Annotated in this window: 50 protein-coding genes (1 of these 50 only partly in view); 13 read left to right on the top strand and 37 right to left on the bottom strand. The window is 36.2% G+C overall.

All coding sequences use genetic code 11. The annotated features are described in order from the left end of the window. Window positions 1-90: 90 nt before the first annotated feature. The 8 genes from AB3I20_RS04805 to AB3I20_RS04770 form a co-directional block, all read right to left on the bottom strand. Window positions 91-336, bottom strand: coding sequence for a GlsB/YeaQ/YmgE family stress response membrane protein (locus AB3I20_RS04805; protein WP_067481318.1), 246 nt, complete (start codon window positions 334-336; stop codon window positions 91-93). A gap of 43 nt (window positions 337-379) precedes the next feature. After that, the gene (locus AB3I20_RS04800) at window positions 380-868 is read right to left on the bottom strand and encodes an Asp23/Gls24 family envelope stress response protein (RefSeq protein WP_231885368.1); all 489 of its coding nucleotides are present in this window, start codon (window positions 866-868) and stop codon (window positions 380-382) included. Between the two features lie 72 nt (window positions 869-940). Next, the gene (locus tag AB3I20_RS04795) at window positions 941-1,129 is read right to left on the bottom strand and encodes a DUF2273 domain-containing protein (RefSeq protein ID WP_067481316.1); all 189 of its coding nucleotides are present in this window, start codon (window positions 1,127-1,129) and stop codon (window positions 941-943) included. Window positions 1,130-1,140: 11 nt separating this feature from the next. Then, window positions 1,141-1,701 carry an alkaline shock response membrane anchor protein AmaP gene (gene amaP / locus AB3I20_RS04790; RefSeq protein ID WP_368027030.1) on the bottom strand — a complete coding sequence of 187 codons (561 nt, stop codon included), beginning with the start codon at window positions 1,699-1,701 and terminating at the stop codon, window positions 1,141-1,143. A 279-nt stretch (window positions 1,702-1,980) separates the two neighbouring features. Next, window positions 1,981-2,742 (bottom strand): formate/nitrite transporter family protein, encoded by a 762-nt coding sequence (locus AB3I20_RS04785; protein ID WP_067481312.1) that lies wholly within the window; start codon window positions 2,740-2,742, stop codon window positions 1,981-1,983. A gap of 213 nt (window positions 2,743-2,955) precedes the next feature. Continuing rightward, on the bottom strand, window positions 2,956-8,718 hold the full coding sequence (locus tag AB3I20_RS04780) for a hypothetical protein (protein WP_368027029.1): 5,763 nt from the start codon (window positions 8,716-8,718) through the stop codon (window positions 2,956-2,958). Window positions 8,719-8,784: 66 nt separating this feature from the next. After that, window positions 8,785-9,300 (bottom strand): hypothetical protein, encoded by a 516-nt coding sequence (locus AB3I20_RS04775; RefSeq protein WP_311817776.1) that lies wholly within the window; start codon window positions 9,298-9,300, stop codon window positions 8,785-8,787. Between the two features lie 84 nt (window positions 9,301-9,384). Then, the gene (locus AB3I20_RS04770) at window positions 9,385-10,005 is read right to left on the bottom strand and encodes a hypothetical protein (RefSeq protein ID WP_071869440.1); all 621 of its coding nucleotides are present in this window, start codon (window positions 10,003-10,005) and stop codon (window positions 9,385-9,387) included. Window positions 10,006-10,583: 578 nt separating this feature from the next. Between AB3I20_RS04770 and AB3I20_RS04765 the strand changes: the two genes are divergently transcribed. After that, window positions 10,584-10,883: a bacteriocin immunity protein gene (locus tag AB3I20_RS04765; RefSeq protein ID WP_271026766.1), complete on the top strand. Its 300-nt coding sequence runs from the start codon at window positions 10,584-10,586 to the stop codon at window positions 10,881-10,883. 511 nt (window positions 10,884-11,394) lie between these two features. Here AB3I20_RS04765 and AB3I20_RS04760 read toward each other — a convergent pair. Beyond that, the gene (locus tag AB3I20_RS04760) at window positions 11,395-12,720 is read right to left on the bottom strand and encodes an LPXTG cell wall anchor domain-containing protein (RefSeq protein ID WP_368027028.1); all 1,326 of its coding nucleotides are present in this window, start codon (window positions 12,718-12,720) and stop codon (window positions 11,395-11,397) included. A 360-nt stretch (window positions 12,721-13,080) separates the two neighbouring features. Between AB3I20_RS04760 and AB3I20_RS04755 the strand changes: the two genes are divergently transcribed. Beyond that, window positions 13,081-13,560: a DUF3955 domain-containing protein gene (locus AB3I20_RS04755; RefSeq protein WP_075492250.1), complete on the top strand. Its 480-nt coding sequence runs from the start codon at window positions 13,081-13,083 to the stop codon at window positions 13,558-13,560. Window positions 13,561-13,768: 208 nt separating this feature from the next. On the opposite strand, the gene AB3I20_RS04750 is transcribed toward AB3I20_RS04755, so the two are convergent. The 3 genes from AB3I20_RS04750 to AB3I20_RS04740 form a co-directional block, all read right to left on the bottom strand. Next, complete coding sequence (locus tag AB3I20_RS04750; protein ID WP_083571986.1) at window positions 13,769-14,257, bottom strand: GNAT family N-acetyltransferase; 489 nt, start codon at window positions 14,255-14,257, stop codon at window positions 13,769-13,771. A gap of 96 nt (window positions 14,258-14,353) precedes the next feature. Then, window positions 14,354-14,698, bottom strand: coding sequence for a metal-sulfur cluster assembly factor (locus tag AB3I20_RS04745; RefSeq protein ID WP_067481306.1), 345 nt, complete (start codon window positions 14,696-14,698; stop codon window positions 14,354-14,356). 141 nt (window positions 14,699-14,839) lie between these two features. Continuing rightward, on the bottom strand, window positions 14,840-15,766 hold the full coding sequence (locus tag AB3I20_RS04740) for a YitT family protein (protein WP_067481354.1): 927 nt from the start codon (window positions 15,764-15,766) through the stop codon (window positions 14,840-14,842). 178 nt (window positions 15,767-15,944) lie between these two features. Here AB3I20_RS04740 and AB3I20_RS04735 point away from each other — a divergent pair, with 178 nt between their 5' ends. Next, window positions 15,945-16,436, top strand: a complete 492-nt coding sequence (locus tag AB3I20_RS04735) for a YajQ family cyclic di-GMP-binding protein (RefSeq protein ID WP_071869212.1) — start codon at window positions 15,945-15,947, stop codon at window positions 16,434-16,436. A gap of 529 nt (window positions 16,437-16,965) precedes the next feature. On the opposite strand, the gene AB3I20_RS04730 is transcribed toward AB3I20_RS04735, so the two are convergent. After that, a complete protein-coding gene (locus AB3I20_RS04730; protein ID WP_368027027.1) occupies window positions 16,966-19,314 on the bottom strand; it encodes a helicase C-terminal domain-containing protein in 2,349 nt (782 codons plus the stop codon). Window positions 19,315-19,653: 339 nt separating this feature from the next. On the opposite strand from AB3I20_RS04730, the gene AB3I20_RS04725 reads away from it, so the two are divergent. The 5 genes from AB3I20_RS04725 (at window position 19,654) to AB3I20_RS04705 (ending at window position 24,787) form a co-directional block, all read left to right on the top strand. Beyond that, window positions 19,654-20,280, top strand: coding sequence for an MBL fold metallo-hydrolase (locus AB3I20_RS04725; protein ID WP_067481300.1), 627 nt, complete (start codon window positions 19,654-19,656; stop codon window positions 20,278-20,280). A gap of 23 nt (window positions 20,281-20,303) precedes the next feature. Beyond that, window positions 20,304-21,008: a histidine phosphatase family protein gene (locus AB3I20_RS04720; RefSeq protein ID WP_075492097.1), complete on the top strand. Its 705-nt coding sequence runs from the start codon at window positions 20,304-20,306 to the stop codon at window positions 21,006-21,008. A gap of 165 nt (window positions 21,009-21,173) precedes the next feature. Further along, window positions 21,174-22,007 carry an undecaprenyl-diphosphate phosphatase gene (locus AB3I20_RS04715; protein ID WP_067481296.1) on the top strand — a complete coding sequence of 278 codons (834 nt, stop codon included), beginning with the start codon at window positions 21,174-21,176 and terminating at the stop codon, window positions 22,005-22,007. Between the two features lie 195 nt (window positions 22,008-22,202). Beyond that, window positions 22,203-24,131, top strand: coding sequence for a heavy metal translocating P-type ATPase (locus AB3I20_RS04710; protein ID WP_368027026.1), 1,929 nt, complete (start codon window positions 22,203-22,205; stop codon window positions 24,129-24,131). A gap of 200 nt (window positions 24,132-24,331) precedes the next feature. Further along, a complete protein-coding gene (locus AB3I20_RS04705) occupies window positions 24,332-24,787 on the top strand; it encodes a DUF441 domain-containing protein (protein ID WP_067481293.1) in 456 nt (151 codons plus the stop codon). A gap of 78 nt (window positions 24,788-24,865) precedes the next feature. On the opposite strand, the gene AB3I20_RS04700 is transcribed toward AB3I20_RS04705, so the two are convergent. Next, window positions 24,866-25,513, bottom strand: coding sequence for a DUF1361 domain-containing protein (locus tag AB3I20_RS04700; protein WP_082904056.1), 648 nt, complete (start codon window positions 25,511-25,513; stop codon window positions 24,866-24,868). 141 nt (window positions 25,514-25,654) lie between these two features. Here AB3I20_RS04700 and AB3I20_RS04695 point away from each other — a divergent pair, with 141 nt between their 5' ends. The 3 genes from AB3I20_RS04695 to rpsT all read left to right on the top strand — a co-directional run bounded on the left by AB3I20_RS04695 (window position 25,655) and on the right by rpsT (window position 26,909). Further along, entirely contained in the window at window positions 25,655-25,783 is a 129-nt protein-coding gene (locus AB3I20_RS04695) for a hypothetical protein (protein ID WP_256869128.1), read from the top strand. A gap of 179 nt (window positions 25,784-25,962) precedes the next feature. Then, a complete protein-coding gene (locus AB3I20_RS04690) occupies window positions 25,963-26,232 on the top strand; it encodes a hypothetical protein (RefSeq protein ID WP_067481291.1) in 270 nt (89 codons plus the stop codon). A gap of 422 nt (window positions 26,233-26,654) precedes the next feature. Continuing rightward, window positions 26,655-26,909 carry a 30S ribosomal protein S20 gene (gene rpsT / locus AB3I20_RS04685; RefSeq protein WP_067481289.1) on the top strand — a complete coding sequence of 85 codons (255 nt, stop codon included), beginning with the start codon at window positions 26,655-26,657 and terminating at the stop codon, window positions 26,907-26,909. A 235-nt stretch (window positions 26,910-27,144) separates the two neighbouring features. Here rpsT and holA read toward each other — a convergent pair whose 3' ends face one another. From holA to AB3I20_RS04595, 18 genes are all read right to left on the bottom strand, one after another. Further along, window positions 27,145-28,188 carry a DNA polymerase III subunit delta gene (gene holA, locus AB3I20_RS04680; RefSeq protein ID WP_067481287.1) on the bottom strand — a complete coding sequence of 348 codons (1,044 nt, stop codon included), beginning with the start codon at window positions 28,186-28,188 and terminating at the stop codon, window positions 27,145-27,147. Between the two features lie 34 nt (window positions 28,189-28,222). After that, window positions 28,223-30,523 carry a DNA internalization-related competence protein ComEC/Rec2 gene (locus AB3I20_RS04675; RefSeq protein WP_270492455.1) on the bottom strand — a complete coding sequence of 767 codons (2,301 nt, stop codon included), beginning with the start codon at window positions 30,521-30,523 and terminating at the stop codon, window positions 28,223-28,225. Continuing rightward, the gene (locus AB3I20_RS04670) at window positions 30,510-30,992 is read right to left on the bottom strand and encodes a ComE operon protein 2 (protein WP_067481282.1); all 483 of its coding nucleotides are present in this window, start codon (window positions 30,990-30,992) and stop codon (window positions 30,510-30,512) included. The genes AB3I20_RS04675 and AB3I20_RS04670 overlap by 14 nt, the downstream gene beginning before the upstream one ends. Before the next feature lie 18 nt (window positions 30,993-31,010). Continuing rightward, window positions 31,011-31,679, bottom strand: coding sequence for a helix-hairpin-helix domain-containing protein (locus AB3I20_RS04665; protein ID WP_270492454.1), 669 nt, complete (start codon window positions 31,677-31,679; stop codon window positions 31,011-31,013). Between the two features lie 204 nt (window positions 31,680-31,883). Further along, window positions 31,884-32,927, bottom strand: a complete 1,044-nt coding sequence (locus AB3I20_RS04660; protein ID WP_270492453.1) for a SepM family pheromone-processing serine protease — start codon at window positions 32,925-32,927, stop codon at window positions 31,884-31,886. Continuing rightward, the gene (gene coaD / locus AB3I20_RS04655) at window positions 32,917-33,408 is read right to left on the bottom strand and encodes a pantetheine-phosphate adenylyltransferase (RefSeq protein ID WP_270492452.1); all 492 of its coding nucleotides are present in this window, start codon (window positions 33,406-33,408) and stop codon (window positions 32,917-32,919) included. The genes AB3I20_RS04660 and coaD overlap by 11 nt, the downstream gene beginning before the upstream one ends. Then, a complete protein-coding gene (rsmD, locus tag AB3I20_RS04650) occupies window positions 33,405-33,965 on the bottom strand; it encodes a 16S rRNA (guanine(966)-N(2))-methyltransferase RsmD (protein ID WP_067481274.1) in 561 nt (186 codons plus the stop codon). The genes coaD and rsmD overlap by 4 nt, the downstream gene beginning before the upstream one ends. A gap of 125 nt (window positions 33,966-34,090) precedes the next feature. After that, window positions 34,091-34,429, bottom strand: coding sequence for a YlbG family protein (locus AB3I20_RS04645; RefSeq protein ID WP_067481272.1), 339 nt, complete (start codon window positions 34,427-34,429; stop codon window positions 34,091-34,093). Then, window positions 34,419-34,850 (bottom strand): YlbF family regulator, encoded by a 432-nt coding sequence (locus AB3I20_RS04640; RefSeq protein WP_368027033.1) that lies wholly within the window; start codon window positions 34,848-34,850, stop codon window positions 34,419-34,421. The genes AB3I20_RS04645 and AB3I20_RS04640 overlap by 11 nt, the downstream gene beginning before the upstream one ends. Beyond that, window positions 34,840-35,967: a CAP-associated domain-containing protein gene (locus tag AB3I20_RS04635; protein WP_284590422.1), complete on the bottom strand. Its 1,128-nt coding sequence runs from the start codon at window positions 35,965-35,967 to the stop codon at window positions 34,840-34,842. Before AB3I20_RS04635 ends, AB3I20_RS04640 begins: the two co-directional genes overlap by 11 nt. Window positions 35,968-35,994: 27 nt before the next feature. Beyond that, on the bottom strand, window positions 35,995-39,423 hold the full coding sequence (locus AB3I20_RS04630; RefSeq protein WP_368027025.1) for a pyruvate carboxylase: 3,429 nt from the start codon (window positions 39,421-39,423) through the stop codon (window positions 35,995-35,997). Between the two features lie 21 nt (window positions 39,424-39,444). Continuing rightward, entirely contained in the window at window positions 39,445-40,611 is a 1,167-nt protein-coding gene (locus tag AB3I20_RS04625) for an FtsW/RodA/SpoVE family cell cycle protein (protein WP_067481268.1), read from the bottom strand. Between the two features lie 2 nt (window positions 40,612-40,613). Continuing rightward, window positions 40,614-40,916 carry a DUF1507 family protein gene (locus tag AB3I20_RS04620; RefSeq protein ID WP_368027024.1) on the bottom strand — a complete coding sequence of 101 codons (303 nt, stop codon included), beginning with the start codon at window positions 40,914-40,916 and terminating at the stop codon, window positions 40,614-40,616. Window positions 40,917-41,105: 189 nt separating this feature from the next. Beyond that, on the bottom strand, window positions 41,106-42,854 hold the full coding sequence (gene recQ / locus AB3I20_RS04615) for a DNA helicase RecQ (protein ID WP_368027023.1): 1,749 nt from the start codon (window positions 42,852-42,854) through the stop codon (window positions 41,106-41,108). A gap of 247 nt (window positions 42,855-43,101) precedes the next feature. Further along, complete coding sequence (gene typA, locus AB3I20_RS04610; RefSeq protein ID WP_067481262.1) at window positions 43,102-44,931, bottom strand: translational GTPase TypA; 1,830 nt, start codon at window positions 44,929-44,931, stop codon at window positions 43,102-43,104. 200 nt (window positions 44,932-45,131) lie between these two features. Further along, the gene (locus AB3I20_RS04605; protein WP_067481260.1) at window positions 45,132-45,896 is read right to left on the bottom strand and encodes an inositol monophosphatase family protein; all 765 of its coding nucleotides are present in this window, start codon (window positions 45,894-45,896) and stop codon (window positions 45,132-45,134) included. Between the two features lie 5 nt (window positions 45,897-45,901). Continuing rightward, window positions 45,902-46,177, bottom strand: a complete 276-nt coding sequence (locus AB3I20_RS04600) for a UPF0223 family protein (RefSeq protein ID WP_067481258.1) — start codon at window positions 46,175-46,177, stop codon at window positions 45,902-45,904. Window positions 46,178-46,369: 192 nt separating this feature from the next. Then, window positions 46,370-46,981, bottom strand: a complete 612-nt coding sequence (locus AB3I20_RS04595) for a CPBP family glutamic-type intramembrane protease (RefSeq protein WP_067481256.1) — start codon at window positions 46,979-46,981, stop codon at window positions 46,370-46,372. Between the two features lie 173 nt (window positions 46,982-47,154). Here AB3I20_RS04595 and AB3I20_RS04590 point away from each other — a divergent pair, with 173 nt between their 5' ends. Continuing rightward, window positions 47,155-47,550 carry a helix-turn-helix domain-containing protein gene (locus AB3I20_RS04590; protein WP_368027022.1) on the top strand — a complete coding sequence of 132 codons (396 nt, stop codon included), beginning with the start codon at window positions 47,155-47,157 and terminating at the stop codon, window positions 47,548-47,550. Then, entirely contained in the window at window positions 47,487-48,050 is a 564-nt protein-coding gene (locus AB3I20_RS04585; RefSeq protein ID WP_368027020.1) for a hypothetical protein, read from the top strand. The genes AB3I20_RS04590 and AB3I20_RS04585 overlap by 64 nt, the downstream gene beginning before the upstream one ends. A gap of 111 nt (window positions 48,051-48,161) precedes the next feature. Here the strand turns inward: AB3I20_RS04585 and AB3I20_RS04580 are convergent, their stop codons facing one another. The 5 genes from AB3I20_RS04580 to AB3I20_RS04560 form a co-directional block, all read right to left on the bottom strand. Then, window positions 48,162-50,309, bottom strand: a complete 2,148-nt coding sequence (locus AB3I20_RS04580; protein ID WP_368027019.1) for an Ig-like domain-containing protein — start codon at window positions 50,307-50,309, stop codon at window positions 48,162-48,164. 314 nt (window positions 50,310-50,623) lie between these two features. Further along, window positions 50,624-50,944, bottom strand: a complete 321-nt coding sequence (locus tag AB3I20_RS04575; protein ID WP_067481249.1) for a hypothetical protein — start codon at window positions 50,942-50,944, stop codon at window positions 50,624-50,626. A gap of 9 nt (window positions 50,945-50,953) precedes the next feature. Further along, window positions 50,954-51,721: a class A sortase gene (locus tag AB3I20_RS04570; protein ID WP_218657849.1), complete on the bottom strand. Its 768-nt coding sequence runs from the start codon at window positions 51,719-51,721 to the stop codon at window positions 50,954-50,956. Beyond that, entirely contained in the window at window positions 51,708-52,037 is a 330-nt protein-coding gene (locus AB3I20_RS04565; protein WP_218657850.1) for a hypothetical protein, read from the bottom strand. The genes AB3I20_RS04570 and AB3I20_RS04565 overlap by 14 nt, the downstream gene beginning before the upstream one ends. Beyond that, window positions 52,034-52,878: the 3' portion of a hypothetical protein gene (locus tag AB3I20_RS04560; RefSeq protein WP_368027018.1), read on the bottom strand. It continues 577 nt past the right edge of the window; only the last 845 of its 1,422 coding nucleotides appear in the window; the start codon falls outside the window, past its right edge; the stop codon is at window positions 52,034-52,036. The genes AB3I20_RS04565 and AB3I20_RS04560 overlap by 4 nt, the downstream gene beginning before the upstream one ends.

The raw sequence follows: 52,878 nt of genomic DNA, 5'->3' as shown, positions 1-52,878 counted from the left end.
AATTCAATTTAATTAGTAATTAAAAAAGGTCTGGAAGAATTCTTCCAGACCTTTTTTCAATTCACTTTAGATAAGCTATTTTAACCAAACTTAATCCATTTTACGGACAAAGAATGAAACGATTAGCACTAAGATCACTGCACCAACAATTGACGGAATGATTGCCATTCCTGCCAAACTTGGTCCCCAGCTTCCTAGTAGCCATTGCCCTAATGCAGAACCAACTAAACCTGCAGCAATATTTGCAATAATTCCCATTGAAGAACCTTTCTTCGTAATTGCACCTGCCACAGCTCCGATGATACCACCAACAATTAATGACCAAATAAAGCCCATGTCACTCACTCCTTTTCAAATTTTACAAGTTTAAATTATTTTATTATTCCACACGAGGTTCAGTGTTTTCTTTCACACGTTGCGTTCCTTTGTCGACAGCTTTTTTCGCTTTAGAGGTTTGTTTTGAAGCAAACTCACCAGTTGATTTTGCTGCGTCCGTTACTTTATCTTGAACTGTTTCACTTTCTTTTGCGTATTCTTCGCGTGTTTTGATGTCAACGACGTTCACATTAACTTCAATCACATCTAAGTGAGTCATATTTTTCACTTCACGACCAATTAACTCTTTCATTTGTTCGTAGATACCTTCAATGTCCTTGCCGTATTCAACAACAACATCCATATCAACAGCTACTTGTTTTTTACCAACTTCTGTGTCGATTCCTGCTGTTACATTATCTGTATTCACTAATTTTTCAGCAATATTGGAGAAAAATCCGCCATCCACAGTTAGCAAGCCATCCACATCTTCTAAAGCAATTCCAATAATTTTTTGAATCACTTTGTCTTCAAAAGTTAGTTCTCCATTCATTTGATCAATCCCCTTTGTATTTTTTTGTTCTGTTGCAGGTTTGAATTCGTTGTGTGCCATTATCCATTCCTCCTAAAATTTAAAATAATCATCTAAAAGATGTGTTTCTTTAAGATAAAAACCAATTGCGATACCGATTGCGGTTAAAACCAAAATGAGCAAGGTTTTAAAAAATCCTACGGTTAACCACAAAATCGCTAAAATGAGCCCAAGACCCCCAAAGATAATAGGGAGCTTGTATGTTGAAAAGAATTGATTCATTTTTTGCCCTCCTACTCTACTCGAGAGTTCTTGTTTTCTTTTGCTGCTTTTTGAAATTGCTGATAAGTGACTATCACTTGAACAGGTTCATTTACCCCTAACAATCGTTTGACTTCTGCTTCGATCTCCTTCATCAACTGGTCTGTTTGCCCAATTAGCGAAGAAGTTCGCTTCAATTCACCCTTCACTTTGATTTTGATTCGATTTTTTGTTGCACGAACCACAATTCTAGGGGAATGAATAAATTCTTCTGCCTGTAATTTCGTTCGAACTAATCCTTCAATCGCTTTTTTATCGACAGCTAAAGTTCCATGTTCTCGCTTCAAGACAAAGGTTGTCTTGGTTTTTGGATAAAAAAGGATGAATAGAATAAATATGGCAACAAGAATACTAAATACAATGGCAACCCAAAAGATATATTGTTGAAAGTAAAAACTAGTAACAATAAAGTATCGAACATTCTCTAAGAAAGTTGGCAACTGATACAGTGAATAAATCAATGCAACCGTCAACGAGATTGAAAGGATAACCAAACTTCCGATGATTCCAATCACTTTAACCCCTTTATTCATTTTCCACCTCCTAAAATTTTTTAAACAATGGCAATTTGCCAATTATTTACTAAATAAAATCTAGCCATTCAGCGAATATAACAACATTTTTATGGCAATTCACTCACAATCAAAGCGTTCTCTTTTTATGTTTTTCTAATTTATCTTAATTCCAGACTATTACTTTCAATTTTTTTTTGCAAAAGTTATGCTTACTTATTAAAAAACAAATAGACAAACTAAAAAAACCGTTCATTTCTAAAATGAACGGTTAGTTGAATCGTTTTTCAATTGTTTTTCTTAGTGACCTTTATAACTTAAATAATAAAATCCTGAAACAAAAACGCCACCACCAAGAATGTTTCCTACGTACACTAACAAGAAATTTCTAAAGAATTCTCCCCAACTTAATGAGCCTTCAAAAATGGCCGCAGGAATAACAAATGCATTTGCCACACTATGCTGAAAACCAATCGCAACGAAGATCATCACGGGAAACCAAATACCTAAAATTTTTCCAGCAGCATCTTTCGCACCATAGCATAACCATAAAGCAAGTCCAACAAACCAGTTACAACCAATACCAGAAATGACTGCTTGTTCCCACGAAACATTGACCTTATGTTCTGCTAATGACAGCACTTGGTCTAAATACACGCCACTATGCGTTAAACCCAACACATGTCCGAAAGCATAAGCAACAAAAAAAGCACCCAATAAGTTTGCTAATGTAATCGTTAACCAGTTTAGTAAAAGTTCTTTAAAAGAAACTTTCTTTGCCATCCATGCTGTGCTCACAGCCATCATGTTCCCAGTAATCAATTCTCCCCCGGCCAACAAGATCACAATTAATCCAATTGGGAAAACAGATGCGCCAACTAACGCCTGAACACTGGCTAAATCTGCTGGAATCGAAGCCGATACTCGAATATATGCTAGATAACCTAAAGAAATCATCGCGCCTCCAATGAAGCCTAAAATCCATTTGGCTATCCATGTTTTTTCAATTTTTTTCTGACCATTCTCAATGCTGATTGCTAAAATTTCACTTGGTGAATACACAAAAATCGCTCCTTTAAACTTTTCTTCTCCTTTTTACTACTTTACAGTTAAATCAACCGTTTTCAATAGTTTTGTACATTTTTTCACTAATTCCTCATTTCTATAACTCTTCCATCATTTTTCAAAAAAAAAACTGGGACTAAAAGCTGTCCCAGTTACCTAATTATCCATTTTAACAAGTAATTTGATTCTCCAAAATCTTTTCATTAGGATTTATTTAATTGATTTAAATCTTAACCGCATGTTAGACGATGATTTCGATACATCTGTTTGTTTATTAACAGAACCTTCAAATGAAACTTGTTTGATTTCTTGAGCATCTAAAGTTAGCAATAGATGTGCTCGGTTGATTTCTTGATTATTTTCGTAAAGAGTCACAGGTTGTCCATCAGCAACAATTTTCAGTAATAAATTCTTGTCTTTTAGTTCTGTATCTGGTGTAAATTGCTCAACAGATACTTCGACAGGTACAGTTGAATTGTTTTCCATTTTGTAAACAGGTGAAATGATTTTTTCTTCGTCTGAACCAAAATTCATTTTTGTTGGTATTGTTAGGTTGATTTCCGAAGTATCAATTTCGTTAACAATTCCCCCAGGAACATCAGCTGCTACTTCTGGAATATCTTGCTCGACTGAACTTTCATTTGTTGCTTTTCCTGTTACTTTAACTACTGGATTTTGATTCAACGCAGCATCTGTCACTTTTACTTTTACTTGATAAGTAAAAGTTTTACCAGGTGCTAGCTCATCAATACTCACATTTTGTTCACTTCGTGTCACGACTTCCAATCCCTCTGGTAACTCAATTGAAAGATTTCCCGACTTAAGTGACGCAACGGAGCTATTATTCGTTAGCGTGTAAACATAAAGTAATTCATCACCAACATTGGTTTCTTCCTCACTTCTTGACAGGTTTTCAACAGTTAGATCTGCAGCCAGCGTTAACTTCGGTGCTTTGACGATAAATGGTACCGTGTGGCTATATGCAAATGTTTTCCCGCTCTTCAACGTTTCGACAACGCTGATTACAGCCATACTTCCACCAAGTTTAGATGTATCTGGATACATTTCGAATTCTTTCACTGACAGTTCATTATAGTTTTCTGTCGAAAGAAATTCATTGATTCGTTGATCCAGTTCTGCTTCTGTCGTCCCTTGTTCAATTTCTTGCACTTGTGGTTTCAACCAATTAACGTGTAATAAAGAATAACCATTTGGTGTCAATTCATAGAAAGCTTCCGTCTGTCCTTCAGCTTCTTTCACTAACACTTCATTTCGACTCGTATATGTTTCTGAACCACTTAATTGCCAAGTTGGACTATCTTTCTTAGTACCCGATGCGGTTATCACATCCCCATACTCGATTGTTGCTGATTTAATCAAACCATTCCAAGTGGTTGCTAACTGATCCGGCGTTTGATAAACCGTACTTGTTTGTAGTGAAACGAGCACATTCGTCATTGAGTCACGATAAACATTCAATAGCGGACGCAATGTCAATTCATTTTTTGCCGTTCCTGGTGTTGCAACTAGCTTGGGCACTCCTCCATCGTCCAACAAGCTAAGTGCTACTAACGGATCAGTCCCCATTACGATACTATTGCTATACAATACTTTGTAATTAATCACGACATCAACTGATTGATTGAAGTTTTGGCTGGTTACGCGAACCGTTGCTTGATGCTGGCCAACAGTTGCCCCGCTAATTGGTTCACCAACCCATTCAAATGTTAATTGATCTGCTGATTCAGGACTGGCAGTCACATCAACATAATCTTTAGCTGCGACAGATAAGGTCGTTCCTAACGGAATATCAGCGATTTGTTTGGCAGAAACATTTAAGTCGCTTAGTACGTTAAAGGTCACTTCATATTCATAAGTATGAGTGATGCCTTCGATTGTTTCTTCTACCAACACTTTTCCTACTGCCTTCCCCGCTTTTGAACGATCTGGATACTGAGTCATTTTAGTTACTTTTAGTCCATTTCCAGTCATTCCAAGAAAATCAATCAGTTCATCCTTCTTCTGATCCAGCTCTTCATTCGTTGTGCTCATTAAAATTGTTGACTCTTTGGCTTCTAATTGATTTAAGCGATAAGGAACAAAGCCATTGGCGGTAACCAAGAAATAAACAATATCTTCATTTTTACCTGAATACTGAATCTCTTTTTCATCTTTCGTATAGAAGTTACGCCATTGTTCTTTATGCCAAATTTTGACGACATCACCTAGTTGAACAGATTGTTGCCCATTTGTTCCAAAATCGTTAACGATTTTATCTGTAGTTAAATTCCCAGTGTTTTCTTTATAGTAAGTCCCTGTCAAATCAGTAAGTTTACCATCCCCTCGTAGGAGCGTCATGGAGTAATAACTAGGGAATATACTGTGAATGCCGTCGACTCGATATTCTTTATCCATCCCAAAGCTCGATTGAATAGAGTAAGAGTTTCCTTTTTTGCGTAGTGTATAAGCTCCCGCCGTTTGGTCAGTCCGTCCGCGAATTTGAATCGTATTTCCCCAAATTACTTTGATTGGAACATAAACAGTTGTTTCTGCATTGTTACTTTTTCGTGTTACTTTAACTTCGATTTTTCCGGTTACTTTCATATTGTCAACATCTGGTACACTTATCACTTGCGTGGTGTAATCTGATGCAGCTAAAACTGTTCCATCACTTAAACGAACATTAGTAACCATTTTTGAAGCGTCAGTTAGTTCATCTGCTTGTGTTCCTAATTCGACAGTTTGTTCAACCACATCTGCCCAGATTTGTCGATCATCTGTTACATTAAAGGTCACTTCATATTCGTAGTTTAGCTTGACTCCGCCAATGATTTCCTCGACTAAAACTTTACCTGTCGATTTTCCTGGCTTCGATCTGTCTGGGTATTGCGTAATCTTAGAAACTTTCAATCCATTTCCAGTCATTCCGAGAAAATCAATCAGTTCATCCTTCTTCTGATCCAGCTCTTCATTCGTTGTGCTCATTAAAATCGTTGACTCTTTGACTTCTAATTGATTTAAGCGATAAGGAACAAAACCATCAGCAGTGATTGCGAAATACGTGCTGTCCTCATCTTTATTTGAATACTTTATTTCCGTTTCATCTTTCGTATAGAAGTTACGCCATTGTTCTTTATGCCAAATCTGTACGATATCACCTAATTGAACAAATTGTTTACCATTCGTACCGAAAGTGTCGACCATCGTTTTCGCAGTAACATTTCCATTTGTCCCTTTGTAGTAGGTATTTGTCAATTGATCAATTCTTCCTGATCCTCTTAACAAATTAATCGAGTGATAAGGTGTGCCAATATAGTTACTATGCACACCGTTCCCACTGTAAGAATCACTTTGACCATAATTAGAGCGGATGTAGTAAGAACTACCTATTTGGTGTAAGGTATACGCTCCTGCAGTTTGGTCATTTTTCCCACGTAACTGAATCGTACTTCCCCAAGCTACTTTGATTGGAACATAAACGGTTGTTTCTGCCTTGTTACTTTTTCGTGTTACTTTAACTTCGATTTTTTCGGCTACTTTCATATTGTCAACATCTGGTGCACTCATCACTTGCGTCGTATAATCAGATGAATTTAAAACAGTCCCGTCATCCAAACGAACATTGGTAACCATTTTTGAAGCGTCAGCTAGTTCATCTGCTTGTGTTCCCAAAGTAACGGTTTGTTCAACCACATCTGCCCGGATTTGTCGGTCATCCGTAACTTTGAAAGGCACCTCGTATTCATAAGTATATGTGTGCCCGTCAATCGTTTCTTCTACCAATACTTTTCCTTTTGCCGTTCCCGCTTTGGACCGGTCAGGATACTCAGTGATCTTAGAAACTTTCAAGCCATTCCCATTCATTCCAAGAAAGTCAATCAAATCACCTGCTTGTTTATCTAACTCAGCATCGGTGGTCTCCATTGTGATTGTGGTTTCTTTTGGTTTCAACTGATTCAAACGATACGGGATAAAACCATCCGCAGTTACTGCAAAATAGACGCTTCCTTCATCCATATCAGAATACTTCACATTACTTCCATTTCTAGTATAGGAGTTTCGCCACTGTTCTTTATGCCATATTTGGACGACATCTCCCAGTTGAATATACTGCTGTGCGTTCGTTCCAAAGCTACTGACTACTTCATTCGTTGTGATTTCACCATTGAATCCTTTATAGTATGTGCTACTTAATTGATCGATTCTTCCGGTTCCTCTTAGTAACGTGATTGACTGATAGGTCATTCCTTTACGATACTCATGGATACCGTTACTTCTATAATTTTTGTTTTCTCCATAGCTGGAACGAATACGATACGTATTTCCTATTTTATGAAGGGTATATGCACCACTTGTCCCATTATCATACCCTCGAAGTTGAATGGTATTTCCCCAAGTCATTTTAACAGGTACCTGTACATAAGTAGTGACGCCACTTGATTTACGTGTAATTTTCACACCAATTTTGTCCGTGACCGTCATATTATCGAAGCTAGGAACTGAGTTGACTTCCGCTGTGTAGTCGGAAGCATTGATTGCTGTTCCATCTTCTAAACGTACGTTAGTAATCATTTTTGAAACAGCGGGGATTTCACCTGACCATGTTCCAAGTTCGATCGTTTGTTCCACCACATCTGCCCAGATTTGTCGGTCATCATTTATGCTGAAACTTGCTGAAGCCGAATCTAATGGAATATTATCCATCGGGAGTGCCCAATAAAACAGACTTCCATCATAAATCGATATTGTACGCCCTTCAGCATCATGACGTGTATTGATTGTTACAGAACAGTCACCTGAAAAATTACCTGCTTTGACTCGCTTCATTCGATAATTTATCTTTGTGCCAGTTGAACCCGTCTTTTCAAGTTGAACATAGTTAGAAAAGTTACTGGATAAATTAACTTTAAATTGAGATAGGTCAGAGAAATAGTCTCCTATAAAATTGATCTGCCCTGTATATTGTTCACTCGCTTTACTTTCAACTGTAAAATTTACAGTATCATTCACGTTTTTTCCCAGCTTACTGTAATTGGATTTCAATGCGTCAGACAGGTTACTTGCTATTTTCCGGACAGATACTTTTCTCCACTCATCATAGAGCCAAGAATATTTACTAGGCATATCTACACTCTCAAGGTTACAAACCAATCCTGAAATACCTCGACTAACGGTACCTTTCTCAAAATAATCAACTCTGCTCCAACCACCAAACTTATATTCATCCGCTCTTAGCTCTCCATGATATTTCAAGCTTATAGAAGGAACAGTAATATTTGAACCAGGTTTCGTTCGCTTTATCACAAGATAAAAATGATTGAAAGTTTGACCATTCGTTGTTGATGTGGCGGCTGATCCAGTGAAGGTAATACCGTCACCTCCGACAAATGACACACCGTCAAAATATATACTTGTCGCATAGTCCCATTTATATATACCACTAGTTGCAGATGTTACAGGTGCATTCTCAACTGGAAGATTAAATTCAATGGTTGATGTAGCTCCGACATAATTTCCAAGTTTGGGTGCTGTTTTCACTCTGGCGCTTATTTCTCCAATCCAATATGTAGCTGCTTTATCATAAGCTACCTTAGCACCAGGGTTATCATCAACATTTCCCGCCTGTGGTTGGATACTCGTTTTCGATGTCTGTGACGCAACTTCCTCTTTTGTTGAACTTTCAGCCACCGTTTGCTCAGTGGATGTTTGTGTTTTTGATGAAACTTCATTTTCTTCTTGTTGGGAACTATTTTGTGTTTGAGTTTGACTTGTTTCGGTTGTTTTTCCAGATTGTATTTGATTCACACTAGTTTCAGTTGATGTCGTCTTTTCTTGCTTTTCAGTTGATTGAAGCGTTTCACTTTCTTCTTGTGCCCATACAACCTGATTACTAATACTCACTAAATGAGTAATTTCTGAAAGTAGCAGTGCTACTAACATCAGCCAAATGATCATCTTTTGTCTATTTTTCATTTTTGTTTCATCCTTTTTTGTTCAGCCCTTCTCCACCGTCCTTCATACATAGCAGTGCCCCCTTTACTAGCTAACATATAGTACACCGTCGATCGTTGATTGATTGATTTCCTTTTCGTCATCATAGATCGTATAAACAATCGTTACTTCATGACTACCCTTTGACAAATCTTTTGCTAGCTTGGCTTCCATTAATTGGCGATTTGCAGGTATCAGTCCAGATTTGTAAACCTGTTCATTTCCTTCTTTCAGCAAATATGCCACTTGGATGCTGTAAGCATTCGTCGGTTTGTTTTTCACCGCGATCTGAGCAACATTCGTTTCTTTTGAAACTGCGATCTCATGTTTCAGGTTGATAGTAAAATTGTCTTTGTCGACTTCTGTTTGCATGAACTTTAGCATTTCTTCATCTGTCATTTTTTCTAAATTTTGTTCAACGTCTGGCAACCCGCTGATAACTTTCGGCGTTTCTCTGAAAAAGTAAAATGAAAAAAATGATCCTAATGCAACAAGCAACAACAGTAATAAAATCAATAATCGTCTTGTTTTCTTCTTATTTTCTTTTGCTCTTTGTTCCACCATCTTTTGATATCCCCCTATGTCAAAACCCAGAAAAGGAGAAAGATTAGTCAATCTCCCTCCTTTACTTTAAAGCTCTTTATTTGCTTATTTTACTGCTGTAAAGTGTAGAGACATGTCATATGTAGGTCTCAATGCTGCATCAGTATCACCCGTTGGGAATGCACTTTGATCAATGTTTCCTGTGAATTCAAAATTTTTCGTTGATGTTTTAGGAACAGTTACCAACTTTGTTCTTGCATTAAGCATTTGACCTGCTTTGGTTTGTAAAGCAACTGCTGCTTCACCTGTCGCCACAACTGATAAATCTTGTTTCACATCAATTGCATTTTTTGAACTAAATTTTTCAACAGAAACTTTTACATCATTTGATGTTGAGTTATTTGTTAACTTATAGATTGGTGAAATAATTGTTGATGTAGGTTTTCCAGCATCATCTACGCTATTCGCATATAAAACAGTTGTTGGAATTGTGACGTCAATGACTGTTGGATCTTCCGGATCAGTTGGATCTGGAGATTCTGGATTTGATGAATCCCATGCACCAATCCAACCATTAACAGCTACATTTCCAGAATCTTGACCTTTGATCGTTTGTCCACCAGCTTCATTGGGATCTGTTTCTCCTGCTTCCCAGGCACTTGCCGTAATTGGAGCCAAAACAACCCCACCTAAAATTAATGTACTAACTAGTAATTTCTTTACCATTTTTGTATCTCCCCTATTTTATATTTTTAAAACAAAGCTATTTCTTACTAAAACAGCCACTACAAAATCAATTTTAGATAAAGTAAAAAATAGCAATTTCTATCTTTTACTTACACGAGGGTTACCTAAAACGGTTTATGCAATGTCCATTTCAGAAAAATAGCATCATTTTCAAACATAACACTTTGTTCCAAATAAATTTTCGTTTTTTGCGTAGTACGCCTTGGAACATAAATTATATTAGCAAACGAACACAAACCATTTCCAATCAGATTTTACCTAGGTGTCGGAACGAGATGTCCTTTGCAGAATCTCTACTTCTTGCTTAATCTCAAACAAGGAACTCATCGCGCTTTTCATTTTCTAAATAAAAAAAACAATGCGCGGACAGATAATAACTTTTTTCTTCTATAAAATATACATTTACAAAACTAATAAAGCCCAATGAAGCTTTATTGAAAGCAAAAAAAAATAAATTCATTGAACAAGAAATAATCAGTCACTTTCCACTAAAGTCGTTGCTTGTCTTTTGATTTCATTAAATAAACGTGCTAAATTAAGCACAAGGAGATGATTCTATGTCTGAAAGCAAGTTCGTAATCATGATGAACCAGTTGAGTGCAGCTTACTCAGATGAAAAAGTGGCGCAAATGCCTAAAATCAAAGAGATGATTTTTAGTGCAGCGCAAGAGTTAGAAAAAACTGAAAATACAAAGTTAGTTGCTACAAAGCTTTGCCATGCAATCACGCTAAGTTATCTTGAAACTAAACAACCATTTCCAGAAGCAGTCATAAACTTGTATTATCAATTAAAACATGACGCAGAAATCTACCAAGGGATTGCCATGAGTGCCATGCTCCTTCCTCTATGGTTTTAGCCAAAAAGACTGCAACAAACTGAAGTGACCTCCAAAAGTCCGTTTTCTGATCGAACTTTTGGAGGTTTTTTTGTATGAGAAAATGCAGTTTTGAATTGAAATTTGAAATTGTTCATGACTATTTATCTAGTCAAAGAAACACCTGAAGCAAGCAATCCTATCAAAGAATTAGAAAACAAGTTTGTTTGCTTCAGATTGAGAATGCCTTTTAAAAGAATGAAAGAGGCTGTGAAAATTAGAAAGCCCAACAAAGACGAAAGAATCGGTCATACGAATGATCATCAACCTCCGAAAGTCATTCAAATTAGTTGAGCCTCTTGCATTCATAACCTTCACTAAGGTGACCTATCTGTACTGGCAGAAAACTTTTGATCGTTCAATTCCAGCTCAAGCAGTTGATTCATCCTTATTTTACAGTATAAAAAAAGAGCGGATTTCTCCACTCTATAAAAGTTTAACTTTTTGAGTCACAACATTTATCTACGTCTTGTTGCTACCTATTTGAAATGAATCATTGTTGATCCGTTTTTTTATATTTACGATACCAGAAAGTACTTAATACAAGCACAATCGTAACAACTCCTGCCCACGCAATCACCGGTTTAGAATCATCATTCGTTTTAGGAAATTTATTTTTAGATTCTTTAAAACTACTATTTGATGTAGTAGATGCATAGTTTTTATTTATTTCTGAGTGAGTTGTTCCCACTACCGAGTTACTTGTGTCAGAAATACTATCCATAGGAACCGTTGTGCTACTTGAATTCATTGTACTGCTTGAATCCGTTGTGCTACTTGGGTCTGTTGTACTACTGGAGTCTGTTGTACTGCTTGAGTCTGTCGTACTGCTTAAGTCTGTTGTACTGCTTGAGTCTGTCGTACTGCTTAAGTCTGTTGTACTGCTTGAATCCGTCGTACTGCTTGAGTCTGTCGTGCTACTTGAATCTGTTGTACTGCTTGAATCTGTCGTACTGCTTAAGTCTGTTGTACTGTTTGAGTCCGTCGTACTACTTGAATCCGTTGTACTGCTTGAGTCTGTTGTACTGCTTGAATCTGTCGTGCTACTTGAATCTGTTGTACTGCTTAAGTCTGTTGTACTACTTGAGTCCGTCGTGCTACTTGAATCCGTCGTACTACTTGAATCTGTTGTGCTACTTGAATCTGTTGTGCTACTTGAATCTGTTGTACTGCTTGAGTCTGTCGTACTACTTGAATCTGTTGTGCTACTTGAATCTGTTGTGCTACTTGAATCCGTTGTACTGCTTGAGTCCGTCGTACTACTTGAATCCGTCGTACTACTTGAATCCGTTGTACTGCTTGAGTCCGTCGTGCTACTTGAATCTGAATTTTCTCCAGCAATAATCATTTCGGTTTGAGAGTATGGAGTTAAATGATTGCTGTCTCCTGGTACACCGTCTTGAATTTTGATAGTAAATAAGCAAGGATTACTAGAATAAGTGTTTAACGTAACGGAAAAACTAAACGTACCACTATTCCCAGTAATTTCTAAATCATTGTTATAGTTAATCGTCAAGTTAGGATTTACATTTTCAAACGCTACTATTGCTTGTTCAATCGCTTCCTTATCACCCGAAAAACTGATTGATGCGCTGATGTTAATTGTTTCGCCCACCGCTAATTTTTTCACACCAGAATTATAGTCAGAAAAATCTCCTGTAAATTTGATGTTATTAACATTTCCGTATGTTGACTGCGCCCAGTTAGAAACATAACTACTTTCCGTCTCTGCTTGTGTCGGTTGATTAAAAACCGTTCCGAGACTTGCCAATGGACCAATTAGTAATGATGATGCAAACAATAAACTACTGATTTTCATATATAAACCCCTTTTCTGCTCTCAAGGGTACCATATGAATAAAATGTTTCAAGGTATAGTCCGATTTTCTAATTTATTCCTTATACAACTGTTATTTATGAAAATATATTTAATCTTATTTCTCATCTAAAAGAAAATAAGTGTCATGCTTTCATTCATTTGCATACTAAAAAATCTTCTTTTTCTTTATTATCTAGTTGTCCTATAATACAGTAACATAAACACTGAATGAAGAATTTGACAAAAATAAATGACGCAAGTAGCTCTTTCCTTTGATTTATCAGTAAGCAAGCTACGCTTTCTTGAATCTATCAAAGAATTTTCTTATGCTAAAAGCACATCAATGAAAGGAAATCACTCATGGAATTCGGACAAAAAATAAAAGAAATTCGTAAACAAAATGCATTAACACAAGAGCAGTTTGCCCAACAACTAAACGTGACAAGGCAAGCTGTTTCGAACTGGGAAAACGATCGAAACCTTCCTGATTTAGAACTGTTGATTATGATTGCAGATCTCTTTCACCTTTCACTTGATGAATTGATTTTAGGAGGAACAAACATGAACAATCTGACTGAAAAACTTATCAACGATGGCAGTGAAACAAAAAGAGCGAAGTTCAACTTATTTACTACTCTCATCGGAACTTTCTTATTACTCTTTGGTTTTGCTTGCTTTTTCATCAAGGGACACTCAGTCGAGTATATCGACTCATCCGGTATCTTACACGAAAATTTCTTTTTGATTCCAATTGGCTTTTTATTCTTGTTTGCAGGTCTCATGGTATTTTTAGCAACTGGAATAACTTATTTATTAACAATATTGAAAAAACGACACTAAAATAGGGGCTGGGACAAAACTAGCCTAACCAGAAAAAAAGCCTAAAATTCGTTTTTGAAAACGTTGATTTTAGGCTTTTTTTAATTGAAAAATGGATTAAAAACGACTAGATTTTTAGTGTTGCCCTACTCTCGTTTTTGAGGTTACAGTTATCGAAGTTTTACTAATGAAAAAGTTAACTAGAAAGAAGAACATCCAATTTTACTACTCAATTTGCTTCCCATACCATAACTAATTCTTTTTCAGCGGTTTCTTCATCGATGTTCATGTGAGCCTTTTTAAAACCTAGCTTTAGATAAAAATCAATTGCGTGTTTATTTTTTTCATAAACATTTAAAGATAACTGATCATTCAATTCCATTGCTTTTTTTAAAAGTTTTTTCCCTATTTGTTGATTTCGATAGGCTTCTTCCACAAAAACACCTGCAATGTAGCCATCCATAATTCCTATAAAACCAACAATTTTGTCATCTATTTTATCGACAAAAATTTCTGCTTTAGGCAATTCTTTTTCGACCACAGAAAGATTTTTTTCCCAATAACTTTTCTCAATATAGTGATGCGTTTGGATGTTACTCTCTAACCATATACTGATAATTTCTTGTAGCTCTTTTTCCGTTATCTCTTCTATTTTTTTGATCAATTTTTTAAATCCTTCCATTTCAGCTTTGTCTCTGATGCTAACATTTTTTACCAATTTAGGTATAAATAACTCCTCTACTAGCTTTCTTATTAAGGCGAGTAGAGGAGTTCTATTTGCGAGTTTATTTACGAAAAAGCGCGTACTTTTTCTTTATCTGATTCCTAGTGCAATCCGCGCATAACGACTCATTTTATCGGTCGTCCAAGCGGGATACCAAACAAGTTTCACTTCGACTTTTTTCACTTCTTCGACTTCACGTAAAGCATCGTGAATGGAGTCTGTTAGGATATCTGCTAGTGGGCAGCCCATCGTTGTTAACGTCATTTTAATTACTGTGTCGCCATCTTCTGGGTTGAATTCAATATCATAAATTAAGCCTAGGTTCACGATGTCGATTCCCAATTCAGGGTCGATAACCGTTTCTAGTGCAGAAAGAATTCGTTCCTTGATTGCTTCTGTTTCTTGTGCAGACCAGTCTTGGTTTGCTTCTGTCATAGTCGACACTCCTTCATCTGATTTTCGTTTATCATACTCTCTTTTTAATTATTTGTAAATGAGAATTATGATGCTATGTTCTCGTTTAGCTAAGAATTTTTTTAATTACCAAGTTATTATATTAAAGTTATTATTAACTACTTATCTTTTTTTACGATTTTGTTTCTTTTTAGGTTCCGGCAAGACACCGGTTGAACGATACGTCTTTTGTTCTTGCTCGTTTGCAAAACGACCAAAAACAGATTGTGTTGGCAAAATATTAATAAAGGCATCTTCATCGACCTCATGAACGATTTGATCTAAATCGTATAACTCATAACGTGTAATTACCATCATGATCATTTTGCCATCTTTTTTTGAATAACCGCCAACTGATGGTAATAAAGTGAGTCCGCGTACCATATTTTTCATTAACTCTTCGGTTACTTGGTCTGGTTTGACCGTTACAATCATCGCCGTTACTTTCTGGTGACTTGTGTGAATCGCGTCAACGACTTGTGTCAAAGCATAAATTGAAATAATTGTATATAACGCACTCTCCCAATTGAAAAAGAAGCCAGCAATGACAACAATGATACCATTTAAGATAAACATATAATTACCAACAGTCTTCCCCGTTGTTTGCGATAGAACTAAAGAAATGATATCCATTCCACCAGTCGTAAACCCCATTTTAAGAGAAAGTCCTGCGCCAACCCCAAGCAAAACGCCTCCAACTAAAGCATTCATCAAAATATTATCTGTTACGTGTCCCACTGGCATAATGGTTGTCATCAACGACACACCGAGAACATTGATAAAACTTAAAATCGTAGATCCTTTACCAACTTTTAAAAAACCTAAAATAAATACAGGAATATTTAGTATGAAGATAAAGATTCCTGTATCAGCTTGGATATGAAACCACTCATACAACAAAGAAGCGATGATTTGTGCAATCCCATTCATCCCCGCAGAAAAAACATTTGCCGGGATCAAAAAATAGTTCAAAGCAACAGCTGCTGTTACTCCGGTTATCAAAATCACCACTAATTTCTTCAGCATTTCATTTTTTTGATAGACAGTCATCACTTTGCTCACGAGCACCTCTCCTCTACACCTTATTTCAAATGTAAGAATAACAGTTTCTTAATTAAAATAAAACACCTGTTAGATAAATGAGAAGAATTTTAACAAAGGCTACTTTATAAATGCGGTACTATGCTACAATGAAGAAAACTAATTGTAGCAATAAGGAGGATTATCCATGGCAAAAGATGCTAGTTTCGATATCGTTTCCGAGGTCAATATGGAAGAAGTAAAAAATGCCATTCAACAAACAACCAAAGAATTAACTAATCGTTTTGATTTTAAAGGTTCAACTGTTGAAATCAAATTAGAGCAAAATCGTTTAGTTGTTTTAGGTGATGACGATTTTAAATTAGAACAGATCAAAGATGTTTTATTAAGTAAATTGATTAAGCGTGGTGTTCCAATTAAAAACATTCATTTTTCTGATTCTGAACACGCACTTGGTGGAAAAGCTAAGCAAAATGCTGATTTAGTTAGTGGAATTGACCGTGAAAATGCTAAGAAAATTACTACCGCAATTAAAAATGCCAAGTTAAAAGTAAAAGCACAAATTCAAGAAGATCAAATTCGTGTGACGGGTAAAAGCCGTGATGATTTGCAAGAAGTAATTTCTTTATTAAGAAAACTTGATTTGCCGATTGAGTTGCAATTTACTAATTATCGTTAAAGGTTGTGGCTCCAAGCGGTCAACTCCGAAAAAATAATGAGCAACTGACAAAAATTGCTTTTCATATTTTTGGTCAGTTATGAATTATTTCAAGGAGTTGCTTGGGGAACACCGTAGATAAAGGTTGTGGCTCCAAGCGGTCAGCTCCGAAAAAATAATAAGCAACTGACAAAAATTGCTGCTCAATTTTTTGAACAGTTATGAATTATTTTGAGGAGTTGCTTGGGGAACATCGCGTATCAGATTATGTCGTAAAGCGCCTAGCGTCAACAAACAAAAAAACAGCCCTTGCAAACACGTATTTTGAGTTGCTTGCAAGAGTTGCCACAGAAGCTTAGCTTCACTTCCTTTCGATGAACTAACGCAAAGATTGATTTTCTTCACTAACAAAAAAGAGGCTGGAACAAAAGTAGCCTAAATAGAGAAAAAGCCTAAAATTCGTTTTTGAAAACGTTGATTTTAGGCTTTTTTTAATTGAAAAATGTGTTAAGAACAACTGGCGTTTTGTCCTGGGCTCCTTCTTTGATGTTTATTTTGTCGTTCGTTGCCAAAATTGGTTTACCGTTTCATCAAGCCCGCTTAAAGTTTGGACCTTTGCAGCATTTTGCCAATGTTTAGGAAACAGTTGACTATACTGTGGGCTAGCAAAACGCCGATCTGCTAATAAAATAATTCCTTGATCGGTCATCTCTCGAATCACTCGACCAGCAGCTTGCAATACTTTATTCATCCCTGGTAATTGATACGCGTAAGCAAATCCGAACTGCTCTTTTTCGTCATAGTATTCTTTAATCAATTCTTGTTCGTGATTCATTTGAGGTAACCCAACGCCAACAATCATACTACCAATCAGGCGCGTTCCTTTTAAATCAATGCCTTCTGAGAAAATACCACCCAATACACAAAATGCAATCAAGGTTTCCTGAGGATTTTCCTGAAAATTCAATAAAAATGTTTCGCGCTCGTTCTCATCCATCTTTGTTTCTTGAATTAGTACTTCCACCTCAGGATACTGTTCTTTAAAAACCGTTACTACTTGATCTAGATAGCTATAAGAAGGAAAGAAAACAAAATAGTTTCCTGTTTTTCCCTGCGTGAAATGTGCAATCGTTTCAACTAATGCCGGCAAGCTTGTTTCTCGTTTTCGATAAGTGGTTTCAAGATAACTTGCAACAATCACTTGCTGATTTTCTTCTGGAAATGGGCTTGGCAAACGATATGCCAAACTATCTTTTCCACCCAATGTTTCTTGATAGTAAGATAACGGAGAAAAACTAGCAGAAAACAACAAGCTACTTCGTCCTTTTGCTAATGACTGCTCAAGAAAATAACTTGGATCGATACAAAATTCTTTCACTACCAAATCATACAAACTCTTCTCAACTGTTGTTTCATAATGATCGTCATAAAACTCACTGATTTTCAAAAAATGCAACACCTCAAAATAATAGGATAATAACTGTTCTTGCACTGGATGCTCTGGATATTCAGCTAGCCATTCTTTGATATGTTCACTGACTTGATACAACGCATTGGTCAATGAATCTGCAGAAGCTTTTTGATGATGATATGTTTTGGTATCTAACGCTTGTTCAATTTGCTTGAATTCCTTTTCTACTTTTGTAAAACGTCGTCGTAACTTTGCATATTCTTTTGGAATCTCTTTTTTTATTTTTTTTGTTTTTGCATAAGAGATTTCTGCTGAATACATTTCTCTTGAACGCCCCACCAGATTATGCGCTTCATCAATCAGAAAAAGGTTCTCTTCATTTTTTTCTTCTTCAAAAAATCGTCGCAAATAAACAGTTGGATCAAACAAATAATTGTAATCACCAATAATCACATCGCACCAAAGACTTGCATCCAAAGACAATTCAAACGGACACAGAGTATGTTTTTTTGCATATTTTTCAATCACTTCTCTGGTCAGCTGATTTTCGTGATTCAGTAGATCCCATAAACCTTCATTGATCCGATTATAGTAACCATTGGCATAAGGACACTGGTCTGGATTACACGTTGTTTCTGTTAGAAAACAAATTTTATCTTTTGCAGTAATCGTTACACTTTTTGCTTGTGCTCCAACATCTTTCAAGGCAATTAAAGCATCTTCTGCCACTTGCCTCGTGATTGTTTTGGCTGTTAAATAAAAAAGTCGTTCTCCTTCACCTTCGCCAATTGCTTTCAGACTCGGAAACAACGTTGAAATCGTTTTTCCTGTTCCTGTGGGCGCTTCGACAAAAAGTTTTTGTTTTGTCCGGATCGTTTTATAAGCCGCAACTGCAAGTTCACGTTGTCCTTTTCGATACTGTTCATAAGGAAATTTCAATGCCATCAACGACGCATTCCGAACAGTCCGCCAATTCTCAGAAAAAATCAGCCATTCTTGATAATCCGCTACTAATTTTGTAAAAAAAGTATCTAACTCTTCAATCGTTTGATGCTCGATTTTCCGAGTAATAATTTCTTCCGTTGTTTGAAAATAAGTTAATTGTAAATTGATTTCTGTCAAGTCGTGCTCATGACTATAGATATAAGCATACACTCGCGCTTGATGAAAGAACAATTCAACTTGTTCTTTCTCCAAATCTTCAAAGCGTGGTTCAGAAGTCTTGATTTCGTCGATATAATAAATACCTTCTTTTTGAAAAATTCCATCTGCTCTGCCTTCAATCGTTAATTGGTAACCGTCTAAATCCACCGTTTTCTTAAGAAATACTTCTTTTTCATAAGTATCTCCACCTTGCTTTTGCAACTTCCGGTGAATTTTTGCACCTTCTAATGCGGTATGGTTACTCTTTTTGCGATTATCAATGCTTCCTCTTTTCAAAATAAATTCAACAAGATTTCGCACAGAGATTTTTGATTGTTTCACCACATCCGCCTCCTTCTTTCGTCTATAAGATTACCTGAAAAAAACTCATTCGCAAAGGATGAAATACAATAAACGAACATTTTTTCGTTTTTGGGCAAAAAAAAACACCCTGCTGGATGGGCAGGGATATAGGATATAGAATTTGGATTTTTGGATGAGTTAAATATAACAAGGACAAATTAAAATGTGATGAAAACTCACTATCCTTCCGTTTAAAATCTATAAATACTTTTCATATAGTCTGATAATTCAGATAAGTGAGCTTTTTTGTTTGATCAGGATGAATACGTTATACTATAGTAAGTAATTTGACTTGCTTGAAAACATATTGGAGGAATTCTTATGCACATTGAACGTCTAAAAACTGGGCCTATCGAAGAAAATTGTTACTTAGTTTATAACGACGAGGCACTACTAATTATCGATCCCGGAGAAGACGCTGATTTGATTCGTCAGCAAATCGCTAAAACCACTCAGCAACCTGTAGCTATTCTGTTGACACACACGCATTATGATCATATCGGTGCCGTGGAAGAACTACGTCATTTTTATGACATCCCTGTTTATGTCAGCCCACTAGAACAATCTTGGTTAGGCGATCCGATCCTTAACCTTTCTGGGCTTGGTCGTCACGATGACATCAATAATATTATCGTTGCCCCTGCTGAATACGAATTTGAAATGAAAGAATATACACTCGGTGACATTCATTTTCGGGTCGTACCTACCCCCGGACATTCAATTGGAAGTGTCAGTTTTATTTTTGATGACTTTGTCGTCTCTGGTGATGCATTATTCCGGGGAAGTATTGGACGAACAGACTTGTATACTGGTAATTTAGAACAATTACTAGATAGTATCAAAACGCAATTATTTATTTTACCAAATGAATTCGCGGTCTATCCCGGGCATGGTGACGCGACTACCATCGAACATGAAAAACAAACAAATCCATTTTTCAATGCATAATCTATTTTAGGAGGAATGTTCAAATGACTGAAACAACTCTTTATATTGTCAGACATGGAAAGACCATGTTTAATACGATCGAGCGTGTCCAAGGTTGGTGTGATACGCCACTCACACGTGAAGGAAAAGAAGGTATACGTCATCTGGGACGTGGATTAAAAGAAATTGAATTTGCTTTTGCTCATTCAAGTGATAGCGGTCGCGCAATCGAGACTGCTCGTACGATTTTAGGGGAGCATTTAAAAGGAAAAGAAATTCCATATTCAATCGACCCAAGAATTCGTGAATGGTGTTTTGGTTCACTTGAAGGTGGCTATGATAAAGAAATGTGGGGTGTCATCCCTCGTGTCTTGAATTTTCAAACACCTGATGAAATGTTTACCACTGATGTGACCTTTGAACAGATTGCAAATGCTGTCTATGATTTAGATACTGCAGGCTGGGCTGAAACTTATCAAACACTGAAAGAACGTGTCTGGAATGGCTTCGAAGATATCGCACATCACTGCGAGAAACACGGTGGCGGAAATGTTCTAGTCGTTTCACATGGTTTAACGATTGCCTTCTTACTAAATTTGATTGATGAAAAACAACCTGTACGTGCTGGTTTGCAAAATGGTAGCGTGACAAAGGTTTCTTATCAAGATGGAAAATTTACTATTTTAGGGATCAATGATGTTAGCTATATTGAAAAAGGAAAAGAACTTACTCGTGATTCTTTTCTATAATCAAAAATACTCGAAAAAACAACTACGTTGACTTTCTTGACGTAGTTGTTTTTTTTCGTTGAAAGGAACTTTAGAAATTTTTTCTTAATATTTTAAAACAGTTTGGTTTTCAAAAAAAAGAACGGTATACTATAACATGTATTTTGTTTGGAAAGGAAGGAATTTATGTTTTTTGCAAATGTTATTAAAGCAGTTATTTTGGGAATCATCGAAGGCATTACCGAGTGGTTACCTATTAGTAGCACTGGCCATTTGATTTTAGCTGACGAATTCATCAAACTGGATGCTAGCACACAATTCATGTCAATGTTCAACGTGGTCATCCAATTAGGTGCGATTCTAGCCGTCGTAGTTCTTTATTTTCATAAGCTAAACCCGTTCTCACCTAGTAAAACAGCAATTGAGAAAAAAGATACTTGGTCTTTATGGTTCAAAGTGGTGGTTGCTTGTCTACCAGCTGTAATTATTGGATTACCACTTGATGATTGGTTGGAGGAACATTTTCATAACTTCTTGTCAGTCGCTATTGTTTTGATTATTTATGGGATTGCATTTATCATCGTTGAAAAAAGAAACAAAACAAGAAAACCACGCTGGGAATCATTAAACGATTTTACTTATCAAGCCGCTTTGATGGTTGGTTTATTCCAAGTGTTGGCACTTGTTCCTGGGACTTCTCGTTCAGGCGCAACAATTTTAGGTGCAATCATTATTGGTGCTTCACGTTTTGTTGCAACTGAATTTTCATTCTTTTTAGGCATTCCAGTGATGTTTGGAGCTAGCGGGTTGAAAATCGTGAAGTATTTGATGGAAGGAAATACTTTTGGAACTGAAGAAACCGTCGTTTTACTAGTCGGTACACTTGTTTCATTCATTGTTTCTATTTTAGCAATCAAATTCTTATTAAGTTACTTGAAGAAAAATGACTTTACTGCTTTTGGTTGGTATCGAATTATTCTAGGAATTATTTTAATTGGTTATTGGTTTATTAGTATGTAGGAAATAAGAAACGAAGTTGGGGTTTCTCTTGACCCCAGCTTCTTTTTTTATTGTTTTATTGATAATAATTATTATTTGAAGAGTAGATAAAATCTAAAAATACAACTGATAACCATTATCGTTCTCAATTAGCATATTTTATTATCAATTAGATTTTGACTATGCTATAGTAATTTTGAGAAGGAGGAATGCCCAATGGAACTTTTTAAAAGAAAAGCATTTATTTCTACGATTTTTTGTTTTGTATTCATGAGTTTAGGCTTCATCTTTACTAAACTTGCCCTCCCCTTTGCACCGTTCTTGTATCTCTTGGCAATTGGAATTGGTGGCTTTAAGCAGACAAAGGAAGGTTTGACTGAATTATTTTCCGACCATACATTAAATGTCGATTTGCTCATGGCTCTCGCCGCTATTGGTGCGTGTTTGATTGGAAATTATTTTGAAGGTGCCATGCTAACATTTATTTTTTGTTTAAGTGGCGCGTTAGAAGAATATACGACAAATAAAAGTCAAAAAGAAATTACCGCTTTGATGAATTTGCAACCACAACGTGCCTTAAAACTTTTTGAGAGTGGCGAAACAAAGGAAGTCGATGTAACTGAGTTAACAATCAACGATAAAGTCTTTGTTCCTAAAGGTGCAGCAATTCCAATCGATGGTCAATTAACGAGCCCAGTAGCAACAATTGATGAAGCAGCAATCAGCGGTGAATCCGTACCAGTGGAAAAACAACAGCAAGATCCAGTTTTCGCAGGAACGTTGAATCAAGGAAACCCCTTTACGATGACCGTGACGAAACTTAGTTCGGATACAGTTTTTGCTAAAATTATCCAACTTGTTGAGGAAGCTCAAAATACGCCAACAAAAACAGCTTCCTTCATCGAACGAATCGAAAACACTTATGTCAAACTCGTACTGCTTAGCGTTCCGCTGATGATTCTTCTCCCTCCCTTTTTGGCTGGATGGACATGGGAAGAAAGTTTTTACCGAGGAATGGTCTTACTTGTTGTCGCTTCACCTTGTGCCCTCGTCGCCTCTGCAACACCCGCAACCTTAGCTGCGTTATCAAACGCTGCTAAAAACGGGATTTTAATCAAAGGTGGGATTCACTTAGAACAGTTGGCTGAATTAAAGGCAGTTGCTTTTGACAAAACTGGAACACTGACTCGTGGAAAACCAATTGTAACGGATTCTTTCTTTTTAACAGATGATCCAGTCAGCAAAAACGTTTTAGTTGCTATGGAAAGCCAAACAACACACCCATTGGCTGAAGCAATTACAACTCATTTTGGAAGTCAATCAACTAAAGAATTTCAACAATTGACTGTTGAAGAAATCACTGGTTTTGGCCTTACCACCAACTATCAAGGAAGTCAGTGGCATGTCGGAAAGCATGCTTATTCACTAGCTGAGATTAAAAAAGATGAAAAATTGGCGAGTCTTGTTGAAGAACTAGAAAAGCAAGGCAAAACTGTTATTTTCTTCTCAAAAGAAAATGAACTATTAGCGATTCTTGGTCTGTTAGACGTTCCCAAAACAAATGCGGCAGCTGCTATTCATTATTTCAACGAATCTGCTATTCATACCAGTATGATTACTGGCGATAACCTTGGGACTGCCAAAGCAATTGCTACCCAAGTAGGTCTTTCCGCTTTTCATGCTGGGTGTACACCTGAAGAAAAAACAGCGCTCATCAAACAAGAACAAATAAAGTATCAGACAAATGCAATGGTTGGTGATGGCGTGAATGATGCACCAGCTTTAGCTACCGCGACCCTTGGTATTGCTATGGGAAAAGGAACTGATATTGCGATTGACGTTGCCGACCTCGTTTTAATGAATAGTGACTTAGACAAATTAGTATACAGTCATCGTCTCTCCTTGAAATTAAAACGAATCATTAAGCAAAACATCGTCTTTTCTGTTGGTGTAATTGTTTTATTGATTCTTTCAAACTTCCTTCAATTTTTAAATTTACCTTTTGGTGTGATTGGTCATGAAGGCAGTACTATTTTAGTGATTCTCAACGGACTACGAATGTTACAACCACTAGCGCCTTTGAAAAACGATGATTCTAAACGATGCACACCTTGTCCATTGTACCAGGCGGCAATTACACATTAAAATTAAAAAGGTTGTGAACCCCCGTTTGCCTTTAAGAAATAATTTTTTTTCTGATTATTTAAAGCACGAACGAGCCTCACAGCCTTTTTGTGTTTCAATCCACGAACTTTTTTCTATTCTCTCATTGCTTCACCACATCTCCACTTTTGTTTGGATAATTGAAATGGTATGATTAACTTCTAAATAAAGGAGGTCTCTTAATGGAAAGCTGGTTATTTCTTGGTCTTATTTTATTGATTGCATTTATTGCAAAAAACCAAAGCTTACTGATTGCGACAGGTTTTGTACTCTTACTTAAATTGATTCCCCTTTCAAAAAATATCTATCCTTGGCTTCAAGGAAAAGGGATCAATATCGGAGTTACCATCATTACTGCAACAATTTTGATTCCGATCGCTACGGGCGAAATTGGTTTAAAAGACTTGTTAGAAGCTTTTAAATCACCAATGGGCTGGGTTGCTATTTTTTGTGGTGGTTTGGTTGCGGTCCTTTCTTCAAAGGGAGTTGGTCTGATTGCTTCTGATCCTCAGATTACTGTAGCTTTAGTTTTTGGAACAATTCTTGGAGTTGTTTTCCTAAAAGGAATTGCTGCTGGGCCTGTTATTGCATCTGGCATCGCCTATTGTATCTTACAACTCATTTCAATCGGAAAATAAAAAAGCTTATCTTTGGTGTGCCCAAAACAAGTCGTAATCTCGACGATTGAGTCACACTAAGATAAGCTTTTTTTCTATTTATTTGACACCTTCTGCTTCCATGACAACTTTTTTTATAAGCCAAAACATAAAAAATAACCAAAGATGAAAAACAGTAAATAACAAAATAATCAATAATTTTTCAAAACTCCATTCAAAAAAGACAATTTGAATGACCCTCAAAGGTTCTTTGAACAAATAAATTGAATGAATCCTCGGTGGAAATCTTCCTACATACACTCCAAGCGAAGATAAAAATGAAAAAATCATCAATGAACAATTTTTCAATGCTCTCGTTTGCCCAAATAGCGGGAACGTTTCAATGATTTTTTCAGCTAAAGTAAATCCTAATAAAACATACGTAAAAACCAATAACGCTAAAATCACGAACAGCGTCCAGTGTCTAACATCTGGTATCCCAGCTAACTCGGCTGGCGCATAAATGTGCAGTCTCTTTACGTGAACAAAGTCAGTTAATAAGTAAGGGATATTAGGAAAAAAGAGTAACCAGATTGGTAACAATACATAACTACTCTTTTTGGTCTTATTTCGCAAAATCTGGTAGGATAATTCTATAGGAAGATACGCAAGAAACGTGTTAACTGGTAAAAAAACTAATGGAGTATCTGGGATGAATGTGACAACCATGACAGCGGCTGTCAACAAACGAACAAACCAAATAAACATCAAACCACTCCTTTTCTCTCATATTGTAACGAATATTTTCGTGTAATGCACCTTAGTTTTCAACAAGAACATTGATATTTTGCTGTTTCTTAATAAATGATTATGCAAAATCCATGGTATACTGATAGGGAGGTGAATGCAATGTTAGAAAAAATAAAATATTTCTTTGGTACTATTGGCTGGTTTGTCTTGGCTATTCTATTGATTTTAGGCTTAGCATATGTTCTCTTTCCTGACTTGATCCAAAATGTTTTCCAATTTAAATTTTAAATCACAACGATTGATTTTTCTCAATCTTTTGTTCGTTTAAGAGTTGCTGCCTAGCCGAAAGACTTCTGGTGACAACTCTTTTCTTTTTTGGCTCAAATGCACTTTTTTTGCTATACTAAATGTTAAGAACATCAGAAAATGATGTCAGATTGTTACAATTAATAGAAAGGAAGACGCTCATGGAAACCTTTGAAGGTCTTTTAATAGATACTTATGTACTACAAGAACAACCTATGATGCTAACTGGCATCAATCTTCAGCTTGAAGATCGCGTAATTAACGGCTTGTTAAAAGATCGTTATTTAGCTAAATATATTTTACGCTTACCATTGAACAAGTATGTCCTAGAAGTTTCAGGAAAATGGAACCGTAGAAATCAATTAGTTATCAAAAAGATGATCATCAAAAATATTGATGAATATATCAAAATCGTCGGCACGCCTGAGTAACTGTTTTCATGATATTTTCAAAGTTATAAAATAACTAATGATTCCGATCATAAACATTTATTAAATCAAGAATGTAATCCCTTTTCAAAAAATACTTTGCAAACGGTAGCACTTGTTATATAATATCCATGTACCAAACATTCCCATTCAAATTTTGTTTTAAACTATAGATCTAATCTAGTTTGGTTAACGCTATTGTCTCCCACAATAGCGTTTTTTTGTTGCCTACTTCCCTAGCTCACTGTCAGGTGCTTTATTTTATTCATTTATTGATAAACAACCAAAAAAATTGCGTTCTTTTACTGTTAAGGAAAAAAACTTGTCATGTTCATATTGCAAAGCTAGCTTCCTTTAGGTATAATAATGAATGTTGAATTATGCGGTAACTCGCGTAAGAACTTAAATTATCGGAGGTGAAACTAATGCCAAACATTGAATCTGCAATTAAACGCGTTCGCACAAGCGAAAACGCTAATGTAAAGAATTCATCTCAAACAAGCGCTATGCGTACTGCTGTCAAGAAATTTGAAGACGCTGTTGCTTCAGGTGCTGAAAACGTAGATGCGTTATATAAAGAAGCTGTTAAAGCAATCGACATGGCTGAGTCAAAAGGTCTAATCCACAAAAACAAAGCTAACCGCGACAAATCTCGTTTAAGCAAAAAAATTGCTAAATAATAAAAGAATCGGCTGATGCCGATTTTTTTATTTGCTGATTATCAAACAGGGGGTTAGGACAAAACCAATATGTTTTGTCCTAACCCCCTGTTTGATTGTTTTCTTTGACTTATTAAACACACATCTATAAATTTAAGCAAAATAAGCGCGCCAAACAAAAATGACTACGTATTGTTTCATACACTTTTTTTCTCGAATCCTATGTCACGAATTCTATGTTCAGTTATGTTTTTGTCTACTTCCTAACTAATTGTCCAGCTTGCAAAACAAATAGTTGGAAACTTAATTCTTTATCAATTTGCCCTGTTTTGATTTGGTAATCCAACTCCACCAATCGATCAAATAGTCGTATCAATAATCCTTCGTCAAAACGACGAACTTCTTGCATCGCTAACTTGACCCGGTAAGGATGGACCTTTAATGTTTCTGCAATATTTGCTTGCTGGTAGCCAATTTTAATTAAAAATTTTGTTTGTAGTAATAAGCGCAATTGTGCCAATAAAATGGCATTGATTTTGATTGTTTCTTCTCCTTGCAAGACTAAATCTTCATATAGTCGCAATGCCTGTTCTGTATTCCCAGTTAACACATATTGTGTCATATCGAAAAGATTATGCTCCAGCGTTTTAGGCACAAGCTGTTCCACTTCTTTGGTCGTGATTTTCTTTTGGTCTTGTGCAAAAAGCATTAATTTTTGCAGTTCTCGCATCAATTTTGATAAATCTAGATCCGTTAATCGTAAAAATAAATCGATTGCGTAACGATCCATCTCAATTTCTGAGTTATTTAGCGTGTTCATCAAATATTGACGGACTTCTTTTTCATTTAGTTGCTTAACATCAATTGTGATTGCTGTCTTTTTTAACTGCTTTGTTACTTTTTTTCGTTCATCTAGCTTCTCATACGGTGCAAAGAAAACCAACACGGTGGACTCTAATGGTGCTTTTAAATAATCGACTAATAAATCGGTATTTTGCTCAATCCCATTATTAACTTTCTCACCAGTTAAAAAATAAGGATTTTCTACGAATACTAATCGTTGCTCTCCAAAAAATGGAAGAGTTTCCGCCTCTGCGACTACTTCGTCCAAACTAGCATTTTCCATATCAAAACTCAAAAAGTTTAAGTCATCTTTACTATCAACTTGTATTTTTTTCAAAATTTCTTCTCGCACTTGATCTTGTAAAAATTTTTCAGTTCCTAAAACTAAGTAACAAGGTTGTAATTTTTCTTTGCGAATTTTTTGTAAGTCTGCTTGCACGCTCAAATTATTCACCACTTTCAAAACTTATCCTACCATTTCAAGAATTGAATTACCAGCCTTCCATCGTTTGAATTTCCTCTGCTACATCAAATGGTTTCCAAAGAAAACGAATCATTCCTTCCTTATCTGTTCTACGGTAGGCAATGTGTTGTTTCGTTAAACTAGTTAACACTTCTTGATGTGGGTGACCATATAAATTATTTGCTCCACAGGAAATAATTGCTAATTTTGCTTGAAGTTGTGTCATCAATAAAGGGCTGGTTGAACTTTTGCTTCCATGGTGTCCTAGCTTGACAATATCTGCTCTTAGCAGAGGGTATCGCTTTGCTATTTTTTCCTCTGTTGTTTGGTCTAAATCTCCCAAAAATAAAAATTTTCGTTGATTGACTTCTGCTAAAAGAACAACAGAGTCCTCATTTTCCCCCTTTCCTTGACTCAAAGGTGCCAATACGCGCAGTCCAAAATAACCAGTGATTTCTTGCCCCGCACCTATTTCTTGAACAATTGTCCCTTGTTTCTTTAGTTGATTCAGCTGGTTCTTGACCTCTTTCGTTTTCCCAGACCCTTTACCGATAAAAATAGTTTCAATGGTAAAATGTTTTGCTAAATTAGCAAGTTCACCTACATGATCTGTATCATCATGGGTCAAAATCAATCGATGAATTGTTCTGATTCCTTGTCCTTTTAAAAACGGAACGAGATTATAATCAGAGTATGCTCGTTTTGGACGTTCTCGCCACTTTTCTTTATTAAAGGATAACTTACCACCTGTATCGATCAAAACGTTTTCTCGTCCATTAGGTGCCTTTAAAAGAATGCTATCTCCTTGGCCAACATCAATAAAAGTCACTGAGGTTGTCAAATCAAACTTTGTTCCATGACACAAAATGAACGGAACAAAAAAAGAAAGGATCATCCGTTTAAACAAATCATTTTTTCGAAAAGAAATAGTGTGAAGAGATAACAGATATACCATAGTTAACAAAAAGAGTAAACTATCTGGGCGCCCAACGATCAAATTGCCAAATGTCAGTTGCTTCGTCAATTGCTCCAAATAACCTAATCCTTCATTTAAAGCAAATAAAAGACTACTTGGTACATAATTATGTAAAAAGAAAATACTAACTACAAGCGGCAACAATAAGTATTCAAATAACGGTAAAAAGAGTAGTGTCAAGAACATCCCAAAAATTGGCCATTGAAAAAAATGCCAAATGATTAATGGCATCATGACTATGCTAAAGATAGCTAACTTCATAAAATATTGAAATATGCCTTGCCTTCTTTCAGATAACGGCAAAATAATAAACAAAAAACTAAACCAAAGACTTAATTGACCTCCAGTTTGATAAAGTGTCAAAGGTTCCAGCAACAACAATAGCCACATAACAACTGCGAAACGATCCATTGCAGACAATCGTAACTTAAAACACTTCCCTACTAGACGAAGTAAAAACAAGAAGCTCGCACGTAAAATAGACACAGATCCCCCGGATAGTACAACATAACATAGTGTGATAATCAGCAAGAAACCAGTATTTTCTTGCACTGTCCCTCCCAGTCGTCTAAAAACATAATAGATCCAACCTAAGTAGACCTGGATATGTAGTCCCGACAAACTGAATAAATGAAGCAAGCCCGTATCTTGGTACACTTCTTGGGAGTCAGTGAAAGTCGCATCTTTGTAACCAAATAGTAAAGCGTTGACATACACCCCTACTTTATCTGGTAAATGTTTTTTGACGTGCATGATTCCAGCAGCTCTTTTTCGTTGTAAAAAATTACGCCAAGTATGATGCTCTTGAATTTTTTTTACTTTTTGAATTGTAAATTTCCCCATTATTCGTTGGCTCTTAAAATAGGCGGTTTGGTCAAAATTATAAGGATTTCGCGCTCGTTCAGGCTCTTCGAACTCACCGCTTGCCCATAGAATAAAAGCTGTTCCTCGAAGATTTTTAATTTGAATCAGTTCCTCTTCAGACTGGACTCGATAACTCAACTGAATTTTTTGCTGTTTTTCATCTATCAGTGTTCCAATCAATGTAATAAAATCACCTGATTCACGCATTGTATCAGTGTTAATCATGAAGCTACTGGAAGTTGACACCTTTGGTTGAATCGCTGGTTTTTCTAAAAATAAACAAGATGAAAATACCAGAGCGCCACCAACTAAGCTTAAAAACAAAATCGAACGATCTTCTTTTAAACAAATCCAGAAAAAAAGGCTGGCAAAAATCAAACGATATTGCCAGCTTTCTGTATAATAACTTAAACTAATCAAGCCAGAAATCAACGCAGGAAAAATCAAGCGATTTTGGACAAGACAAAGTTTTAAACTAAACGTGTTCACCAGACAGCTCTCTTTGTAGTTTAGAGAAGTAGGCTGAATCTAGTGATACTTGATGGATTGATGCACCCATTTGATCAATCAACGAAAGTGCATAAGCATCATTTCGATAATCATGTAGATAATTGATTTTAGTAATACCAGCTTGTAATAATGCTTTCGTACAAGCCAAACATGGGAAATGGGTCACGTAAATCTCTGAACCTTCTGTGGGGATTCCTAGCTTTGCACATTGAAGTAAAGCGTTCATCTCCGCATGAATTGTTCGCAGACAATGACCGTCGACAATGTAACATCCTTCATCAATACAGTGAACATCGCCACTTACAGCGCCATTGTATCCACCAGCAATGATGCGTTTTTCTCTAACCAAAGTCGCTCCGACTTCTAATCGTGTACACGTACTACGTAAAGATAATAATACAGATTGGGCCATAAAATACTGGTCCCAAGGAATTCGATCATTGCTCATTTTCTTCACCTCTGTGAGTTAGTCTATTGTTATTGTAACTAAGTTTTTTAGTTTTTCAACCGTCTTTTCCCCAATTCCCGATATTTCCTGTAGTTCTTCTACTGATTTAAAGTGCCCATTCTCTTCACGATAGTTGATAATGTCTTGCGCTTTCTTTGCCCCGATCCCTGATAATTCTTGCAATTCCGAAATATCTGCCGTATTGATATTGATTTTTGACTCTGTGGCTGTTGATGTTTGACTCTGTGGCGGATGTGAACGAATCTCTCCGATTTTCGGAACATAAATCAATTGTTGGTCAACCAGCTTCGCAGCAAAATTAAGTTGACTCGCATCTGCGTCTTCGGTCAATCCACCAGCTTTAGTTAGCAAATCTTTTATACGTTGGCTTTGCGTCACAGAATAAACACCCGGATACTTAACACTTCCTTTGATATCCACATATATTTCTTCGACTGCGCTACTCCTCTGCTCTTTGGCTGTCGTCTCAGTCGTTAAAATTGTTTGGTCTATCGTTGTTGCTGGAAGTTTTTTCATTGTATTTATTTGAAAAAAATAGATCCCTCCACCCAGACAAAGTAATATTAATCCTAAAAAAAGACTGACCACAAGTTTAGGGGATTCGACAAATTTATGATAGATCTGGGCTAATTGTGCTTTCAACGATGCAACTACTTTTGCCAACATTTGGAAATCGCTCCTCTCCACTTTTTTTGTTCCCATTTTGTTATTTGGTACTTCCCCATTCACAATTAGTTACGTCAAAATGAGATTTTATTTTTTTATTTCGCAATTTTTTGACAATCTCATCGCTCTTAATGCATTTGTTTTTCAAAAAAATAAACGAAAAATCCGGAACAAGTTGTCCGAACTTTTCGTCTAGTGTTTAAATCAGCTCATTTTTTTTAGATAATTTAACGCATCTTGTATCGTTTTAACCGGAACGATTTTCATTTTACTGTCCAGTTTTTCGGCAGCAGCTTTTGCTTCTTCGTAATTTGATTTTAGTTCTGGGTATTTTTTCTTAATTGCAGGATCTAGCGTATCATCTGGTGCAAAGAAAATATCCATACCTGCTTGATTTGCACTTGCAACCTTTTTATCGATTCCGCCAATTCGACCAACTTCTCCCGAACTGTTAATCGTACCCGTTCCAGCAATCGCTTTTCCTTGTCGAAGATTACTTCCAGTTACTTGATCGTAAATTTCTAAGGTAAACATTAATCCTGCTGAAGGACCACCAATGGAACCAGCATTAATTTTTACGTTTGTATCAGATGAAATCTCTGTATGATCTGTCAAAGTAATCCCAATTCCTGGCTTTTTATCTGTAGATAACTTAATTAAGTCGCCAGTCGCTTCTTTTTCTTCCCCAGCATGTAAGAATGTCACTGTTACACTTTGCCCAACTTCTTGGCTTTTGATGTACTTCATAAATTCTTCAGAACTTTTAAAAGTTTTGCCATCGACTTTTGTTACGGTATCTCCCACAGCCAGTTTGCCATAGAAATTTGAATTTTTTTCAACACTCATCACATACACGCCTTCGAACTTCATTGTGTACGATTGGTTTGCTAATTTAAGCGCTTGTTCGATAGCCGCATTTTGTGAAGACTCCATATAATACTTTTGCATCTGATTATATTCTTCACTCGTTGCTCCACCTGTCAATTCTTCTTTACTAATAATATCTTCAAAATCGGTGAACTTTGCTTTAACTGCTAATAAACCTGTTGCTTGACGAATACCTACAGAGGTCAAAGAAAACGAACCTGATGACTCATCTGCTTTTCCATCAACAGTAATCAGTTCTTTTAAATTGATTGTTGCCCCTGGTGCCTCAATATAAAATGGCAGTGGAACAATTACAAAGGCTGCCACCGCTAGCCCAATCAGTACGATAATAACACTTTTGATCCATGGTTTAAGCTTCATTTTGATCCTGCTTTCTAGCTAAAGCTTCATTGATTACTGGTGGTAAATAAATACTTACGTCACCATTAAAATAGAGTACTTCTTTTAACAAACTTGAACTAATATGGCTGTACTCAGGTTTTGCTAAAAGAAAAACTGTTTCTAATTCACTATTTAAGTGGTGATTCATTTGAGCAATACCTCGTTCATACTCAAAATCTTTCACATTTCTAATCCCACGAATCAACACTTTAACACCTAATTCTTTTGCTGTTTCTACAGTTAGCTGATGCTCTTGGTGAATCACGCGAACATTTGGTAAATGTGCAACAGCTTTCGTAATCAGCACCACTCGTTCTTCTGCCGAAAACAAACTTTTCTTTGATGTGTTGACGAACACGCCAACGATGACTTCATCAAATAACTCTGCTCCTCGTTCAATTGTATCAAGATGCCCCATTGTTAAAGGATCAAAACTTCCAGGAAATAATGCACGTGTCATGCTTTCGCCTCATTTCGATAAATAGTTACAGCAGTAATCCCATAATTTTGCTGTCTGATTTGTGTCAAACTTTCAATCGTTTCAGGAAGCTCAACTGTTTTATCTGTTTCACACACAATAATCGCATCTGGTTTGAGCAAACGAAGTTCTAGCATTTTCTCAATTTGATCCACGATTTTTTGTTTTGCGTAGGGGGGATCTAAAAAAAGAAAATCAAATTGCTCCTTTTGGTTTGCTAATTGTTCGATTGCACGATCAGCATCTAATTTCAATGTAGTGAATTTTTCTGGTTCTTTGGTGATTGCAATATTTTCTTTGATGATTTTTAAAGCCTGATAATTTTTATCTACACAAACAGCGTGTGAACAGCCTCGTGAAATAGCTTCAATTGCTAATCCACCACTACCTGCAAACAAATCTAATACTCGCTCACCGTCAAAGTAAGGGCCAATCATGTTAAAAATCGATTCTTTGACTTTATCAGTTGTTGGTCTCGTATTTGCACCAGGCAAACTTTTTAATCGGCGTCCGCCGTATTCTCCGGAAATAACTCGCATATGCTCACTCCTTGTTTCTCGCTTTTACTAGTATACCAAAACCTGACAAAAAAAGGACTGCAAGTCACCAAACAATTTCTTAGTAACTTACAGTCCTCACTCTTTTTTATCTATGAAAGTATGACTTAAATATTTTCAGCTAAACGAATTTCTGTGCTTAGTTCTTCGATTTCAAAGCCATCATCTTTGATTGCATCTTTAGAACCAATTTTTTCTGCAAAATTCATTTCAATGTCAGGACGATAAGAAGGTTCTACTCGCCGAACGAAATGAAGCTTTTGGATTCTTTCTTGTGTTTGCTCAAATGTCTCTTCATTTAAGTAAAGAACAACATATTTCATTCTTCTTGAGACATAGTGGAGTAACCCAAATTTCTTTAGATTTTTTAATTGTTTTAAGCTGTATACCCAAACGATTATTCCACGACGTTTCGTTATTTCAAAGTTAGTTTTATCAACTTGCATGACAGTTCCCTCCGCATCCAGCATGTTTACTTGTTTCAAAAAACGGACTACCTGCATTAATTTTGATTTCACTGGAAATCCCGCTTGCAAGTTGTTGCCCTATCTCATCCAAAATCCCTTGTAATTGTGTTTCATTTACCCGAAACTCTGACACTTCATCCGTTAAGTCTAGTTTTCTTTTTGCAGCTCTGACTGCACGTTGTTTTTCTCGAAAATCAGGGACATACTTCCCATAATCGGCAATTTGCTCAAAGCTAGCTTTTTTCGTTAAAAAATCTTTTTTTAGCTCTTCAACTTCATCAGAGTGATTCATGACTCTTTTACTTATCAGATATGCACGAAATGTTTCACTTTCACGAATACGCTGAACCACTTGTTGACATTGATCTTCTAAGCAAAATAATTCTTCATTAATGATCACTGCTATCACTACTTTCTTCCTGCTCTTCTTGCAATAAGACTAACACATTTTCTTTTGAAAAGGCAATTGCTAATGTATCAGCCGATTCACTCATAAAACGCTCGTGTGTATACGGATCACTATACCACTGTAAAAAAGAAAAGGTTGGGTCAATCATCGGGTGCGTAAACAAGCCAGTTGTTTGCTTCAATTGATTTTTTTCAAGAATATCCGTCAACTCATCACCAGTCAGAGAGAAACGTTTCATTGTTTTAGAAGAAGTCACTGCTGCTTGCCATTCTTCTACTCGTTCTGGTGTTAAGTAATCTTCTGGTTTAGTCAAAAAGCTTGATAAAACATGTTTTGTTTTTTCTTCAAAAAGTAACATCTGTCGGTAAGCAGGTAAACTATCTTCTTCTCTCAGTTGATTAAGTAGTTCTGTTCCTTTTTGTTCTTTTACCCGATTGATTTTATCCCAGTCTGCTTCTTTATCTAGTTGATAGGTTGGCAGATTGTCACCAAAAACTTGATAAGGAAGCAATTTCAGCAAGCTTTCTTTATCCAAATATGTTACTGCAAATAGACCATTTGTTGTCTGATCAAAAAACATAATTGCAAAAGTATCGTTATCAAAAGCAATCAAGGGACGGTAGTTCATATCTTCTTCCATCAATTCGATTCCAATTTCTTCTTTTTGATAATCAAATGTGAAATTCGTATAAATCGTTGTAAAAGCTGTTAAATCTTGCATCGTCATGCCAAAAGAAAATGGTGCAATCTGATCATTCGCACTGTTTAGTACCTTAACGGCTTTCACCTTGTTCTCTTGAATATTTGCTTCTAAGAGAAGCTGTTTTTCGGCATCTTGGTAATATCTGATTTCAAATCCAAATCCACTGGCTAATCGATCATACGCACTACCAAAATCCGCTTCAAGCTTGCTAACGGGTTGGTCTATGTACGTGGAAAAACCAGTCGCTTGAAGCTCCTGATATTTCCACGTTGTCATTTGATTTTCTTCTATTTGCTGAGTTCGATCATTTTTGATTTCTGTCTTAGGTGGAAAGAAAACAGGTTCCATGTAAAATGCCACAACTACCAAAAAGAAGATGGCAGTAAACAATCCTACTCTTTTCACGTTTTTAATTCCACCCTTCATCAAATTTTATTGTTCGGTCACTTCGATTAACAAATCACCTGAATTGATGACTTCGCCAGCACTCACGTAGACATGTTCGACTTTTCCGTCAAAACGTGCTTCGATCGTTGTTTCCATCTTCATTGCTTCTGTAATCAATAACGTATCACCTTTTTTGACTACGTCACCTTTTTTCACTAATACTTCTAAAACAGACCCAGACATCGTTGCCCCGATTTGTTCTTTATTTGTTGGTTCAGCACGACGTTTCGTTTGAACTGAGCTGATAATTGAATTGTCTTTAATAAGAATCTCACGACGTTGTCCATTCAAATTAAAGAATAATACTCGGTTTCCATCAATATCAGGTTCCCCAATTTCATCTAAACGAATAATCAAGATTTTCCCACGCTCGATTTGAACATTCACTGTTTCGCCCAAACGAATTCCTTGGAAGAATGTCGGTGTATCTAGTAACGTAACATCTCCAAATTGGTTATAGGACGTTTGGTAATCTAAAAAGACTTGTGGATACATCAAATAGCTCAACACTTCATCTTTGCGAGGAGTATAACCAATTTTTTCTGCCAATTCTGCTTTTACTTTTTCAAAATCAATTGGTTCAGCTAATAATCCTGGACGTTTCGTAAATGCTGGACGATCTTTCAAGATGATTGCTTGCAGTTTCTCTGGAAATCCACCAACAGGCTGACCAAGTTCTCCTTGGAAAAATGTTACGACTGACTCAGGGAAACTCAAGTTATCCCCATTTTCATAAATAGCTTCTTCTGTTAAATCATTTTGAACCATAAATAACGCCATATCTCCTACTACTTTAGAAGAAGGTGTCACCTTTACGATATCTCCAAACATCAGGTTAACTGTATGATACATTTTCTTGATTTCATCCCAACGATGGCCAAGACCAACAGCTTTTGCTTGTTGTTGGAGATTCGAATATTGTCCACCAGGCATTTCATGCATATACACTTCTGTTTCAGGAGCATTCAGGCCATTTTCAAAAGGCTTATAATACATTCTGACATCTTCCCAATAATGATTCAGTTTTTGGGCATGTTCAATATTGATTTCTGGTAAACGTGGACCGTTTACCAAAGCATAATACAAACTACTCATGCTTGGTTGACTCGTATTTCCACTCATTGCACTCATCGCCACATCGACGATATCAACACCTGCTTTTGAAGCAGCAGAGTAAGTAATGATCCCGTTGCCACTAGTATCATGTGTATGCAAATGAATTGGTAAGTCTGTTGTTGCTTTTAATTCACTAATCAAGCGATAAGCTGCTTGTGGTTTTAATAAACCTGCCATATCTTTGATTGCAATGATATGGGCACCTAATTGCTCCAGCTCTTTTGCCATATCTTTATAATACTGCACATTATATTTTGCACGACTTGGGTCATTGATGTCACCAGTATAACAAATTGCTGCTTCAGCCACTTTTCCTGCATCACGAACTGCTTGAATACTTTTTTCCATTTGCGGTGTCCAGTTCAAACTATCAAAAATTCGGAAAACATCAATTCCTTGTGCCGCTGCTTCTTGTACGAACTCAACTAGAACATTATCTGGATAATTAGAATAACCAACAGCATTTGATCCTCTAAAGAGCATTTGTAGTAATGTGTTAGGCATCAATGCACGGATTTTTCTAAGTCGTTGCCATGGGTCTTCATTTAGGAAACGATAAGCAACATCAAAGGTTGCGCCACCCCACATCTCACTTGAGAATAATTCAGGTAACGCCTCACCAGTTAAGCGAGCAATTTTCTTGAATTCTTGCGTTCTTACACGCGTAGCTAACAGACTTTGATGTGCATCTCTAAATGTCGTATCTGTTAACAGAAGGTTCTCTTGATTTGTAATCCAATCAACCAGACCATCTGCACCTTGATCATCTAAAACATTTTTTGCTGTCACATAGTCTTGACGAAGTTCCAATGAAGTTGGAATTCTTGGTTCATCATAAAATGGTTTTTCCATTTTTTCGATTCCTGGGAATCCATTCACCGTGATTTCGCCAATATATTTCATTGTTTTATTTCCTCTGTCACGTAAACGTGGAAATTCAAATAATTGAGGTGTATTATCAATAAACGTCGTTTTGGCATGGCCAGACTGAAATTCCGGGTGAGTAATCACATTTAGCATAAATGGAATATTCGTTTTGACCCCACGGATTCTAAATTCTTTCAGACAACGTTCCATTTTTTGGATTGCTGTATCAAAATCCGCCGCATGCGTACACACTTTTACTAACAATGAATCGAAATAAGGTGTAACGACATAACCAGCATAGGCGTTACCCACATCCAAACGAACACCAAATCCACCTGGTGAACGATAAGTATCAATCTTCCCTGTGTCTGGCAAGAAGTGGTTCAATGGATCTTCCGTTGTAATTCGACACTGGATAGCTGAACCATTCAATTGAAGATCTTTTTGTTGTGGCAACCCAATCTCTTTATGGAGATCTTTTCCTTGAGCAATCAATAATTGGGTAGTTACAATATCTACGTCAGTGATCATTTCAGTGATCGTGTGTTCAACTTGGACACGTGGGTTGACTTCAATAAAGTAGAAGTTCTCCCCTTCCACTAAAAATTCAACAGTTCCTGCATTCACATAACCAACATGTTTCATTAACTGAACAGCTGCTTCACAAATTTTTTGGCGCTGTTCTTCACTTAAAGATACACATGGTGCAACTTCAACGACTTTTTGATGACGGCGTTGAACAGAGCAATCACGTTCAAAAAGATGAATCACATTTCCATGAGTATCACCTAAGATTTGGACTTCAATATGTTTGGGATTACCAATATATTTTTCTGCATAGACTTCATCACTACCAAAAGCAGCTTTTGCTTCACTTTTAGCACGTTCATACCCTTCACGAGCGCTCTTTTCATCATAAGCAACACGCATCCCACGGCCGCCACCGCCAAGGGCAGCTTTGATCATGATTGGATAACCGTAAGTATCAGCAAATTGTAATGCCTCTTCGACAGTTGCGATTGGTCCATCTGTCCCAGGAATGGAAGCAATTCCAGCTTCAATTGCAGCAGTTTTTGCTTTAATCTTATCACCAAAAATATCTAAATGGTGAAGTTTAGGTCCCACAAAAATAATGCCCTCTTCCTCACAACGACGAGCAAAGCTTAAATTTTCTGATAACAATCCATAACCAGGATGAATGGCATCCGCACCGCATTCTTTCGCAATTTCAATGATTCCTTCAATATCAAGATACGCATCAATTGGTTTTTTCCCTTTACCAACCAAATAAGCTTCATCCGCTTTAAAGCGATGGACAGAATATTCATCTTCTTGTGCGTAGATCCCAACAGTTTTAATTCCTAATTCTGTACAAGCACGAAATACTCGCACGGCAATCTCTCCACGGTTAGCAACTAAAACCTTTTTCATCGAACCACTCCTACATCTTTTTTAGTATAATCCTAAACTTTTCCGTTTTTCATCTGCACTAATATTAAGTACAAATCCGACACACACCGAGAGCATCAGTAAACTTGATCCTCCCTGACTTAAAAAGGGAAAGGTAATCCCAGTTAAAGGAATAACGCCAGTAATCCCACCCAAGTTGATAAACACTTGGATCAAAAACATTCCGCCAATTCCTATACATAACAATGAATTAAATGGATCACTTGAGCGAATTCCAACTAAGATAATGCGAGCAATCATGAAAAATAGCAAAGCTAAAATCAAGACTGCCATTATCAACCCAAGTTCTTCTACAACGATAGCGAAAATAAAGTCTGTTTGTGCCTCTTGCAGAAATCCTTTTTTCTGAATACTATTACCTAAACCGCGGCCAAACAAACCACCGTTGAAAATTGCATAATAACCATTGACCATTTGATGTCCTTTATCCAGCTCATCAGCAAATGGATTTTGAAAAATCGAAAAGCGGCTATAAATGTACTGCAAACGTGCAGGTAAAATTTTCCCATGCGTAACATTCATCAGCCAAATAACAAAAATACTTAAGCCAACTCCACCAATTCCGACAATCCAAGTGTAGTAGTAGTTTACACCACTTGCTAAAAGCATAACTAAAACGATCAAGAAGATTACTGTTGCGTTCCCAAAATCGGGTAAGATAGCCACGATAACTGTCAATCCGAGAACCAATGCTAAGGGTCGTTTAATCGAACCCACAAAATCTTTCTGCACACCATTTTGACGATTTGCCAACGTCAATGACAAATACCAGATGGCAATGATTTTTAAATACTCAGCTGGCTGAATGGAAAAACCTGCAATTGTTAGCCAACCTTTGGCTCCGTTTACTTCTTTCCCAAAAAATAGCACGATTATCAACAAGAGTCCCAAGACAACAAAAGCAATCATAATGAGTCGCTGATTTTTCAAAACATCTGTCTTCATCTTGTATAAAAGTGCGATTGCCACTAAGCTCAATACCCAAAAGACACTTTGATTGATCACCGATGACATGGGATTTTGACCATTTTCTAATAATAAATATGAAGTAGAACTATAGACCATAATCAAGCCTAGTGCACACAAAATCAAATAGGGAATTAAAATCGTATAGTCCATTAAATGCCGTTTTTTTACTTTTTTAGGCAAGTTTATTCCTCCTTGCCACTTTCATTTTTTTCATAGTTTTCCTGATAAACATCATTATATAACTGATTCAATTCAAGCTCTAGTTCACTCAAAATTAGCTGTCCTTCGTCTTTTTCAATGATTCCCACACGAATAGCAAAGCTAACTTGTTGAGAAAAACCATACATTTGCGTATCAACAACTTCTTCAAATGCTTTGCACTGTGAAATACACAAACTGTTTTTTTGATTGCGAATCAATCGTTTGATCCGATTTGCATCTTCCTTTAATACATGAACGGCGAATTCTTTGGTTAGAGAATCCATCTATGTCTACCCCCTATTCTAATTTATTCATTATAACATACTTGATTTTTTAACGAACAGTAAAATCAAGGGATTCCTCGCTTTTTTTATCCATTTTTTCTTACATAGACACAAATTTTTTTCAGGTTACAAGCTTTTCTACAAAATAAAAAATCACTTTTGTAAAACAAGTAGTTATTTGTTATTTTTTTAAGTTATTTCATTCAAAATTTTTAAAAATGCCTCGCCATATTTATCTAATTTACTTTGTCCTACACCTTTGATTTGTAACATTTCTAGTCGATTTGTTGGACGTACCTGACTCAATTCTTTCAATGTTGAATCAGAGAAAACCACATAAGGTGGCACACCTGCATCAGCAGCCAAGTCAGTTCGCAACTCACGAAGCTGTTCAAACAAAGTATCATCTTCTGCCAATTGCCGAACTTTTTTCGCTTCTTTTCGATAAACCTTCTGTTCATTTTTCAACACTTGGATTCCTTTATCAGTCACCTTGAGTACTGGAAACTCACCCGTCACAGATAACAGATAACCGCTTGAAATCAAATACTCAATGAGTTGTAAAATATCTTTTTGAGATTGCTTCTTCAATAGCCCGTAGGTCGATAATTGTTGAAATCCTAACGTTTTTACTTTCTGTTCTTTAGAACCCGCCAAAACTTTCATCAAAAGCTGTTTTCCGTAAGCTTCACCCATTCTTTTAAGGCATGACAAAACCATTTGCGCTTCAGTTGTTACTTCAATCAGCTCGCGATCGTCTAAACAGTTTCCGCATCGATTGCAAGGTAGACTCTTTTCACCAAAGTAATTTAAGATATATTGCTGCAAACAAGACTCAATATACGCATATTCAGTCATTGCTTTTAATTTTTCATATTCTTTTTGCTTTTGTCCTTCGTCACGCTGTGATTGTTGGATAAAAAACTTTTGAACTTGAATGTCTTGAGCAGCAAACAATAAAATTGCTTCACTTGGTAATCCATCTCGACCAGCCCGACCTGCTTCTTGATAGTAAGCTTCTAAGGATCCAGGAATTTGATAATGGATGACAAAGCGAACGTTACTTTTGTTGATTCCCATACCAAATGCGTTGGTTGCTACAATCAGCTGAACACGATCAAACAAAAATGCTTCTTGCATTTCGGTCCGCTCACGTTCATTTAGTCCACCATGATAGCGTCCAACTGAAAACCCAAACTTTTGTAGCAAATGATACACACGATCAACTTCTTTTCGGGTCGCCGCGTAAATAATTCCAGATTGATTTTTGTTGATTTTTAAATATTCAATTAAGTATTGTTCCTTTTTTTGATCTTTGATTACTTGAAAGGTCAAATTTTCCCGAGCAAAACCAGTTTGAATATGATTACTATCAGGGATTTTTAAAAGTCTTTTGATATCTGCAGCAACTTGAATGGTTGCCGTCGCTGTCAACGCTACAATTACTGGTCGACTTGGTAATTGAGTTAAAACTTCAGCCATTTGCAAATAGCTTGGACGAAAGTCATGTCCCCACTGTGAAATACAGTGTGCTTCATCGATTGCAATCAATTCAACTTTCCAATAGCTCATTGCCTGCTGAAAATCAGGCATAATAAAACGTTCTGGTGCAACATAAAGTAATTTACACTGATCGTGATTCAATAACTGAAATCTTTCGGCTGTTTCTTTTCCTGTTAGCGAACTGTTGATAAATGTAGCAGGGATGCCTAGTTGGTTGGCAGCGTCGACTTGATCTTTCATCAAGGAAATTAAGGGTGACACAACAATTGTTAGTCCATCCATCATAATTGCCGGGAGTTGATAACAGATTGATTTCCCACTACCAGTCGGCATGATTCCTAATACATCCTGTTGTTCAAAAATTTTTCGAATGATTTCTTGCTGTCCAGGACGAAATTGTTCATAGCCAAAATATTTTTTTAATACTTCATACATGTTGTGACTCCTTTCTTTTTTAGTTTACTTCGAGAGTTGGAGCAATACAAGTACTCGTTTCGTTTGTGAAACAAATATAAAATATGAAACATTTTCACTGGTTTTTTAAAACTTTAAGAAAACTTTTAAAAGTCCTTATTTGTTTTTACGAGATTTTTCTTCCTTTTCTTTCTCACTTCTCCACAGGTAAAAAAAGACCAGCTCATTTTGAACGAGCTGGTCTTAAGATTATTCATTCATCAATGAATTATTTTTTCTTTTTAGATGCTTTTTCACGAGCATTTTTGTTTAAGATATGTTTTCTCAAACGAATTGATTCTGGAGTTACTTCACAGTACTCATCATCATTCAAGAATTCAAGAGATTCTTCAAGTGTTAATTGCTTAGGTTTTTTGATTACAGAAGTTTGATCCTTGTTAGCAGAACGAACATTAGTCATTTGTTTTGCTTTTGTAATGTTAACTGTTAAGTCATTATCACGGCTGTTTTCACCAATGATCATACCTTCATAAACATCTGTACCTGGTTCTACAAAGACTGTTCCACGTTCTTCAATACTCATGATTGAGTAAGTAGTTGCTTTACCAGTATCAATAGAAACTAATGCACCTTGGTGACGTCCACCAATTTGACCAGCTAGCATTGGTAAATATTGGTCGAATGTGTGGTTCATGATACCATAACCACGAGTCATTGAAAGGAACTCTGTTGAGTAACCAATCAAGCCACGCGCCGGTGTTAAGAAAGTCAAACGAATTTGGCCATTTCCAGTATGAACCATATCTTGCATTTCACCTTTACGCAAGCTTAGTGATTCAATCACACTACCCATGTATTCTTCTGGTGTGTCGATTTGTACACGTTCAAAAGGTTCGCATTTTACACCATCAATTTCTTTTTCAATAACTTCTGGACGTGAAACTTGTAATTCATAACCTTCACGACGCATTGTTTCGATCAAAATTGATAAATGTAGTTCCCCACGGCCTGAAACAGTCCAAGCATCAGGTGAATTTGTTGGTTCAACACGTAAAGACACGTCAGTTTGTAATTCAGCCATTAGACGTTCTTCGATTTTTCTAGCTGTTACATATTTACCTTCGCGACCTGCGAATGGTGAATTATTAACTAAGAAAGTCATTTGTAAAGTTGGTTCATCAATGTGTAGGATTGGTAAAGCATCTTGATGATCGACTGGTGTAACAGTTTCCCCAACGAAGATATCTTCCATACCAGACACAGCAATCAAATCTCCAGCTTTTGCTTCTTCGATTTCTAAACGTTTCAAACCAAAGAAACCAAATAATTTTGTTACACGGAATTTTTTAACTGTTCCATCAAGTTTCATCAAAGCAACTTGATCGCCCACTTTGATTGTTCCGCGGAACACACGACCAATACCGATACGTCCAACGTAATCATTGTAATCAAGCAATGAAACTTGGAATTGTAAAGGTTCGTCACTGTTATCAACTGGCGCAGGAATTTTTTCAATAATTGTATCAAAAATTGGTGCCATTGTTGCTTCTTGATCTGCAGGATCATCAGATAAGCTTGAAGTTCCGTTCAATGCAGAAGCATAAATAACTGGGAAATCTAATTGGTCGTCATCTGCTCCTAATTCGATGAAAAGTTCAAGAACTTCATCAACAACGTGTTCAGGGCGAGCAGACGGTTTGTCAATTTTATTAACAACAACGATAGGTGTAATGTGTTGTTCTAAAGCTTTTTTCAAAACAAAACGTGTTTGAGGCATTGTACCTTCATAAGCATCAACAACTAAAACTACGCCATCAACCATTTTCATGATACGTTCAACTTCACCACCGAAGTCCGCATGTCCAGGTGTATCCATGATGTTTACGCGAATACCTTTATAATCAACAGCTGTATTCTTAGCTAAGATTGTGATTCCACGTTCTTTTTCTAATGCATTTGAGTCCATCGCACGTTCTTGTAATTGTGTATGTGCGTCTAATGTATCTGATTGTTTCAATAACTCATCAACTAATGTTGTTTTTCCGTGATCGACGTGGGCAATAATTGCTACGTTACGGATATCGTTTCTATAATTCAATGTAACTAACTCCTTCTTTTATCAGTTTATTTCTGACAGGGCAATTTACTCGACTGCTTATTATAGCAAACTTTTTTCATGAAATATAGTGAAATGTTTTCATTTTTTCGCGAAACTTAATAAACTATCAACTTTTTTTCATTTTCATCTCGAAAAATTCCGTTTCACAGCTTTTTTAAGTTTCATTTGTACCTGCCTACTCAGATTTCTAAGAATGAGTGGATTTGCTGGAACGCTTTCGGAGTTGCTGCTACAAACAATTCACGCCCATGAAATGCTAACTGCTCGCCATTCATATTACTATAGAAGAAACCGAATTCTGTTAACAAAACACAACCAGCCGCATAATCCCATGGACTCAAGTTTGACAAATAGCCAATATGATTTCCTTTTAGCATTGCAATCATTTCCAAGCCGGCACACCCAGTGATTCTGACCCCCATACTTTTTTCACCAATTGTTCGGATATTAAACTTATTATGCGCAAATAAATAGCCATTCATTCCTAACAATCCAGCCTCTAACGTTTTATTCACAGGTTGTGAAAGCTGCAAATCATTTTGATAGACGCCTATTCCACGTCCGCCCCAGTAAAGTTCTTCTTGCATCACATCATAAATAAACCCTAACTGTCCTACGCCGTTTTCATACATAGCCAGCATGATACAAAAATTTTCGCCTTCCATCACAAAATTGAGCGTTCCGTCGATGGGGTCAATAATAAATACTCGTCCAGTTAAGTCAGTTAACTCATTATAACCATCTTCTTCCGCTAGAATTCTTGCATCTGGATCGAATGCAGCAATCTTCTGAACTAAGAATTGTTGAACTGTTCGATCCATATTTGTGACTAAGTCTTTTCGATTTGTTTTTTCAAAGATAGTTAGTTGTTGCCTTTCACTTGCTTTGATTTGTTCTCCCGCTTCAAGCAGCCAACTTTTGATTTCGTGAATTATTGGTTCCATCTGGTTCACCCATTCATTTTCAAAGTTTTTTTCTGATTTTTTTTCGCCATTTGAACTGTTCGATACAGCGAATAGCCTGAAACTTTTTCAAATTCTCGACCTAAACGCTTTTCTTCTCCAATAGATTTCACCACTGTTTTAAACTGCTGATACGCAGCTAAAAATTTTTCATTATTAATGCCGGCTTCGTTTGCTTTTTCTAACGCTTCCCACATATTCATTACGGTCACCATTTCATCCGTTGTCCAATCTAAATCAATTGGATATTGGTAATCTTGCATGCATTCATTCCTCCATTTTCCTACTCCACCTTAGTTTATCACAGCTAAGACATTTGCAACAGAATCTCACAAGCTTTAAACTTTTCCCAGCAAACTTATAAATAAGAGTCTAATTTTTAAAAACACAAAAAAAGTTTATGAAATAAACGGCTCCGCGTAATCTCATAAACTTTTTAACATTCGTATACTTTTTTACAGACTTAATGCAACTAAATCCACTAAAACATGTGTACACCAAGATCCCCAAATACTTCTTCCAGTAATAATATAGACATAATTAAAAATTAATCGTGCGGCACCTTGCAACAACAATACATGGATTACTGTTGAAATGATGGATCCGTCCCAATACACAAATACATGCATCAACCCAAAAACTAGTGCACTTATTAAATTACTAATCGTTAGGGAAAAGCCTTTATTATGTGCAACTTCCAGAACACCAATTCCTAATAATTCCTCCCCCATTAACATAAAAGGTAACTTAAAGATCAAAAGCATCAGATTACCTGTTGCTGGATTACTGGTCCAGTCAAATCCAATACTTTTTGTTAGCGCACTTATGACCCCGCCAAAAATCAAGTAAAAAAGTGCCGCACAAGGAATCACCCAAAATTTTCTTGGAAAAGTAAAAATCTCTTTGCTAGCAGGACCAAATACAACGACCCACGCAAGAATACTCGTAAAAAACAATGCCCACCAAGTCCATTCAAATAGTGATAATAAACCGAACCCCATAATCAAAAGTGCGCTACCAATTATTAATTGCTGCCATTTAATTTTCACGTTAACTAAGTAATCCATCTTAGTTCCTCCTATTCTTCTCATCCTTTCCACAACTACATTGTACTGATGAACAATATTTAGCCATTGCTAGCTATGGAATGGCATAATTATACTGCCAAAAAAAAGTTCAAGCTGAAAAGTACCTTATTTACTACCTAGATGCTAAACTCCATGTTAGGGAGGTAGCAATTATGAAAAATTATGGTGAAACAATTCGTACGATTCGCTTAAAAAAAAATATGCCTCAAAAAGTACTCTACCAAGATATTTTATCGAAATCATATGCCATTCGATTGGAACAAGGAAAACACGATATCTCTTTTTATTTATTGCTCAAAATTTTGGCACGCTTTCCAATGGAGATTGATGAGTTTCTCTATATTCATCAGAATTATCAAGAATCTGAAACAGAGTGGTTCTACGAAGAATTTAGCAAACGCGGCAACCAAACAGATAGCACTGCTTTATTCTCTTTAAAGGAACATTATTTAAAGACATATACAGAGCATTCAGCCGATCATCCTTGGAAACTCCAATTAGATGCTCGCTTAGATCAGTTAGTTTATTATCAAGAACCAATAAACTAACAAAAGACAGCGTCAGCTTACAAACAACAACAAAAATAAAACAAACGTTAAGTAGTATCCAATCTTGGACAATCGAAGATTTTCGATTTTTTGCTAACACCTTGGATTTACTTGACTCAACTGATCGTGTACTTTATTTTCAGTCCATATTACCAGCAATGGATCGCTACAAAAATTTTGAAAAAGCACGGAATGTGATTTGTGTGCTCTTAGTTAACGCGATTCATGAGTTAATTGAAGATTTCCATATAGAAGGCGTTCCAGCCTTGCTAACTACTTTATATGATTTTTCAGATAAAGCGCACCAGATGTTTTTTCGAAATTATTATCATTTTTATTTAGGACTTTGGCAGATTCTTACCAACCACCCAAACGGCGAAAAAAAAGCGCGAGCTGCAATCGAACTTTTGAAGCAAATGGACTATCACTACCACACAGAAATCTTAACCCTCACATTGACTCGAACACTACGTCAAAAAGAAACCAACTCTACAGATTAATTATAGCAAAAAAATTTTCTTTATCTGTGCAACGCTTAAAGCTGTCGTTACCTAAAAAAGAAGCATCTGGAACATTATCTGTTGTCCCAAATGCTTCTTTTGATTATTCCTTTATTTTACAACTAAATAACCAATTCCATCTTTGTCCAATGTTGAAATCGTATGACTACCAACTGTCGTTTCTTCAATGTCTGTAAACACATGCTGATAATCATCACGTACAGATCCTGTTACATTTAAATCTTGTGTTTCGTCAAAGTCGCCAACTTGCAACGTTACGCTAAGTTTATATTCCCCGGGTTCTAATCCACCTAGCAATGTGTTGTCAATAATGCCTTGATAGCCATTGAAAACACCATGATTATACCAATCTTGATTTGCACAGGCAATCGTACCAACCTCTGTTCCGTCTGCAGCTGTCAAATGAAGTGTTTTCTTCACAGCGTCTTGATTTGTTAAATCTAAGTTTCCGTTATCCATTGATCCTTCTAAAATCAACCCATAACTTTGCCAATAACCTGTTTTGAAGAAGTTAACAGTCTGATCTAAGTGGCTAACAATTTGTGAAACAAACCCACTTTCATTTCCATCAATGACTTGATTCACGTCAATTTTTGTTCCTTCAGTTTGTGGTTCGATTGTGATTGTCCAACGACCATCCGCTTCTACGGTTCCCGTTCCAAGTAATACGCCATCTACATAAGCATTGATTGTTGCACCTGGTACGCCAAGTCCTGTTAACTGTTTGTCTTTATCATTGACAACATTAAAAACAGGCGCATCAACTTTTTCTTCATGAGTAACTACTTGTGAAACCATTTCACTTTCTTTTCCATCAACAACTTGATTCACATCAACTTTCGTTCCTTCTGCCTGTGGATCAATTGTGATTGTCCAGTTTCCTTCTGAATCCACTGTTCCTGTTCCAATCAAGTCACCATTCACATACGCATTAACTGTCGCCCCCGGCGTTCCTGTTCCAGTTAACTCTTTGTCTTGATCCGTTACTGCATTGAAAACTGGTTTCTCAATAACGATGCCATCATCAACAAATGACCCCCCTTGAATTTTTCCGTAATTTGTAAATGGTGTCGTTTCAAAATGTGAATCAGTTGATGAGAAATCCGTGGTCTTAATTCCTGTATGTGTATACCCCGAGATATTAAATGACGATTTTACCGGCCCCGCAATTACTTCTTCAGGCGTTGCTTCTTCTACACTGTCAATCCACCAAAGATTGTAGCCTGTTGGTGAATCCAAAGTTACATGCGCTGTTGTTGCATAGCCACCTAAAATAGGGCCCTCTGCGTGATGATTGGTAATTGAATAGTTTGACCCATTTTCGAAAACGATTTCTTTTCCTGCGATGATTGTACTGTGGTTACCATTTGAATCAGCTTCAACAGTCGCACCTTTTCGTACGAAGAAATTACCAGAAGTAACTAAAATACTTTCATAAACTGTATCGTCCGTATGTACTTTTAAATAACTACCATCTTTCAATTCCAACGTACTTCCGGTTCCCAATTTAATTCCTCGATCGTCTGTGGAAGTTGACTCAATCTTTCCTTCATTAATAAATGAGAAATCGTTTCCTCCTTGAATAGCCGTTGAATTAGATTTAATCGTGACCTCAGCATTTTTGCCAACAAATAAGGTTCCATCTGCATATGCCATATGTACCGCTGCAAGTCCCGTCGATTCATTTTCAAAGTTAATTACGGCACCTGGTTTCACTTCTAATTCTTTTCCTTGATAAACTTCTTCTGTTGTAGAAACACTAGATACTTTACCATCTAAAGTTAGCTTTCCTTCTGGTAAATAAATCATTTGTCTTCCTGTATGTTCAACGTTTTTATATGTAATATTTGCTGTATGTGAACTCCAAAGTAGTCCATAAATATCTGTGTTGATAATTTTCACATTTTCCATCAAACCAACCGCATCTGCTTTCGTAAAATAAAGTTGATGTAAGTCGGCATCAATCGTATGTCCGTTACCATGAATGTTTTTCGATAAGTTCGTAATTGATTCTGTCGTCGCCATTGTGATATCGGAAGACAAGCTGATATCTGTCACTGTGTCATTATTAATTGCTTCTTTAAACTCTTCCCACGTCGACACATCTACGTTATTTTCTACTTGTTTAACCTCAATAGCTGGCTGGCTGGTCTCGGCTTTAACTGATTGCGCTTGACCTAATAGCGCGACTGAAAAAAGAACTCCTGATAACGATAAAACAATTGATGATTTTTTCATAACAAAACACCTCTACACTTATTTTTATGTAATTACAGTTATAACGATAATATCAAAAAATAAACAAATTATGTAACAACCGCTTACAAGAACTAATATAACACCTAAAAAAAGAAACATCAACATTAAAATATAACAAAAAATTAAAATATAAAAGTTATTTTATTTGAGTGAAAATATACTTTAAAAATAATTATTATAATTAAAATAACTAAAAACCATAGAAACCAATGATTTATATTAAAAAAACGCTTTGAAACAATAAAAAAAATACCTGATACAATTCATATCGGGTATTTCAACTTTTAAGTTATTTATGATTGTAAAATAATCGATTTTGCATCATTTAAAATCTTATTTTTTGCATTCGTCCATTGACCATCAATGCCAATGACAAAATCATCCTTTGTTTTTCTAATGATATTGGCATCATTTTGAACACTGATTCGCCATGTTTTGATCCATTTCTTTTTTTGATAAAGTGAAATAGATGTAACTGGACAGTAGTTTTCTAAAAATATTGTTTCTATTTGATAATTGTAGGCACCCATTCGCGGAAGTTTTTGATTCAAACTAGCAATTCTTTCCAAGTAATATCTTTGTTTATAACTTGATATTTTTCCATAATAATTCATTGTGACACCTCAAATCTTATTGCTAAATAAAACGACACCTGTTCCAACGATTGCAAACAAACCAAACAAGGCGATTTGTAAATAAACTTTATGCATTGCCTTTTTGTTCACCTGTTCAATCATTTGAAGTGGCTCTTTTGCTGAAAGTTGTTTTTTTGTTAATGCTGTTTGTGTATCCTCGATCATTTTTGCCTTAACTAAAATGCGCTTTGTTGTTGCTGCTGCCTTATCACACGTCAATAGCGTTACTGTCTTTACTGGATTTTCTTCGATGTAATTGACTTCTTTTTCATCAATTATCTTTTTCTCGCTTATTACATAGTGATAGCTTTTGCCTAAATACGTCATATCAATATGCTGTCCTTTTTTCGCATCTACTAATTTTCCAAACAATAAACCTTTTTCGCTTAAATGATGTCCTAGAAAAATCATATTTTCTTTCAATGGATTCCGGCTCGGATACATAGACGCTGCACCGATAAGCATAGCACTTTGACTGATTCCAGGAAAAATCGGAACAGCTAATGTTAATTCAGGGATTGATAATGCACCGATTGCCGTTGACTCCTCATTTTTCAACGTAAACACATCATTCATCGTCGCAGACTGCACTTCTTCAAATGGAATCGTTGGTAAGTTTGCTACGTTGTCGCCCACCGTATACTCGGCAGTTACTATGTGCTGTGTAAAAATTGAATTTTCAATGTACCGATAAGCGACCAACGCTAAAGCAATGTAGAAAAACAGCAGAAAATAAACTTTTTTATTCTTTTTCATTCGATTTTCCTCCAAAGATAAGCGTACCGGACAGACTTTCGAAAACATTCCCCAATTTAGTTACCGGGATTGAGCTACTTCCAAAATTCGCGACTTTCTTCTTACTAATCCCATTACTTGGTGCAAAACCAACAACTGGTTGTGCTGATTTTTTCTTCCTCAACTTTTTTTCATAGAAGCCAACACTTGTTTCACGGGTATGCTCTTCTTGGTGCACCACATCTTCTTCTGCATGATAAAGTTTAGGAACACTTGCTTTTTCACCATTCATCAGCATAACCGAACTAAACAAAAAAACGATTAAATATTTTTTCATAAGCTATTTCTCATTCCATAAATTTTTGATACCAAATTCCCAAAGACTTTCCAATCCTTTGAACTTGGCGGACTATTCCAAATTAAGTATTCACTCTCAACTACTTCGGATAGAACATCTGATAGATAGATATCTGTTTGAGCCGAGTACTGATTATCGACTTTTAGGGTAACAAACGGCAAATGCACAATATTATTGGCAATGTACTTGTTGTATTCTTCTCCTAAAGTGAAATCAATCGTGATTGTGATTGCTTGTTTTTGATTTCGATAGGCTTGACTGTTGATGATAAGTAAAAGTGTTTCTAATAATAGTTGTTGGCTTCCCGCTTGATTGCCAATCACCGCAATCGTTTCTTTATTACGCAAAAATTGTAAAATTCGCTCTGCTTCTTGACCAAAACCATCAAAAAAGAAATCTAAGATGACATAAAAATGACCGTCTAATAGACTATCTTTGTAATAAGAAAATTTAAACAACAATTCGTATAACTGGTTATTAAGCTTTTCATCTGGTTGTTCGATTCCTACTGTAGTTAACAAATTGCGTGTTAGTTGCATAAGATCATTTTCTTTTTTTAAGCTACTGTCTTTTTCCTGAAAAAGATAATGGTTGACTCTCAAATAGTTGATCAACGTGATGACGTCTTCAGTTTTGACTTCATCCCGATTTTCCGCAAATTTGTGATAACTTAAGATAATTGGTTCCATATAGCGTTCATCAGTTGATACAAGCAATACCTCATCGCCACTATTTTGCTTGTTTTCTACCCTAAAAAAAGAAACCAAACAATAATACAGAAGTTTTGTTTTTTTCAATTTTTCAATTGGCTCGATTACTT

The organism is Enterococcus sp. C50, assembly GCF_040887505.1.
In the GTDB taxonomy this organism is placed as follows: Bacteria; Bacillota; Bacilli; order Lactobacillales; family Enterococcaceae; genus Enterococcus_B; species Enterococcus_B thailandicus.
This window is presented reverse-complemented; position numbering and strand designations above follow the sequence as displayed.

What these genes read in the sequence shown, in the direction of transcription:
- AB3I20_RS04805 (WP_067481318.1), bottom strand. Translation starts at nt 336, where the DNA reads ATGGGCTTTATTTGGTCATTAATTGTTGGTGGTATCATCGGAGCTGTG.
- AB3I20_RS04800 (WP_231885368.1), bottom strand. Translation starts at nt 868, where the DNA reads ATGAATGGAGAACTAACTTTTGAAGACAAAGTGATTCAAAAAATTATT.
- AB3I20_RS04795 (WP_067481316.1), bottom strand. Translation starts at nt 1,129, where the DNA reads ATGAATCAATTCTTTTCAACATACAAGCTCCCTATTATCTTTGGGGGT.
- amaP (WP_368027030.1), bottom strand. Translation starts at nt 1,701, where the DNA reads ATGAATAAAGGGGTTAAAGTGATTGGAATCATCGGAAGTTTGGTTATC.
- AB3I20_RS04780 (WP_368027029.1), bottom strand. Translation starts at nt 8,718, where the DNA reads ATGAAAAATAGACAAAAGATGATCATTTGGCTGATGTTAGTAGCACTG.
- AB3I20_RS04775 (WP_311817776.1), bottom strand. Translation starts at nt 9,300, where the DNA reads ATGGTGGAACAAAGAGCAAAAGAAAATAAGAAGAAAACAAGACGATTA.
- AB3I20_RS04770 (WP_071869440.1), bottom strand. Translation starts at nt 10,005, where the DNA reads ATGGTAAAGAAATTACTAGTTAGTACATTAATTTTAGGTGGGGTTGTT.
- AB3I20_RS04765 (WP_271026766.1), top strand. Translation starts at nt 10,584, where the DNA reads ATGTCTGAAAGCAAGTTCGTAATCATGATGAACCAGTTGAGTGCAGCT.
- AB3I20_RS04760 (WP_368027028.1), bottom strand. Translation starts at nt 12,720, where the DNA reads ATGAAAATCAGTAGTTTATTGTTTGCATCATCATTACTAATTGGTCCA.
- AB3I20_RS04755 (WP_075492250.1), top strand. Translation starts at nt 13,081, where the DNA reads ATGGAATTCGGACAAAAAATAAAAGAAATTCGTAAACAAAATGCATTA.
- AB3I20_RS04745 (WP_067481306.1), bottom strand. Translation starts at nt 14,698, where the DNA reads ATGACAGAAGCAAACCAAGACTGGTCTGCACAAGAAACAGAAGCAATC.
- AB3I20_RS04740 (WP_067481354.1), bottom strand. Translation starts at nt 15,766, where the DNA reads ATGACTGTCTATCAAAAAAATGAAATGCTGAAGAAATTAGTGGTGATT.
- AB3I20_RS04735 (WP_071869212.1), top strand. Translation starts at nt 15,945, where the DNA reads ATGGCAAAAGATGCTAGTTTCGATATCGTTTCCGAGGTCAATATGGAA.
- AB3I20_RS04725 (WP_067481300.1), top strand. Translation starts at nt 19,654, where the DNA reads ATGCACATTGAACGTCTAAAAACTGGGCCTATCGAAGAAAATTGTTAC.
- AB3I20_RS04720 (WP_075492097.1), top strand. Translation starts at nt 20,304, where the DNA reads ATGACTGAAACAACTCTTTATATTGTCAGACATGGAAAGACCATGTTT.
- AB3I20_RS04715 (WP_067481296.1), top strand. Translation starts at nt 21,174, where the DNA reads ATGTTTTTTGCAAATGTTATTAAAGCAGTTATTTTGGGAATCATCGAA.
- AB3I20_RS04710 (WP_368027026.1), top strand. Translation starts at nt 22,203, where the DNA reads ATGGAACTTTTTAAAAGAAAAGCATTTATTTCTACGATTTTTTGTTTT.
- AB3I20_RS04705 (WP_067481293.1), top strand. Translation starts at nt 24,332, where the DNA reads ATGGAAAGCTGGTTATTTCTTGGTCTTATTTTATTGATTGCATTTATT.
- AB3I20_RS04700 (WP_082904056.1), bottom strand. Translation starts at nt 25,513, where the DNA reads ATGTTTATTTGGTTTGTTCGTTTGTTGACAGCCGCTGTCATGGTTGTC.
- AB3I20_RS04695 (WP_256869128.1), top strand. Translation starts at nt 25,655, where the DNA reads ATGTTAGAAAAAATAAAATATTTCTTTGGTACTATTGGCTGGTTTGTC.
- AB3I20_RS04690 (WP_067481291.1), top strand. Translation starts at nt 25,963, where the DNA reads ATGGAAACCTTTGAAGGTCTTTTAATAGATACTTATGTACTACAAGAA.
- rpsT (WP_067481289.1), top strand. Translation starts at nt 26,655, where the DNA reads ATGCCAAACATTGAATCTGCAATTAAACGCGTTCGCACAAGCGAAAAC.
- AB3I20_RS04670 (WP_067481282.1), bottom strand. Translation starts at nt 30,992, where the DNA reads ATGAGCAATGATCGAATTCCTTGGGACCAGTATTTTATGGCCCAATCT.
- AB3I20_RS04665 (WP_270492454.1), bottom strand. Translation starts at nt 31,679, where the DNA reads ATGTTGGCAAAAGTAGTTGCATCGTTGAAAGCACAATTAGCCCAGATC.
- AB3I20_RS04660 (WP_270492453.1), bottom strand. Translation starts at nt 32,927, where the DNA reads ATGAAGCTTAAACCATGGATCAAAAGTGTTATTATCGTACTGATTGGG.
- coaD (WP_270492452.1), bottom strand. Translation starts at nt 33,408, where the DNA reads ATGACACGTGCATTATTTCCTGGAAGTTTTGATCCTTTAACAATGGGG.
- rsmD (WP_067481274.1), bottom strand. Translation starts at nt 33,965, where the DNA reads ATGCGAGTTATTTCCGGAGAATACGGCGGACGCCGATTAAAAAGTTTG.
- AB3I20_RS04645 (WP_067481272.1), bottom strand. Translation starts at nt 34,429, where the DNA reads ATGCAAGTTGATAAAACTAACTTTGAAATAACGAAACGTCGTGGAATA.
- AB3I20_RS04630 (WP_368027025.1), bottom strand. Translation starts at nt 39,423, where the DNA reads ATGAAAAAGGTTTTAGTTGCTAACCGTGGAGAGATTGCCGTGCGAGTA.
- AB3I20_RS04620 (WP_368027024.1), bottom strand. Translation starts at nt 40,916, where the DNA reads ATGGATTCTCTAACCAAAGAATTCGCCGTTCATGTATTAAAGGAAGAT.
- recQ (WP_368027023.1), bottom strand. Translation starts at nt 42,854, where the DNA reads ATGTATGAAGTATTAAAAAAATATTTTGGCTATGAACAATTTCGTCCT.
- AB3I20_RS04605 (WP_067481260.1), bottom strand. Translation starts at nt 45,896, where the DNA reads ATGGAACCAATAATTCACGAAATCAAAAGTTGGCTGCTTGAAGCGGGA.
- AB3I20_RS04600 (WP_067481258.1), bottom strand. Translation starts at nt 46,177, where the DNA reads ATGCAAGATTACCAATATCCAATTGATTTAGATTGGACAACGGATGAA.
- AB3I20_RS04595 (WP_067481256.1), bottom strand. Translation starts at nt 46,981, where the DNA reads ATGGATTACTTAGTTAACGTGAAAATTAAATGGCAGCAATTAATAATT.
- AB3I20_RS04590 (WP_368027022.1), top strand. Translation starts at nt 47,155, where the DNA reads ATGAAAAATTATGGTGAAACAATTCGTACGATTCGCTTAAAAAAAAAT.
- AB3I20_RS04580 (WP_368027019.1), bottom strand. Translation starts at nt 50,309, where the DNA reads ATGAAAAAATCATCAATTGTTTTATCGTTATCAGGAGTTCTTTTTTCA.
- AB3I20_RS04575 (WP_067481249.1), bottom strand. Translation starts at nt 50,944, where the DNA reads ATGAATTATTATGGAAAAATATCAAGTTATAAACAAAGATATTACTTG.
- AB3I20_RS04570 (WP_218657849.1), bottom strand. Translation starts at nt 51,721, where the DNA reads ATGAAAAAGAATAAAAAAGTTTATTTTCTGCTGTTTTTCTACATTGCT.
- AB3I20_RS04565 (WP_218657850.1), bottom strand. Translation starts at nt 52,037, where the DNA reads ATGAAAAAATATTTAATCGTTTTTTTGTTTAGTTCGGTTATGCTGATG.